Annotated in this window: 48 protein-coding genes and 1 pseudogene; 33 read left to right on the forward strand and 16 right to left on the reverse strand. The window is 56.9% G+C overall.

The annotated features are described in order from the left end of the window. Positions 1 to 488: 488 nt before the first annotated feature. Positions 489 to 2,210: a methyl-accepting chemotaxis protein gene (locus ACFFK0_RS04475; RefSeq protein WP_377468705.1), complete on the forward strand. Its 1,722-nt coding sequence runs from the start codon at positions 489 to 491 to the stop codon at positions 2,208 to 2,210. A 169-nt stretch (positions 2,211 to 2,379) separates the two neighbouring features. Here the strand turns inward: ACFFK0_RS04475 and ACFFK0_RS04480 are convergent, their stop codons facing one another. Then, a complete protein-coding gene (locus ACFFK0_RS04480) occupies positions 2,380 to 3,612 on the reverse strand; it encodes a helix-turn-helix transcriptional regulator (RefSeq protein WP_377468706.1) in 1,233 nt (410 codons plus the stop codon). Positions 3,613 to 3,743: 131 nt separating this feature from the next. Between ACFFK0_RS04480 and ACFFK0_RS04485 the strand changes: the two genes are divergently transcribed. The 8 genes and pseudogenes from ACFFK0_RS04485 to ACFFK0_RS04520 form a co-directional block, all read left to right on the forward strand. Further along, the gene (locus ACFFK0_RS04485) at positions 3,744 to 4,616 is read left to right on the forward strand and encodes an SDR family oxidoreductase (RefSeq protein ID WP_377468707.1); all 873 of its coding nucleotides are present in this window, start codon (positions 3,744 to 3,746) and stop codon (positions 4,614 to 4,616) included. A gap of 88 nt (positions 4,617 to 4,704) precedes the next feature. Then, positions 4,705 to 5,229: a DinB family protein gene (locus tag ACFFK0_RS04490; protein ID WP_377468708.1), complete on the forward strand. Its 525-nt coding sequence runs from the start codon at positions 4,705 to 4,707 to the stop codon at positions 5,227 to 5,229. A gap of 86 nt (positions 5,230 to 5,315) precedes the next feature. Further along, entirely contained in the window at positions 5,316 to 5,906 is a 591-nt protein-coding gene (locus ACFFK0_RS04495; protein WP_377468709.1) for a hypothetical protein, read from the forward strand. A gap of 146 nt (positions 5,907 to 6,052) precedes the next feature. After that, positions 6,053 to 6,697 (forward strand): hypothetical protein, encoded by a 645-nt coding sequence (locus ACFFK0_RS04500; protein ID WP_377468710.1) that lies wholly within the window; start codon positions 6,053 to 6,055, stop codon positions 6,695 to 6,697. 268 nt (positions 6,698 to 6,965) lie between these two features. Beyond that, on the forward strand, positions 6,966 to 7,925 hold the full coding sequence (hprK, locus tag ACFFK0_RS04505) for an HPr(Ser) kinase/phosphatase (protein ID WP_377468837.1): 960 nt from the start codon (positions 6,966 to 6,968) through the stop codon (positions 7,923 to 7,925). 88 nt (positions 7,926 to 8,013) lie between these two features. Next, the gene (locus tag ACFFK0_RS04510) at positions 8,014 to 8,175 is read left to right on the forward strand and encodes a helix-turn-helix transcriptional regulator (RefSeq protein WP_377468839.1); all 162 of its coding nucleotides are present in this window, start codon (positions 8,014 to 8,016) and stop codon (positions 8,173 to 8,175) included. Between the two features lie 33 nt (positions 8,176 to 8,208). Beyond that, complete coding sequence (locus tag ACFFK0_RS04515) at positions 8,209 to 8,607, forward strand: hypothetical protein (RefSeq protein ID WP_377468711.1); 399 nt, start codon at positions 8,209 to 8,211, stop codon at positions 8,605 to 8,607. 60 nt (positions 8,608 to 8,667) lie between these two features. Next, positions 8,668 to 8,847: pseudogene (locus ACFFK0_RS04520) on the forward strand (DUF4272 domain-containing protein); the annotation flags it as partial. A 33-nt stretch (positions 8,848 to 8,880) separates the two neighbouring features. Here the strand turns inward: ACFFK0_RS04520 and ACFFK0_RS04525 are convergent. Together ACFFK0_RS04525 and ACFFK0_RS04530 are read right to left on the reverse strand one after the other, a co-directional pair. Next, positions 8,881 to 10,407 (reverse strand): 2-isopropylmalate synthase, encoded by a 1,527-nt coding sequence (locus ACFFK0_RS04525; RefSeq protein WP_377468712.1) that lies wholly within the window; start codon positions 10,405 to 10,407, stop codon positions 8,881 to 8,883. 17 nt (positions 10,408 to 10,424) lie between these two features. Next, positions 10,425 to 11,636 (reverse strand): MFS transporter, encoded by a 1,212-nt coding sequence (locus tag ACFFK0_RS04530; protein WP_377468713.1) that lies wholly within the window; start codon positions 11,634 to 11,636, stop codon positions 10,425 to 10,427. A 123-nt stretch (positions 11,637 to 11,759) separates the two neighbouring features. Here ACFFK0_RS04530 and ACFFK0_RS04535 point away from each other — a divergent pair, with 123 nt between their 5' ends. Together ACFFK0_RS04535 and ACFFK0_RS04540 are read left to right on the forward strand one after the other, a co-directional pair. After that, complete coding sequence (locus ACFFK0_RS04535) at positions 11,760 to 12,563, forward strand: helix-turn-helix domain-containing protein (RefSeq protein ID WP_377468714.1); 804 nt, start codon at positions 11,760 to 11,762, stop codon at positions 12,561 to 12,563. A gap of 226 nt (positions 12,564 to 12,789) precedes the next feature. After that, positions 12,790 to 14,112 carry an ATP-binding protein gene (locus ACFFK0_RS04540; protein ID WP_377468715.1) on the forward strand — a complete coding sequence of 441 codons (1,323 nt, stop codon included), beginning with the start codon at positions 12,790 to 12,792 and terminating at the stop codon, positions 14,110 to 14,112. Here ACFFK0_RS04540 and ACFFK0_RS04545 read toward each other — a convergent pair. Further along, positions 14,109 to 14,993 (reverse strand): AraC family transcriptional regulator, encoded by an 885-nt coding sequence (locus ACFFK0_RS04545; RefSeq protein WP_377468716.1) that lies wholly within the window; start codon positions 14,991 to 14,993, stop codon positions 14,109 to 14,111. The genes ACFFK0_RS04540 and ACFFK0_RS04545 overlap by 4 nt on opposite strands. 314 nt (positions 14,994 to 15,307) lie before the next feature. Between ACFFK0_RS04545 and ACFFK0_RS04550 the strand changes: the two genes are divergently transcribed. From ACFFK0_RS04550 to ACFFK0_RS04575, 6 genes are all read left to right on the forward strand, one after another. Continuing rightward, positions 15,308 to 16,525, forward strand: coding sequence for an LLM class flavin-dependent oxidoreductase (locus ACFFK0_RS04550; RefSeq protein WP_377468840.1), 1,218 nt, complete (start codon positions 15,308 to 15,310; stop codon positions 16,523 to 16,525). Continuing rightward, on the forward strand, positions 16,522 to 17,838 hold the full coding sequence (locus ACFFK0_RS04555) for an ABC transporter substrate-binding protein (protein ID WP_377468717.1): 1,317 nt from the start codon (positions 16,522 to 16,524) through the stop codon (positions 17,836 to 17,838). Before ACFFK0_RS04550 ends, ACFFK0_RS04555 begins: the two co-directional genes overlap by 4 nt. A gap of 3 nt (positions 17,839 to 17,841) precedes the next feature. After that, on the forward strand, positions 17,842 to 18,714 hold the full coding sequence (locus ACFFK0_RS04560) for a carbohydrate ABC transporter permease (protein WP_377468718.1): 873 nt from the start codon (positions 17,842 to 17,844) through the stop codon (positions 18,712 to 18,714). A gap of 12 nt (positions 18,715 to 18,726) precedes the next feature. After that, positions 18,727 to 19,542, forward strand: a complete 816-nt coding sequence (locus ACFFK0_RS04565) for a carbohydrate ABC transporter permease (protein ID WP_377468719.1) — start codon at positions 18,727 to 18,729, stop codon at positions 19,540 to 19,542. 894 nt (positions 19,543 to 20,436) lie between these two features. Then, the gene (locus ACFFK0_RS04570; protein ID WP_377468720.1) at positions 20,437 to 21,162 is read left to right on the forward strand and encodes a pirin family protein; all 726 of its coding nucleotides are present in this window, start codon (positions 20,437 to 20,439) and stop codon (positions 21,160 to 21,162) included. Positions 21,163 to 21,177: 15 nt separating this feature from the next. Continuing rightward, complete coding sequence (locus ACFFK0_RS04575) at positions 21,178 to 21,513, forward strand: hypothetical protein (protein ID WP_377468721.1); 336 nt, start codon at positions 21,178 to 21,180, stop codon at positions 21,511 to 21,513. 224 nt (positions 21,514 to 21,737) lie between these two features. Here the strand turns inward: ACFFK0_RS04575 and ACFFK0_RS04580 are convergent, their stop codons facing one another. Beyond that, entirely contained in the window at positions 21,738 to 24,146 is a 2,409-nt protein-coding gene (locus ACFFK0_RS04580) for a putative bifunctional diguanylate cyclase/phosphodiesterase (protein ID WP_377468722.1), read from the reverse strand. Positions 24,147 to 24,529: 383 nt separating this feature from the next. Between ACFFK0_RS04580 and ACFFK0_RS04585 the strand changes: the two genes are divergently transcribed. The 3 genes from ACFFK0_RS04585 to ACFFK0_RS04595 all read left to right on the forward strand — a co-directional run bounded on the left by ACFFK0_RS04585 (position 24,530) and on the right by ACFFK0_RS04595 (position 26,606). After that, on the forward strand, positions 24,530 to 25,915 hold the full coding sequence (locus ACFFK0_RS04585) for a glycine--tRNA ligase (RefSeq protein WP_377468723.1): 1,386 nt from the start codon (positions 24,530 to 24,532) through the stop codon (positions 25,913 to 25,915). A 103-nt stretch (positions 25,916 to 26,018) separates the two neighbouring features. Further along, entirely contained in the window at positions 26,019 to 26,210 is a 192-nt protein-coding gene (locus ACFFK0_RS04590) for a hypothetical protein (protein ID WP_377468724.1), read from the forward strand. Between the two features lie 24 nt (positions 26,211 to 26,234). After that, positions 26,235 to 26,606 (forward strand): DUF4180 domain-containing protein, encoded by a 372-nt coding sequence (locus ACFFK0_RS04595; protein WP_377468725.1) that lies wholly within the window; start codon positions 26,235 to 26,237, stop codon positions 26,604 to 26,606. A 90-nt stretch (positions 26,607 to 26,696) separates the two neighbouring features. Here ACFFK0_RS04595 and ACFFK0_RS04600 read toward each other — a convergent pair whose 3' ends face one another. Continuing rightward, positions 26,697 to 27,038, reverse strand: coding sequence for a DUF1801 domain-containing protein (locus ACFFK0_RS04600; protein ID WP_377468727.1), 342 nt, complete (start codon positions 27,036 to 27,038; stop codon positions 26,697 to 26,699). A gap of 184 nt (positions 27,039 to 27,222) precedes the next feature. Next, on the reverse strand, positions 27,223 to 28,143 hold the full coding sequence (locus ACFFK0_RS04605; protein WP_377468729.1) for a helix-turn-helix transcriptional regulator: 921 nt from the start codon (positions 28,141 to 28,143) through the stop codon (positions 27,223 to 27,225). A 204-nt stretch (positions 28,144 to 28,347) separates the two neighbouring features. Between ACFFK0_RS04605 and ACFFK0_RS04610 the strand changes: the two genes are divergently transcribed. Together ACFFK0_RS04610 and ACFFK0_RS04615 are read left to right on the forward strand one after the other, a co-directional pair. Beyond that, the gene (locus tag ACFFK0_RS04610) at positions 28,348 to 29,889 is read left to right on the forward strand and encodes an MDR family MFS transporter (protein WP_377468731.1); all 1,542 of its coding nucleotides are present in this window, start codon (positions 28,348 to 28,350) and stop codon (positions 29,887 to 29,889) included. Positions 29,890 to 29,971: 82 nt separating this feature from the next. Further along, complete coding sequence (locus ACFFK0_RS04615) at positions 29,972 to 30,817, forward strand: DUF72 domain-containing protein (RefSeq protein ID WP_377468732.1); 846 nt, start codon at positions 29,972 to 29,974, stop codon at positions 30,815 to 30,817. A gap of 128 nt (positions 30,818 to 30,945) precedes the next feature. On the opposite strand, the gene ACFFK0_RS04620 is transcribed toward ACFFK0_RS04615, so the two are convergent. Continuing rightward, entirely contained in the window at positions 30,946 to 31,494 is a 549-nt protein-coding gene (locus tag ACFFK0_RS04620; RefSeq protein WP_377468733.1) for a hypothetical protein, read from the reverse strand. A gap of 135 nt (positions 31,495 to 31,629) precedes the next feature. Further along, positions 31,630 to 32,334 (reverse strand): hypothetical protein, encoded by a 705-nt coding sequence (locus ACFFK0_RS04625; RefSeq protein ID WP_377468734.1) that lies wholly within the window; start codon positions 32,332 to 32,334, stop codon positions 31,630 to 31,632. Positions 32,335 to 32,548: 214 nt separating this feature from the next. On the opposite strand from ACFFK0_RS04625, the gene ACFFK0_RS04630 reads away from it, so the two are divergent. From ACFFK0_RS04630 to ACFFK0_RS04650, 5 genes are all read left to right on the forward strand, one after another. Further along, on the forward strand, positions 32,549 to 38,275 hold the full coding sequence (locus tag ACFFK0_RS04630; RefSeq protein WP_377468735.1) for a right-handed parallel beta-helix repeat-containing protein: 5,727 nt from the start codon (positions 32,549 to 32,551) through the stop codon (positions 38,273 to 38,275). Positions 38,276 to 38,820: 545 nt separating this feature from the next. Next, entirely contained in the window at positions 38,821 to 39,078 is a 258-nt protein-coding gene (locus tag ACFFK0_RS04635; protein ID WP_377468736.1) for a hypothetical protein, read from the forward strand. 150 nt (positions 39,079 to 39,228) lie between these two features. Further along, a complete protein-coding gene (locus tag ACFFK0_RS04640; protein ID WP_377468737.1) occupies positions 39,229 to 40,071 on the forward strand; it encodes an aldo/keto reductase in 843 nt (280 codons plus the stop codon). Positions 40,072 to 40,653: 582 nt separating this feature from the next. Then, positions 40,654 to 40,965, forward strand: a complete 312-nt coding sequence (locus tag ACFFK0_RS04645; RefSeq protein WP_377468841.1) for a DUF2269 family protein — start codon at positions 40,654 to 40,656, stop codon at positions 40,963 to 40,965. Between the two features lie 17 nt (positions 40,966 to 40,982). Then, positions 40,983 to 41,417, forward strand: a complete 435-nt coding sequence (locus ACFFK0_RS04650; RefSeq protein WP_377468739.1) for a DoxX family protein — start codon at positions 40,983 to 40,985, stop codon at positions 41,415 to 41,417. A gap of 17 nt (positions 41,418 to 41,434) precedes the next feature. On the opposite strand, the gene ACFFK0_RS04655 is transcribed toward ACFFK0_RS04650, so the two are convergent. The 3 genes from ACFFK0_RS04655 to ACFFK0_RS04665 all read right to left on the reverse strand — a co-directional run bounded on the left by ACFFK0_RS04655 (position 41,435) and on the right by ACFFK0_RS04665 (position 44,221). Next, a complete protein-coding gene (locus tag ACFFK0_RS04655; RefSeq protein ID WP_377468740.1) occupies positions 41,435 to 42,739 on the reverse strand; it encodes a serpin family protein in 1,305 nt (434 codons plus the stop codon). A gap of 206 nt (positions 42,740 to 42,945) precedes the next feature. Beyond that, complete coding sequence (locus tag ACFFK0_RS04660) at positions 42,946 to 43,992, reverse strand: zinc-binding alcohol dehydrogenase family protein (protein WP_377468741.1); 1,047 nt, start codon at positions 43,990 to 43,992, stop codon at positions 42,946 to 42,948. 7 nt (positions 43,993 to 43,999) lie between these two features. Beyond that, on the reverse strand, positions 44,000 to 44,221 hold the full coding sequence (locus ACFFK0_RS04665; RefSeq protein WP_377468742.1) for a tautomerase family protein: 222 nt from the start codon (positions 44,219 to 44,221) through the stop codon (positions 44,000 to 44,002). Positions 44,222 to 44,383: 162 nt separating this feature from the next. Here ACFFK0_RS04665 and ACFFK0_RS04670 point away from each other — a divergent pair, with 162 nt between their 5' ends. Continuing rightward, complete coding sequence (locus tag ACFFK0_RS04670) at positions 44,384 to 44,716, forward strand: MerR family transcriptional regulator (protein ID WP_377468743.1); 333 nt, start codon at positions 44,384 to 44,386, stop codon at positions 44,714 to 44,716. 58 nt (positions 44,717 to 44,774) lie between these two features. On the opposite strand, the gene ACFFK0_RS04675 is transcribed toward ACFFK0_RS04670, so the two are convergent. From ACFFK0_RS04675 to mobB, 4 genes are all read right to left on the reverse strand, one after another. Next, positions 44,775 to 46,226 carry a SulP family inorganic anion transporter gene (locus tag ACFFK0_RS04675; RefSeq protein ID WP_377468744.1) on the reverse strand — a complete coding sequence of 484 codons (1,452 nt, stop codon included), beginning with the start codon at positions 46,224 to 46,226 and terminating at the stop codon, positions 44,775 to 44,777. Positions 46,227 to 46,549: 323 nt separating this feature from the next. Then, on the reverse strand, positions 46,550 to 47,449 hold the full coding sequence (locus ACFFK0_RS04680; RefSeq protein WP_377468745.1) for a manganese catalase family protein: 900 nt from the start codon (positions 47,447 to 47,449) through the stop codon (positions 46,550 to 46,552). 53 nt (positions 47,450 to 47,502) lie between these two features. Further along, a complete protein-coding gene (locus ACFFK0_RS04685) occupies positions 47,503 to 48,171 on the reverse strand; it encodes a molybdenum cofactor guanylyltransferase (RefSeq protein ID WP_377468746.1) in 669 nt (222 codons plus the stop codon). Continuing rightward, positions 48,168 to 48,656 (reverse strand): molybdopterin-guanine dinucleotide biosynthesis protein B, encoded by a 489-nt coding sequence (gene mobB, locus ACFFK0_RS04690; protein ID WP_377468747.1) that lies wholly within the window; start codon positions 48,654 to 48,656, stop codon positions 48,168 to 48,170. The genes ACFFK0_RS04685 and mobB overlap by 4 nt, the downstream gene beginning before the upstream one ends. A 417-nt stretch (positions 48,657 to 49,073) precedes the next feature. On the opposite strand from mobB, the gene ACFFK0_RS04695 reads away from it, so the two are divergent. From ACFFK0_RS04695 to ACFFK0_RS04715, 5 genes are all read left to right on the forward strand, one after another. Further along, a complete protein-coding gene (locus ACFFK0_RS04695; RefSeq protein ID WP_377468748.1) occupies positions 49,074 to 53,594 on the forward strand; it encodes a glycerophosphodiester phosphodiesterase family protein in 4,521 nt (1,506 codons plus the stop codon). Positions 53,595 to 53,802: 208 nt separating this feature from the next. After that, positions 53,803 to 54,306, forward strand: a complete 504-nt coding sequence (locus ACFFK0_RS04700) for a DinB family protein (RefSeq protein ID WP_377468749.1) — start codon at positions 53,803 to 53,805, stop codon at positions 54,304 to 54,306. A gap of 378 nt (positions 54,307 to 54,684) precedes the next feature. Continuing rightward, positions 54,685 to 55,227: a glycerol-3-phosphate responsive antiterminator gene (locus tag ACFFK0_RS04705; protein WP_377468750.1), complete on the forward strand. Its 543-nt coding sequence runs from the start codon at positions 54,685 to 54,687 to the stop codon at positions 55,225 to 55,227. 219 nt (positions 55,228 to 55,446) lie between these two features. Then, the gene (locus ACFFK0_RS04710) at positions 55,447 to 56,271 is read left to right on the forward strand and encodes an HAD-IIA family hydrolase (protein ID WP_377468751.1); all 825 of its coding nucleotides are present in this window, start codon (positions 55,447 to 55,449) and stop codon (positions 56,269 to 56,271) included. A 39-nt stretch (positions 56,272 to 56,310) separates the two neighbouring features. After that, positions 56,311 to 57,657, forward strand: coding sequence for an ABC transporter substrate-binding protein (locus ACFFK0_RS04715; RefSeq protein WP_377468752.1), 1,347 nt, complete (start codon positions 56,311 to 56,313; stop codon positions 57,655 to 57,657). The last annotated feature ends 14 nt before the right edge of the window (positions 57,658 to 57,671 follow it).

Consider the following 57,671-nt stretch of genomic DNA (forward strand, 5'->3'; position numbering starts at 1 on the left):
CCATACAGGTTTCTAAGAGAAAAACATCGTAACGCGTGTCTATTTTCTTGACGGAGGTCCATATTTTCCGGTAATCAAGGGAATCAGGCCCAATTTCATCAGTAGACATTGGATAGGGCCGCCAAAGTCCGCTATTTTGAATAAAAAGCGCACTAGCGGTAAAATAAGGCCCTCAAAATCCATTAACGTATTGCATCAGCGCCGGATTATATTCACCGGGAAACACGCGCGTTTGGAAGACGGCGAAAGCCGCTTCTTCTTTTGCTCATATGTATTTTTACAGAGGAATTTTGGTGAACTGTGTCGAATCTTTTTGCGCTCGCTGTACTTATGTTTACATTAACTAATTTTTATTCTTCTGAAAGGTGTGGGTCATGACCAACTCATAAAAGGGATGCCGGGTTCGAACGAAAGACCGCGCATTTCTTTGGCCGGTTTATTAATATGCATGACAGATTCCGCAAGGCACCGAGGTTACTAACCATACAATGGAGCTGATCACGTTGTTACTAAAAAATCTACGCGTTTCTTATAAGCTTGTAATTCTTGTAAGCGTATTATTAATCTTCATGGGGGGAATTAGCGCTTCCGCCTTGTATTCCTTTCAAGTAATGAACCGGTCCATCACGGACATGTACGAGAACCGTCTGCTTGCGATCAAATGGTTAAATGATATGCGCGTACAAAACCGGGGCATGGAATCGGACATGCTGTATATGGCGGGCAGCCAAAACAAAGAGATGATCTCCTTCTATCATGAGGATTTTCAGACACGCGAGAACAAGCTGGGGGAACTTATGGGGCAGTACATGGCAACTCCTCTTGATCCGGAGGAACAGGAGCTTCTCGTTAAGCACGACCGGCTCATTCCCCAATATAAGGAGATAAGGACTCAAATCGTCAATGACGCAGTGAACGGAAAGAAAGCTGAGGCAGTAGCTGCGCTAGCCGGCTCCCGCGAACTGTTAAAATCGATCAACGATATTTACACAAGTCTGGCGGATTATAACGCTGCAGCAGCCGATGAGGTCAAGAAGCAAGTGGACCGTCAGATTGCTCAGGCAAGGCAGCTCATTACCGTAAGCTTGATCGTTGCTCTGTTATTGGGCGGCGGCATGGCCTACTTCATCGTGCGCATGATAACGAAGCCGCTTCGCAGCATGCAGAGCCTCATGCTGGCTGCGGAGCAGGGCGATCTGACCGGGGAAGGAGCATACCGGTCCCGCGATGAAATCGGCATGCTAACGGAATCGTTCAACAACATGGTCGGCGGCTTGCGGTCCGTGATCCGGCAAGTCCAAGGAACTGCAGAGCTTGTCGCCGCTTCCTCCCAGCAGCTTACTGCCAGCGCCGAAGAGACAGGCCGTTCCAGCGAGCAGATTTCACAGACGATACAAGAGTTGGCTATAGGCACGGAGAAGCAGGTTTACGCCGTTCAACAAAGCTCAAGCGTTTCCCAAGACATATCCAGGCGAATTGAAGAGATCGGCGTCTCGTCGAAGCAAGCCGTTGCCTATTCGGAGCAGGCTGCCGAGCGTGCGGGGCGGGGAACCGGGAATGTCGCCAATGCCATTGATTCCATGCACGCCATTGACGAGAATGTGACCGATTTGAAGCTTGTCGTGAGCAGCCTTAGCGAGCGGTCCAAGCAGATCGGGGATATCGTTCAGCTCATTTCCGGGATTGCTTCCCAAACGAATCTGCTTGCGCTGAACGCAGCGATTGAAGCGGCAAGAGCCGGCGAAGAAGGAAGGGGCTTTGCCGTGGTTGCGTCGGAGGTACGCAAGCTGGCTGAACAAACATCGGTTGCCGCCCAGGAAATTACAAGCCTGATCCGCGCGGTTCAAACCGAAAGCGAGAATGCCGCAAGCTCCATGGAGACAACCTCCAAGAAGGTAACGGAAGGCTCCGCCATCATTCAGTCGTTAGGAGCTACGTTTGAGGGCATTAAGACGGTGATAGAAGAGTCGCTTGCCCATATTCAGACGGTGTCGTCTTCGATCGGTCTGGCGCAAGAGGGAACGGCCTCCGTTGTGACATCCATGCAAGCCGTGGCCGAGGTTGCCGAACAGTCCGCCGCCGGCAGCCAGAACGTAACGGCATCGACGGAGGAGCAATTGGCTGCGATGGAACAAGTAACCGCTTCTGCGAACAACTTGACGCATATGGCCCAGGAGCTGCAGACACTCGCGTCCCGATTCCGGGTATAGACGTCTTTGAAAGGAGCTTTGTCGCTGCCGGGCCAGCGGCAGGCTCCTTTGTCACGCCGGAGCCGGAAGCGGAGAGCTTTAACGCAATGGCCGAACGCGAAGACGGTCCGCTGTGCGTGGCAAATTTGCGAGACGGTGCGCAATCCGGGGAGGGTCGAATGGACTGCCCTTATGACGGCGAGTACATGGCGGCTATCGCGGCGGCCTGCTGCTGAAGCGCGGACCGCAGCTCGGCAGGCTCCAGGACGCGCAGCTTGGCGCCGAAGCCAAGCGCAATCTCGCAGGCGGATTCCAGCGTATGAAATTCAAGCTCGGCTTCGCGCCAGGGGCCGGCCTCCGGCGGTTCCCGCCAGCCAAGGACGCGGACGAAGCGGGTTTGCTCCAGCTTGCCGCAAGCGTCGGCATGCACCAGCACGCGCGCCGCATACCGCGGCAGCTCGCTGCGAAACCGGCTGACCGATCGTTGCCAGAAGGCTTCCAAGTCAAAGCCTTCCGGGCGTTCTGCCGGTTCGGCCGTCAGCTCCGCGAAGCGGATGCGCGAGACGCGGTAGGAGCGGGGCTCCTCGCCGTCGCGGGCGGCGATCAAGTACCACAGCGAGCCCTTCAGCACGAGGCCGAGCGGATTGAGCAGACGCAGCTCCTCTGTCGCCGGGGAAGCGGAGGGCCGGGAGGCCTGAGCTGGAGGCGCTTCGAACAGCGAGGCGGCGGGTGCCGGGGTCGGCCACGCTGCGGCTCCTGCCGGGTCTTCTGCTGCAGACCTTGCAGATGGCGAGGCGGCGACCTCAGCCGGTGCCTGGTCCGCCGTCGTTACGGATGGAGATGCTGCGGCTCCTCCCGAGTCTTCGGCTGCGGGCGCTCCGGTCGACGGTGAGACAGAGGCTGCGGTGGTCGCAGAAGACAGGGGGGCCGACGGGCTTTGCCTCGATACATAGCCAAGCTTCAGCTTGCGGCCTTCCCAGACCGCTTCCTGCACGACGGATAGCCACGGCACGTCCTCGCCGCTCGGATGCCAGCCTGCGGCATCTACGTACACTCGCTGACGCATATACTCCGCATCGCGCCGCTGCGTCGGCGAAACCGCGGCGAGCAGCTTCAGCACCGCCGCCTCATAGGCTTCCCCGAAGCCGAGATCGGTGAGATGACGCTGCGGCCGCGATGCGAGCAGCGACAGCAGCTCGTCCTTGCGCAGTCCCGCCCAATCGGCACGATAGCCCTCGGTCAGCCGCCATCCGCCCGCGGCGCCGCGATCGGCATAGACGGGCACCCCGGAGGCGCTTAGCGCTTCCATATCCCGATGGACGGTGCGCTCCGACACTTCCAGCCGCCCCGCCAGCTCCTTCGTCGTCATTCCGCCCCGCGTTTGCAGCAGCAGCATAATGTGCAGCAACCGATCCGCTCGCATGTTCAACGACCCCTCCTTATTGTCCGGTACATAACCATTGTAGCATGTATATATGACAGAGGGTGACATGATTGGGCGGTATGATGGGAATGTAAATCATTATTTTGCACATTGCAAAGGAGAGGGATTCGATGAATCAACCATTGAAGGGGCAAGTGGCGCTCGTCGCCGGGGCGACTCGCGGGGCGGGGCGGGCGATTGCGGTGGAGCTGGGCCGTGCCGGAGCGACGGTATATGCGACGGGCCGGACGACACGCGAGCGTCCGTCTCCGATGAACCGCCCGGAAACGATCGAGGAAACGGCGGAGCTCGTTACGGCTGCCGGCGGCCAAGGAATTGCGGTTCGCGTGGATCATACCGAGGAGTCCGAGGTCCGGTCGCTGATCGAACGGATTGGAACCGAGCAGGACGGACGGCTCGATATTCTTGTCAACGATGTGTGGGGCGGCGACCCGCTTGCCGAGTGGGGCAAAGGGTTCTGGGAGGTGCCGCTGGGGAACGGCCTGCTGATGCAGCGGCAAGCCGTACACACGCACATCACGACCGCGTACTACGCAGCGCCGCTCATGATCAAGCGGGGACGAGGGCTGATCGTGGAGATTACCGACGGGGTCGGTTACCATTACAGGGGTAACCTGTATTACAGTCTGGCTAAGGTCGGGGTGTCTCATTTGGCTCAAGCGATGGCGGCGGAGCTGAAGCCGCACGGCGTAACGGCGCTTGCGGTGACGCCGGGATTTTTGCGGTCGGAAGCGATGCTGGAGCATTTTGGCGTGAAAGAGGAGAACTGGCGGGATGCGGGGGAGAAGGAGATTCATTTTCTGCAGTCGGAGACGCCTTATTTCGTTGCCCGCGCTGTCGCTTCGCTGGCTGCCGACCCAAACGTCGCGGCCAAAACGGGTCAGCTGCTTAGCTCGTGGGGGTTGTCCGACGAATACGGCTTCATCGATATCGACGGGCGCAGTCCGCACTGGGGGCGTTATGCGGAGGCCAACGGCTTCTGACGGCCTTGCCGGAGGGGCTCCCGCTTTTATTCGCGGCGGAACATCTGGTACACTAAGAGCATCCTAGGAATAAGCGAGGTGCCGGGGAATGGCGGGAAAACCGAAGCAGGGCGATTATGCGCCGCATTTTGAAGCTTATATCGGGCTTGCTGCCGAAGGTGATCTGAAGGGACAGCTTCTTCAGCAGGAACGGGATACGATTGAGGTGTTTGCCAAGCTGAGCGATGAGCAGGGCGAGTTCCGGTATGCGGCGGACAAGTGGAGTCTCAAGGAAGTGCTTGGGCATATGACGGATACCGAACGGGTCATGACGTACCGTCTGCTCCGAATTGCCAGAGGCGATACGACGCCGCTTCCGGGCTTCGATGAGAATCTGTTCGTCGCCAACACCGATTTCGGCCGGCGGACGATCACGGAGCTGCTGGAAGAATTCCGCGCCGTGCGTGCGGCGACGCTGGCGCTGCTGGGCGGCGTGACGGCGGAGGAGCTGGAGCGGTCCGGGACGGTTAGCGGCAACCGGATTACGGCTCATGCACTGGCGTACGTTGCTGCCGGACATGCGCTGCACCATCTGAACATTGTAAGGGACCGGTATTTGCCGGGTCTGGCCTAGTCATCGGAAAATAACCGCGCGGCTTCGGAGGAAGCCTGCTGGCGGTTATTTTTCTTTGCGCCTGTCTAGGAGGGGAGAATCCGGTTATGGAAACGGTTCTGTATATACGTCAGCCAGAGGTACATGTGCGGGGAACGTGCTGCGTGCACCTGGATGAGGCGACGGTACTCACCGAGGATCGCGAGGCGGACGCCGACGTGTGGCTGGAGTCGTTCGTGCCGGAACGGACGCTGGCTGCGGCACGGCGGCTGCGGCGGCCGGTGCTGAACTCGCTCTGGCTCGAAGAACGGTATTGGCAGGCGTATGAAGCTGCGCTGGGGGAGGGGCTGTTTCGCTCAATCGTGCTTGTTCCTTATGAACCTGGTGCTGACCGGCAGGACTATGACCGCAATGTAGAGCGGCTGTTTGCTTATGCGGAAAGGTATGGTCTCGGACGGGAAGCGTGCATTGTGGACTTGGCCTTGCTGCCGCACCGGAAGCTTCCGGTGCTTGACGAATACAGGCGGCGGCTGGCGCGGCTGAGCGAGATGAACCTCCGGTCGGTGGCGGCGTTCGATAATTACATTCATGGGGCGGATGACAAACGTGACAAGCTTCGGCAGCTGAAGGATGCCTTGGGGGGCGGAGGGCTGAAGTATGCGCTGATCCGGGCGAAGTATGCCGGCGTCTTGGAGTGATTGCAGGGGATGGTTAAGCAAACGGAGCGAAGGATTGTGTCGAGTAACCTCTCTCTGCCTTATCTTGTTCCGAAGCAACCGCTCATGTTACGATCAACGTACAAGACATCGGGCGAGCACGAGGACAAGGGGGAAACGGACGGAACATGCGTACATGGACGGCGGTTGGACGTATGGGGGCTGCTGCTGCGGCCCTATTTGCGCTGAACGGACTGATCAATTACCGCTTGATGCTGCCGCGGGAAGGGGAGCCGGCGGCGGTGCGGGCGCTTCGGTTTCATGCGGACGAGGGAGTGTTTGGTCTTATATTCCTGCTGGCGGCGCTGCTGTTCGCGGGGATGTACCGGGTGCAGATGAAGGAGAAGGGCTATTTGTACCTGATCGGTTTTTGTTTGCTCTCGGCGGCGCAGCTGGCGGCCGAGTGGGATGAGAAGGAGCTGTTGTTCGGACCGTTTCCCTATTGGCCGTATTTTTCGCTGGTCGTCAAGAATGGAATCGTCCTGCTGGCCGTGCTGTTTTCGCAGCATCTGCTGCAGACGGGGCGGCGACCGGCGAATCGGCTGCTGACCATGCTGGGCGCTCTGCTGCTCCTCGTTACGACGGGCGCCGCCGTGGCCTCGGCGCCGGACGTGCTGCTTCTGTGGTGCAACCGGCTGTTCCTGCTCCTTGTTCTGGCCAGCATAGCCGTCAACCTGCCGCAATTCATGGCTCTCTTCCGGCAGGGGGGGCGCCGGGACGAGCTCCGCGGACGGCGTACTTGCTGGCAGCCGTTCCGCTGTATCCGCTGCTGAAGTTCGTGCTGGTCGGCTGCATCGCAGTTCCGCTATGCTTTGCCGGGGCTGCGTTGCTAAGGCTTCTTCCTCCGGTGCGCCGCTGGCTGTAAGGGGCTTCAGTTCGATGGGGAGGGGACTGCAGGCCTACGCCCGACGGTATCCGGCCGGTTCCCGCCCACTCTAAACGGCTTCGGCTTATATGCCGGATTGCAACCCTTTTCTTCTTGACCGCTCCGCCTCGGGTATGGTAGATTGCCTTCAGAGCAACGGGAGAGGGTGGATGTCAATGGGAGACGAAGCCGGAACTGCGAATCAGGGAGCGCCGAACGCGGGTGTGTCGAAGAGCGTATCGGTCCGCGAGCTGGTCAATCGATTGAAGCTGGAAGTCATCGTTGGAGAAGAGGCGCTGGACCGGCCGATCCGACGCTCGAAGGTGCATCGTCCGGGTCTGGAATTTGCCGGATATTACGACTTCTTTCCGATCGAGCACGTACAGGTGCTGGGCAAGAAGGAGATTACTTATCTGCATAAGCTGACGCATCAGGAACGGGATGAACGGATCGGCAACGTCGTCAAGTATCATCCGCCCTGCTTCGTCGTGACTTGGAATCAGGATGGTCTTGAATATTTGACGGCGCACTGCCGCAAGGAAGGCATTCCGCTGCTGCGCACGCCGCAGACGACGACGGAATTCATGATGCTCGCCGACGGGTACCTGATGAAGCAGCTTGCGCCGGAAATTCAAGTGCACGGCGTGTGCGTAACGGTGGCGGGAACGGGCATTTTGCTGCGGGGCCGCTCCGGGATCGGGAAGAGCGAGACGGCGCTGGCGCTCATCCGCCGCGGTCACCGGCTGGTGGCTGACGATGCGGTCGTCTTGAAGAAGGTGAATCCGCAGGTGCTGCTGGGCACCCATAACGGGACGACGAGGGAGTTCCTCGCGCTGCGCAGCGTAGGGCTGATGAACGTGGTGCGGGTGTACGGACGCGGCGCCTTCCAGGATGAGACGCGGATCGTGCTCGATATTGAGCTTGTGCCGTGGAAAGAGAACGAGCTGTACAACGACCTTCAGCTTGAGCCGCAGACGTCCGAATATATGGGCGTGCGCGTGCCCTGCATTCAAATTCCGCTTCAGCCGGGGCGGGACGTCGCCGCGCTGATCGAGGCGGCCGCGCATAACTGGTACTTGCAGACGCAAGGCTACAGCGCAGCGGACGAATTCATGCGCAGGCTGCAGCAGCAATAATCGGCGAAGCCCGGGGGAGCCTAAATGAGCCTCTCCGGGCTTTTTTGCGATGTGTGATGTCAAACATGTTTGACAAGAACACCGCAAGCTGCGGGGAATGTCCCAGGAGCAATTAGCGAAGGCATGCGGTGTGTCGAGGCAGACGATTAACGCAATTGAAAACAACAAGTACGATCCCAGCCTAAGTCTTGCCTTCCAGCTGGCCAAAGTGCTGCAGGTGACGGTCGACCGGCTGTTCGTGCACCCGTAGTGCAGAAACATGCAGAAGGGATGTCGATGGAGGATGAGGAACATAGCCGAGGTGAAAATCATCTCTCGAATCGTTACGGGCATCGCCGCCATAATCGTTATCGGCTATAATGCCTACAAAGTGCTGACCGGTCAGCCGCTGAGCCTGAGCGACCTGATTACGATGCCTGTTGTGCTGATCGGCTTCTTCAGCGCCATGACCTGGGGCTCGTTGGAGGAGGAGACGGACGAGCTGGGGCGGCATATTACGTATAGAAGCTCCCAAGCCGGTTATTTTGTTTTGACGGCGCTCATCTTGATTGTATTTGTTGCCGTTGAGTTTCCGGCAGCAGGCAGTCAGCCGATCCGGAATGTCCCGCTGTTCATCGTTTTTTGCGCTTCTATGGTCATATTGCCGGTGACGGAATTCATCGTTTCGAGAAAATACCGCTAGTCCTGCGCCCGCCGCTCATCGCGAATACCTTCACGGTATCTCCGAGGGCGGTTTTCATTTATTCTGGACGAGGCGGATAATATATACCGGCTGCACTGGGCCTGCGTGAGTGCGAGAATTCACGGGCAAATTCCGCCCGGCGGTATGGACGAGAGTATTGTAATGGAAAGGCGCCGGGCGTTATTTTGGCTGCTGGGGCTCGGGGAAGAGGGCTGGGATCACATTCGTATGGATACGTAGGCAATGGTGCCGGCCGACAGCCATTGCATGTTGTCAGGCCTTCTCGAGCATTACGGCATTAACCCCGTTCAGGAATGCCATTGCGCTGGCTCTGATAATATCCGTATCCATAGCGCGCGCGGTATAAAGCTTCCCTTGATGCTCGATATGGAGGTTGACTCTGCCGACCGCTTCTTTACCGCCGGAAATGCTGTTAATTTTATAATGCTTTACATTTACGTCCAGTCCGGTCAATGTTTTCATTACACTGTACAGCGCATCGATCGGGCCGTCTCCGTCGGCGCTTCCGGTCAACGCTTCGTCTCCCTTTCTCAACTCGACCGCAGCGGTTGCACGGGAGGTATGGCTTGTTACTTGGAACGATCCTAATTCGTATAAAGACGGCCCGAGCTTCGACATTTCCCGATGACTGTTCACCAGGTAGAAAATATCAGGCTCGTAGACTTCCTTCTTCAAGTCGGCAAGCGCGATAAATTTTTGAAAAAGCTCCTCCAATTCTTGTTCATCATCGGCGTCAAAGCCCATCTTTTCAACGGCGTGTTTAAAAGCATGACGTCCGGAACGCGCCGTCAATACTAATTCCATCTTCTCTGCGCCGACTTCCTCCGGGGATATGATTTCATAAACATTCTTGTCCTTGAGCAATCCGTCCTGATGAATTCCCGAGGAATGGGCAAATGCGTTATCCCCGGTAATGGCTTTATTCACCTGGACGTCCAATCCCGTTAGATAGGTAAGCAATCGTGAGGTTCTGGTCAATTCTTTCGCTTCAATATTGGTTGTGCAGCGGTAATGACCTTCCCGCACTCTGAGCGCCATCACGACTTCTTCCAGAGAGGCATTCCCCGCCCGTTCGCCCAATCCGTTGATCGTACATTCAATCTTGTCCGCCCCGTTTTTGATTGCACTGAGCGTATTGGCCGTGGCTAAGCCGAGATCGTTATGGCAATGTACGCTAAGAATGACGTTATCGTTGATATTCTTTAGACGTTCATTTATTCGGCAAATCAGATCCCCGAACTGCTCCGGCTCTGCGTACCCGACGGTATCGGGGACATTGATGATGGTGGCCCCGGCCTTGACGACGGATTCGATCGTTCGCCACAAGTATTCGAAGTCCGAACGCGATGCGTCTTCCGTGGAGTACTGTACCTGTGGCAGCAGAGACTTGGCATATTTGACGGCGTCGACGCCCATTTGCAGAACCGCATCCTTAGAGCGGTGAAATTTCCGTTCGACATGGATGTCCGATGTCCCCAGCACAATGTGAATGAAGGGATTTTGCGCCAATTTTACGCTTTCATAGACCGCGTCGATATCCCCCTTAACGGCTCGTGCCAAGGCCGTAACCGCTGCACGTTCTCCCGCGATTCGCGCGATCTCCTGTACGGCTTGAAAATCCCCCTTTGAGGACGCCGGGAAGCCCGCTTCGATGATATCCACACGGAGCCGCATTAATTGGCGGGCGAATTCTGCTTTTTGCTGCGCGTTCAATTTCGCTCCCGGTACTTGCTCCCCGTCGCGCAGTGTCGTATCAAGTACAATAATGTTACGATTCATTCGTGACCCTCCTCAAACTAACTTCTCATAAGTTTTGCGTCCTTTGGCAGAAAGAGCGCGAAGATGCCGAGCAGCGGCAGGTAAGAGCACAGGCGAATTGTGGATGCTACGCCGGTTTGATCCGACAGCCAGCCCAGGGCGACGGACCCGAGCCCCGCGATGCCAAAGGAAAGCCCGAAGAATAAGCCGGCAATCAGCCCGACCCGCCCCGGCAGCATTTCCTGCGCGTAAACGATAATGACCGAGAAGCCCGACATCAGGATAACGCCGATGGCCAGACACAGCAGAATGGCGCCTGCCGGCCCGGCATAAGGAAGCAGCAGGGAGAACGGTGCGGTTCCGAGAATGGAGAACCAAATCACTTGCTTCCGGCCGATGCGGTCCGCCAGAGGTCCGCCTAACAAGGTTCCCGCCATACCGGCAAACTGCAGAGCGAACAAGGCCGTTTGGGCCCGGTCCAAGGGGAGGCCGTATCGCTCCATAAAATAAAAAGCATAGTAGCCCGTCATTCCGGCCAGATAGACGAATTTGGAAAAGAGCAGGACCAGAAGCACGCTCACCACGAACCAAACAAATCCCCTCGATGGAGCCGGCCGGGCGCTTGAAGCGGGCTGCCGGCGTTCCGCCTCCTGCCCTGGAACCAGCCGTGCCTTATACCAGCGCGCGATGCAGGATTGAATGACGATCCCGGCCGCCGCGAGCAGCGTGAACCAAAGCAGCGCGAATTGACCGCGCGGTGTGACGACATAGGCGACCAGCAGGGGCGCCAGCGCCTGCCCGGCATTTCCGCCGACCTGAAAGACGGATTGCGCCAGACCCTTTCCCTTCCCTGCCGCCATATGGGCCACGCGTGAGGATTCCGGATGCAGGACGGAAGAGCCGACCCCGATGAATGCGGCAGAAAGAATGAGCCCGGCCAAATTCGGCGAAAGAGCCAGCCCCGCCATACCGAGCAGCGTGAAGATCATGCCGAGCGGAAGCATATAAGGGGTCGGCTTTCGATCCGTATAAGCTCCGATAAGAGGCTGGAGGACGGACGCCGTCAGATTGAGCGTAAACGCAATCCAGCCGATCTGCGTGAAGCTGAGCTTCATCGATTGCTGGAACATCGGAAACGCTGCCGGAACGGCATTCTGCATGAGATCATTCAGCAAGTGCGCGGCGCTGACGCCAAGAAGAGCGGTGCCGGCAGCCTGTTTGGCCGTAGTCGGTACAGAAAGCATTGACATGTCGATCACCTTTTCGTTTTCTCTCATACTATCGGACACCGCCCTTACGCTCATCCGAATAATTGCGGGATCGGTGACCCAAAGTGCGGAATATTCATGATACAATACAATCGGGTGAGTCAAATGATCGTACAAATCGCAACACCGATGCTGGAGTTATGGAGGATTGACGGCGAATTCTCGAATCATCCGCATGCACATGATGCCGAATACCAAATTACCGTTCCGGTAAGAGGCGACTGTCAATTTACGCTAGAGAACAAACAGTACCTTCTGCATGACGGAGCCGCCCTCGTACAGCATCCCGGGGAACGGCATTTCTTTGAGGCCCGCACGTTGTCCGGACTCATTATTTTCAAGATCCGCCGGGAAGGTATGGGCGGGTCGCATCCGGGCAGCGAGGCCGAATGGGCGGTAAAGCAGCAGTTCGACCCGATGCAGCTGATGCAGTATTTTCGCATATGGACGGACACGCTGATGAGAAGCGATCCCTACGATCGTTTGATTCAAGAGCAAACGGAATCGCAGGTGATCGAGTATGTGACGAGCGTCATGACGGGAACCGGCTCCCTGTCGCTGTCTCATCCCTCTTCCCTTGCCGCCGCTACTCACAAAGACGTCCATTTGCGTCAAGTGCTTGACTATATTCACAGCCATTACCGGGAAGAGCTCTCGGTGGATATGCTGGCCGGAATCGCCGCGCAAAGCCGGTACCATTTCATTCGTTACTTCAAATCCGCTACAGGTGAAACGCCTTATCAATATGTGTTGAAGCTTAGAATGAAAGAAGCGATGCATCGGCTGCGGACATCCCATGCAAGCGTGATTGACATTGCGCTAAGCCTGGGTTATTCCAGCGCCAGCCCATTCTACCGGGCGTTTGCCAAAACGTACGGCGTTCATCCGGAACAGTGCCGCGGCAAGTAATAAACGTTCCAGCGAACGCTTGTGACATTATGAGATTCGAAGCAGCGCCTATCGTCAGGCTCACAATCCCGCGCCGGATTCCGGTGCGGGATTGTTTTGCAACAGCCACTCTTTTAGAATATTTGGGCGATTTTTACTTTTAATTGACAAACTTCGAGCAAATCTTTGTTATAATTACATAAAAAGTGACCAGTGATATACGATTTTTCTTCACAGGAGGACTACCATGGAGGCCGAATGCCGTCAATTCAGTGTTGAACAGACTTTTGCCGAACCATCCTGCAGCAGCCCATCGTTCCTTTATGTATACGAGTCCGTCGAACGGTATGTCGAGCGGGCGGCCGCCTATGTGCGGCAAGGACTGTCAGAGGGCGAGCGGACGCTGTTCGTCGATTCGCAGGAACGATACCGCCGGCTGTGCAGACAGCTCTCGAAAGAGGAGCGGGCCGGGATCGATTTTGTCGAAAATGTCGGGTTACGCTGGAAGGGAGGAGGCTTTACCGTCAATTCGGCGTTGGTATGGCTGGCTTGCGTCATTCAGCCGTTCCTGGCGCAAGCGGCCAAACTCCGTTTCTGGGGGCATGTAGAGTGGACCGCGAAGGAGAAACTCCTGCGCAAGCGGGCGAAGGGCGCATTCGATTGCGGACTCAGCCTGGAGGCGATGGGCACTCCTACGGTATGGGCTTACGACGGCAGGACGCTCCCGGCGGCTCAGCTGCAGCTGATGCTGCGCCGGCATCCGTACTGGATGAACGACACGGAGCTATGGCAATCTCCGTTGTACTGCAATCCGAAGCAGGGGGCGGACCAAGCCTCCGAAATGTTTAAAGACAGCTTTGAAGGGGACGGCGAACTGAACCGGTATCGGCAGAAGCTGGATTTTGCCCATATTGTCATGCATGAAGTACGCAATCCGCTCACGGTCGTCAAGAGCTATGCCAGTCTGCTGGCGGAGAAGGAAGAAGACCCGGACAAGCGGCAGAAGCTCGACTTGATCGGCGATTATGCCGCTCTCATCGATAACGAGCTGAGCCACATGCTGGCGACGGAGCAGATGCTGTCTTCGCATTCGCTGTGGCATCATACCCGGATTCAGCCGCTGGCGGTGCTGGAAGAGGTTGTAGAGCTCATGAGGGTGAAGGCGCGTCTGCAGCAGCAGAATCTGAAGGTGAAGCTGGAGCTGCGCCGTGAAGACGTTATGCTGGGCAACGCGGCCGGGCTGCGTCTGATTATCAGCAACGTGCTTAGCAATGCGCTCAAATACAGCAATGAAGGCCAGACGGTAACCTTCGCGGCGAAAATCAGAGAAGGAAAGCTGAGGCTGAAGATTACGGACGAAGGGATCGGCATGAGCCGGGAGGAACTGGGTCGGCTATTCCGCAAATATGAGAAAATGCACCCCGGACGCGGCGGACAAGGGATCGGCCTGTTCATGGTGAAGAAGCTTGTCGACGATTTCGGCGGTGTCATTGAGGTGAAGAGCATGCCGGATGAGGGAACGAAAGTCCGCATTGAGCTGCCGCTGCGCAAGCTTGCCGGTAACGGTTAGTCCGCCGCAGACCCGCGCTTCCCACGTTCCGCCTCCCGATATGCCGCCGGTGAAAGGCCTACCCGTTTCTTGAACGCCTTGGAGAAGGAGAACAGGTCGGGATACCCGACGGAGCCGGCAATTTCGGCGACAGTATAGCCGGTTTGCCCGAGCAGCCGTTTAGCCTCGGTCATCTTCAATTGCTGCAAATACTGGACGGGGGCCATCCCATGCTTGAGCCGGAACCGCTTGGTGAAATGGCTCCGGTCGACGCCCACGTGTGCAGCTACGTGCTCTACCGTGATGCCTTCCCCGAAATGAATGTCCATATATTCCTTTCCGATTTGCAGCCAGGCAGCCGATTTGTGCCCGTTGTCCGCAGGGTGAGAGGACCATTCGGACAGCTTGTCGAATATGCCGTACATATGAGAAAGGCGCATCAGATCGGACATGTTCGGTGAAGCGGCGGCATCCAGAAACGTCCACATCTGCTGAACGACTTCGGGACGCAGCGCGCCGGCGGCATGGGGCTTGGAGGCGGTTAATCCGATTCGCTCCAGTAAGTGTGGCGCACCGCTGCCGTCAAAGGCGAAGAAAATTTTGCGCAGCGGCTCGTCCGGCTCGGTGATATACTCATGCGTTACATGAGGAAACAGGCCAAACATATCGCCGCTGCGCAGGGGATAGCCCGCGCCGCCCTGAACAAACCGGCCCGCCCCTTCGAGAACGAAGAGCAAATAGTAGAAAGGCGACGTGCGGGGGCCGATATGGTAGTTCGGCTTGGCCCGGTTGTGTCCGATACGGATGGGCCAGGCCGGGCCCGCCTTCTCGAAATCGGTCGGCGTGAAATGACGAATCTCCAAATACTCGTGATGGTCCTCGGTCATGGTTCTTGGCTGCATGCAGGTTCACCTCATTTTTCCAACGATATAGCTTGATTGTAGCTTGAAATACTTATATGGACAATCCAAGGTAATCGCTGCATACACGCAAAATGACAAATTGAAAAGCCCGCGAAATGACATTGCCGTATTTCCGGGCGCTTGGTATGATGCATATAGATTTCAATTCCTACTTGAATACTTGGTTATCGACCGGTCGAACTGGAGATACGACGATGGTGCTGACGAGGCTTAGAGTTTAGGTTCTAAGCGGGCCGGCGCTGCGTCGTATTTTTTTTCGCCAGCGAAAGGGGGAGCCCTGCGTGGGGACACAGATGGACATTCAATTCGGTTGGTTTCTGCCGACCGCAGGTGACGGGAAGTATGTGGGGATTGCTCCGGAGAGAGAGCCGACCTTGGATTATTTGATCCGGGTGGCGCAAACGGCCGAACGGTCCGGTTTCGAATTCGTGCTCATTCCGACAGGAGGCGCCTGTCTTGACGCATGGGTCGTCGGATCGGCGGTAATGAGCCACACGACGACGCTGCGGCCGCTGGTCGCGGTGCGTCCGGGACTGGTGGCGCCGGTATTGGCGGCCCGGATGGCGGCGGCGCTGGATGTGCTGTCCGGCGGAAGGGCGATGATCAATGTCGTCACCGGAAGCTCGGTGCAGGATTTGGAGGAGCTGGGAGACCCGCTGGCTCACGCGCATGACGAGCGGTATGAGCGGGCCCGCGAGTATCTCGAGGTGATGACGCAGTCATGGACGCAATCGGACGGTATGGCGCTGTCGGAGTTCTCGGAGCATAAGGGGGACGGGACAGCTTCCGATGCGCCGGTTCCCGGCAAGGAGCCGTTCAAGGGCAAGTATTACGAGTTTACGCGGGCCGTCAGTACGCCGAAGACGGTTCAGAAGCCGTATCCGCCGTTTTATCTGGGCGGCAGCTCGCCGATCGCGAAGCGCGTGGCGGTCGAGTATGCGGATTGTTACCTGATGTGGGGAGAGCCGCACGAATGGATTCGCGAGCAGATCGCAGAGATCGATGCCATTCGGGAGCAGCTTCGGCAGGAGACCGGACAGCAGCGGCCGATGCGCTACGGCATGCGGGCGCAGGTGCTGGTCCGGGAAACCGAAGAAGAAGCTTGGGCGGCGGCATGGGACATCATCAGCAAGGTGTCGCCTGAAGTCATACAGCAGGCGCAGGACTCGTTCGCCAGGACGGATGCTACGAACCAGCGCCGGCAGAACGAGCTGAGAGAGCTTTCCCGTAAAGACCAATTCGTCGTCGGTCCGAACCTGTGGACGGGGTTGTCTCTGGTCCGGTCCGGGGGTGCGATTCTCATCGTAGGAACGCCGGAGCAGGTGGCCGACAGGCTGGTCGAATATGCCGAGCTCGGCGTCTCGACCTTTATTTTATCGGGCTATCCGCATTTGGAGGAGGCTGACATATTCGGGTCCGCCGTACTGCCGGTTTTCCGCAAGAAGTGGGCCGAGAAATGCGGGAGCGGGGTTGAAACGAACACTGAATTGAGGGGGATATCGAAGCTATGAAAATCAAACCTTTACTGCATCTGATGACCGTATCGCTGGCAGCCGTAACTGTTCTTTCCGCCTGCGGCAGCAGCGGCGGCGGAAGCTCGTCGGCTCCGGCTGCATCCGGCAGCACCGGCGCGGGAACGACCCCGGCTCCTGCTCCTGCGGAGTCAGCTAAGCCGGTTACGATCTCGTTCATCCACTGGCGGGGCGAAGACGTGAAGTCGCTGACGTCCATTATTGAGAAATTCCAGACGGAACATCCGAACATTAAAGTCGATATGCAGACGATGCCTTCGGAGCAGTACCAAACCGGGGCGCAGGCGAAGCTGCAGGACGGCTCCGTCGGCGACGTATTCACGTCGTTCCCGGGCGCGCAGTTCGAGGCGCTGGCGAAGGCCGGGCTGTTCGCGGATTTGTCGGGCGCTCCATTCCTGAGCAGCTTCAACGATACCTTGATCGCCTCCGGCAAGAAGGACGGCAAGCAGCTTGCGGTTCCGTACCAGCTCGTCTACAACGATCCGATCTATAATGTGAAGCTGTTCGAGAAGCTGGGGCTTACGCCGCCGAAGGATTGGGCCGGGTTCCTCGAGCTGTGCGAGAAGCTGAAGAGCGCCGGCTTGATTCCGATTGCCTTCGCAGGCGCAGACATCGGCCCCGGCCAATTCATGAACACGATGGTGATGAACAACCAGCCTAGCGACGACATCTTTACGAAGGTCGAGGCCGGCCAAGCGAAGCTGACCGACGAGTTTTGGGTCAAGACGCTGACGCAGTTCAAAGAGCTGAACGATAAGGGCTACTTCCAGCCGAACGCGCTCGGAACGAAGGATGCTGCGGCCGGCGCGCTGTTCCAGCAGGAGAAGGCGGCCATTCTGGCCAGCGGCTCGTATCAGCTGGCGCAGAACAAGAAGGCGAATCCGAATCTGGAGCAGAAGCTGCTCGCGCCGATCACCGTACAAGCCGGCCAAGCGAAGTACGAGGGCGTTCACACGACGACGTTCATGCTCGCGGTGAACAGCAAATCGAAGCATCCGGAGGAAGCGAAGAAGTTCATCGAGTTCCTCAGCCGCAAGGACATCGCCGGCCAGTATGCGAACGAAACCGGGCAGAACGTGACGGTGAAGGATGTGCAGTATTCTTCGCCGGAGCTGCAGGTGGCGGCGGAATGGTCGGGGAAGAAGACGATCTTCCAGCCTCGGTTCAGCATAGCGAACGCCGAGAACCAGAAGGCGGTCACGAACTCCATTCAGGCGGTGCTGAGCGGCAAGTCGCCTGAGGACGCGGCGAAGGAAGCGCAAGCGATCGTGGACCAGCACATCAAGAAATAGCCGATGCCGAACCGTAAAATGCTGTGGCTATTCATACTGCCGGGCTTGCTGCTGTATGCCGTGTTGTTCGTCTATCCGACATTGTCGGGTCTGATGTACTCTTTCACCGATTGGGACGGCGTCTCGCCGTCCTTCCGCTATGTCGGCGCCGACAATTACCGCAAGACGCTGGAAAGCATCGTCTTCCGCAAGGCATTTGCGAACAACGTCAAGTTCATGCTGACCGTCGTAATCGCGCAGACGGCCGTTTCGCTGGGGCTGGCGCTGCTGCTCGTCAAGAATACGAAGGTGAATGTGGCGCTGCGGACGCTGTATTTTTTCCCGGCGATCCTGTCCTCGGTTGCGGTGGGGCTGATCTGGGCGTTCATCTATGACCCGACGATCGGCGCGCTGAACGGGGTGCTGCAGGGGGCCGGACTCGACAGCTTGGCGCGGAACTGGCTGGGCGACGCCGGGCTGGCGATTTATTCCATTGCCGCCGTACAGGTGTGGGCTCATGCCGGGCAGATGATGATCGTGTTCGTAGCCGGCCTGCATGCGATACCTGCGGAGCTCTACGAGGCCGCCCGGATCGACGGCGCCGGGCGCCTGCAGACCTTCCTGCGCGTAACATGGCCGCTGCTCGCGCCCTCGGCGACCATTGTCGTCGCATATACGACGATCCAGTCGTTCAAAGCGTTTGATTTGGTATTCGCGATGACCGACGGTGGGCCGAACTACGCTACGGAAATTTTGACGACGTATATTTACCATGTGGCGTTCGCCAATTATTCGTTCGGCATGGCGTCCGCGGGGTCGATGCTGTTCCTGCTGCTGGTCGGCGGCTTGACCTTCCTCCAGTTCAAGGCGCTGCGTGCGGAACGGGTGTCGTATTAAGGGGGGCCTCTCATGTTCGTGAAAATCATAGGGAAACTTACGCTGCTTCTCTATGCGCTGCTGATCGCCGGGCCGCTCTATGTGGTGGGGGTATCGATCTTCAAGCAGGGAAACGGGTTGTTTGCCGACCCGCTCGGGTGGCCGAAGCCCTGGACGTTGGAAAACGTAACGGCCATCTTCGGAGAGCAGCCGATGGGACGATACTTCCTCAACAGCGCAGGGGTTACGCTGGCAACTGTGGCGCTTGAGCTGCTGCTGAGCAGCTTGATCGCTTACGCGATCGTGCGGCTCGGCGGCAGGAGCGGACCGGCGCTGTTTGCCTTGTTCGCGGCCGGATTGATCGTGCCGTCGCAGGTGAGTATGCTGCCGATTTATGCACTGGCGCATAAGCTCGGGTTTTCCGATCAGCTGGGCGGGCTCGTTCTGGTGTCCGCAGCGATGCTGATGCCGGTGTCCGTGTTTATGCTGACCGGATTCATGCGATTGATTGGCAGAGACATTCTGGAGGCGGCTTCGACAGACGGAGCGGGGGAGTGGACGATGTATTGGCGCATGGCCGTGCCGCTCGCGGCGCCGTCTCTGGCGGCGACCGCAACGTTCCTGTTCGTGATTGTGTGGAACGATCTGTTGATGCCGATGCTGCTGATTAACGGCAAGTCGAAGCTGACGCTGCCGCTGGCCATCCTGCAGTTCCGCGGCGAGTACGTGACGAATTACCCGGTTCTGCTCACGGGCGTTGTGATGACGGCGCTGCCGATGACCTTGCTGTTCATGTTCTTGCAGCGATTTTTTGTAGCGGGGCTTGCGGCGGGGTCGGTGAAAGGTTAGGCGGCTTTTACGTGCGGAAACGGGGGTCTGGACTCCCGGCGTGCGGTGACGGTTACACGACGATGGTCAACCCCCGTGCGAACAGGGCCCGCAGCTCGCGATGCGCCGAAAGGTGCTCGCCAGTTGCGGGCTTTGTTTGCATTTAACGAGACTTTATGAAGCTGAGTTTCATAAGCTGCCGGCTTCTATCTGCCGTTGCCTCATTTCCTCAGGCTGGGTCGTATGCTGACGGTGGTTGGACACGTTAGGCCGATGATTGGGGAGGGAGTTATGCCAGGTTTTCATGGTAGTCCAGTCTTTCTTGGCAGGTTCATGCGAAATAGCGGATCGGCGGGGACTTATTTTATCGAATGGGTCGATCATCCCCGGAATAGCGGATCGGCAGACTCTTATTTACCTGCAAAACCGAGTAAACAGGGCATTGTGAGGCAACTCGGGAAAAATAAGACCTCACGGATCCGCTAATTGATGATTCCGGTTGAAAACAAGCAAAATAACGCCTTGCCAGTCCTTAATTTTAGGTGTGTTGGGCAGGTGCGTCCCGATCCTTCCATAATTTTGGAGTATCGGTCATTGCGATCAAGTCGTTTCGTGCGCTAGTCATCGTGCACTTTCCAGCGATGTGAATGTAGAGCGGGAAAATGATGCTCATATTTTCCAAAAACATGAGGAGAAAGGCACCACTTGGGCAAAATAAGTTACCGGCGTTCCACATGCCAGGCTAGAAAGGCTCAATCTGATCCGTTGCATATCTACCGCCTATTACCAGTACAGTTTGGCGTGCAGGGAGCTTGCCCGGCGAGCCGGCTGCCGCTTCTCAATAGAGCTATGCGAACATTTCATAAGTTACTTGTGATATAATAGTAGCAATATGTCCATAGGAGGCGATGACCGATGATTCAAGTGTATCCTGCCGCTTCGCGGCATTCGTTCGATCACGGCTGGTTAAGAGGCAGCCACAGCTTCTCGTTTGGAGAGTATTTTGACGAAAATAATACGGCGTTCGGACCGATGCGGGTATGCAACGACGATACGATCGCACCGGGCAAGGGATTTGGGGCGCATCCGCACAGCGATATGGAGATTTTGTCTATCGTCCTGGAGGGGCAGCTCCGGCATGAGGACAGCCTCGGCAACGTGATGGTAACGTCGTTCGGCGAAGTGCAGCGCATGTCGGCCGGCACCGGCGTCGTCCATACGGAGCATAACCCGTCGGAGACGGAGGAAGTGACGCTGCTGCAGCTATGGTTCGCTCCCGAGCGCCGCGGACTTGAGCCGTCTTATGAGGCTACGCGGTTCGATACGAATGGCTTGTACGGACAGCTGCTGCCGGTGGCATCGCAGGATGCGGTCCCGGGCAGCGTAGCGAAGCTCCATCAAGACATGACCGTATATTTGAGCAAATTGAAGGCCGGGGAGTCGATCACGTTCCAACAAGCTGCCGGAAGACGTGTGTTTGTGTTTGTCATCGACGGCGAGCTGGAGGTACATCGTGCAGCGGGAACAGCGGAGACACTGCAGACCAGGGATTCGGCGCGGATCGTAGATGAACCGGTGCTAAAGCTAAGTGCGGATGCAGGTGTCGATGAGACGTTCTTCATGCTCATCGATTTACCGTAAAGAGGAGGGAAGAGGATGCCAAGATTGCTGATCAAGCATGCCGTCGGCGGACGTACGTTTATCGATTCCGGCAAGCAGCCGGGGGTGGCGTATGTTCTTGAGCCGGCCGATGGCTCCAAATGGCTGATAGAGGTTCGTGTTGCGCCGGAATTGGAGGAACAGGTGGCGGAGCTGCTGCGCTGGAAGGATGAGCTGAACGTATTCATCTTTCATACGCTGCAAGACGGACGCCAAGAGAAGGTGTGGTACTACACCGGCAACGGCGGCATCAGCTATGATGAAGCCGACCGCTTGCTGCGGGTAATAAGTACGCGCGAGCTCCGGTACTTGCCCTCGGAGTATTGGGAGTAGCAATGGATTCAGGCAGCCTGCTCCACAGGAACGCCGTTACACGATGGCCCATAAGTTCGGACTGTATACGCAACCCGCCGGAAAGTCCGGGAAAGCAGCTCCAACTCCCCGCAGTCTTCGGCCGAGCCCAAGCCCCTGCAAGCCATAGCCTTCCGGAGACGAGACGGCACACCGTTTGATGTCGTCAGGTGCGGGCCCCCCGCACCTGATCTTCCAACCGTTCCTTATCCGGCAGCCGTACCGCTTCCCAGAACGAATCTTTCGAATTCCGCGACCGGCAGCGGACGGCTGACAAGGTAGCCCTGCACGACGCCGCAGCCGAGCGCTTGCAGCCGGTTCCATTGCTCCCGCGATTCGACGCCTTCACAGACGACGTCCATATGCAGGCCGCGGGCTAAGCCCAGCATCGCCTTAAGCACGGTTTCGCTCTGATCCTGCTGCCCGATCGAGCTGATGAACGAACGGTCCAGCTTCATCGTCGTGAACGGGAAGCGATGCAGGGCGCTGAGCGAGGAGTAGCCGGTGCCGAAATCGTCGATGGCCAGGTGGACGCCGAGCTCGCGCACGCCGCGGCACACCTCCAGCGCTAGGCCGTTATCATGAATGGCGATGCCTTCGGTGACCTCCAGGCACAGCTTGTCCGGAGGAAAGCCGGTTTCCGCCAGCACCTCCGCCAGCTTCTCCACGAACCCTCCGGCCAGCACTTGCTTTGGAGACAAATTCACCGACAGGACAAGATCCTGCATCCCGAGCGAACGCCATCGCTGCCAATGGCTAAGGGCGGTCCGGAGCACCCAATCGCCCATAGGTACGATCAATCCGGTTTCCTCCGAGAGGGGAATGAATTCCCCGGGGGCGACCATCCCGCGAACCGGGTGCATCCAACGGATGAGCGCTTCGGCCCCGACGATCACACCCGTGCTCATGTTAACCTGAGGCTGATAATACAGCAGGAATTCCCCGCGCTCCAAAGCATGCCGCAAACCGTTCACCACATTTAAACTGTGCTCGTTCGATTCATTCCATTCGGCCGAGAATCGCGAGTATGTATTGCGCCCGGCCTGCTTGGATACATACATGGCCGTATCCGCGTGGCGCAGCAGCTCCGCGGGAGTCCGGCCGTCGGCCGGGGCGATGCTGATGCCGATGCTTACGGTTATGTAATACTCTTTTCCCTCCAAAGGGATCGGTGCCTGGAGCGCCTCCATTAGCCGGCCGGCGGCTTGGAGCGCCGTTTCCTCTGTAGGAATGGCAGGAAGCAGAATGGCAAATTCGTCTCCGCCAAGCCGGGCAATTGTAGCCTGAACGTCGCAGCAGCTGCGCAGCTTCTCGGCGATCGCCATCAGCAGCGAATCCCCCGCCGCATGACCGAGGGTGTCGTTAATCAGCTTAAAGCGGTCCAAATCGAGCAGCAGTACGGCGGCCATCCGCTCTCCATCCTTCCGGTCCAGCTCGCGAATCGCCTGCTCCATCCGTTCATGGAACAAATGGCGGTTCGCCAGATCGGTCAGATCGTCGTGATAGGCCATGTGGCGCATGAGCAGCTCGCTGCGCTTGCGTTCCGTAATATTGCGCAGAATGACGTACTGCAGGATTTCATCGTTCAGTACAAGGTAGTCGCTCTCCGCTTCCGTAATCAGAGCCTGTCCGTCCGGGCCGAGGAAGGCGAGCTCCTCGCGGAGCGGCTCAAGCTCCCGGAAACGCTTGTAATACTTCTGCCGGAAAGGCTCCTGATCGGCCTCCATCAGGAATTGATCGATGAAGGCCCCCTCCAGGTGCTGATCCGATAAGGAAATCATGCGTTCAAAGGCCGGATTCGCTTCCACGACGCGGGCATGGCGGTCCAGCAGCACGATGCCGTGCTTGGAGAGCCGGAACAAAATTTGATACTTTCGCTCGGGCGAAGGGAGCAGGTTTAATTTGACAATGGCATAACGGATACAGAACGCCCAGACGAGGACGCCGTATTGCGGGATGAGCCGCGGCGGCACCTTGCCATGCCAATCGAATATGTACTCGGGAAGCGTAGAGTAGGCGACCAGCACGAGGAACGTTGCCAGCATTCCGACAAAAAGCGGCGTATATTTCCGGCGCTCGGCCTTAACCAGCTTGAAGTACTGCCCGAATCGCCGGCGTGCGAAAAACAGCAAGGCGGAGCAAAGCACGACCGCATAAAGGAGCGTCGCTTTCAGCAGGATGTCGAAGGCAGGGCTGAGCTCCTCATCCCGGTAACGGCCGTTATAATTATATTCAAGGATGAACACGTCGGGCAGAAGGGTTAACGCCGTATAAGCTGCGAGAGGGATGGCGGCAAGCACGAGCGTCCAGCCGTTATGAAACCGAAGCACGGACAGCCGAATAAAGAAGTAAATGCTTGACGATACGGCCAGGAAGGCGCCTCCGAATTTGACGAACAAGCTGATGGAGCTCATGTACTCGCCCGGAACCGTGGCGATCAACCATTCGCCCAAAAATATCGTGCTGCAGCAGATCAATTGAATGGCAGCGGTGCGATTCAGCAATTGCCTCGGGTTGCGGAAATACACTTCGGCGGCGACGTATAATACCATGAGGAAAGGAATCAAACAGAGCAGCAGCGGTATGACCAAGCTATTCCAAAGAACTGTATTCAAAAGGGACACTCTCCCGATGTGCAACATATGTAAGCGATGCCGATAGCATTCGACATATTGAAATCGGTTTCCTTCTTGAAAAGTTGCAATATGGCTAAAGTTTCTGTACACTGTTGGCAGTTGAATCTATTGCGGCAATGAAGGATGGAAGTACTTGGCGTGCCTGCGTGCAGCGAACCGGGGACAGTGGAAGCCCGGGACGACAGGGGCCAGGGAAGAGGCGGTCCGGAGCGGCACAATCGAACGAAAAGCGGGTGCGCCGGAAGCGGTGCATCAACTAGGGTGGAACCGCGGGTGCGCATATCGCTCTCGTCCCTAGACAGGACCTGTCCTGTCCGGGGCGGGGGCGTTTTTACTTTTGATATGAAGGAGAAGATGAGTAAATGAGCGTTACGATGGATCAGGTTGTGGCATTGGCCAAGCACAGGGGCTTTATTTTCCCGGGGTCGGAGATTTACGGCGGTCTGGCCAACACGTGGGACTACGGTCCGCTGGGCGTGGAGCTGAAGAACAACGTCAAGCGCGCTTGGTGGAAAAAGTTCATCCAGGAGTCGCCGTACAACGTCGGGTTGGACGCGGCGATTTTGATGAATCCGCAGGCGTGGGTCGCTTCGGGGCATGTGGGCAATTTTAACGATCCGATGGTGGACTGCAAGCAGTGTAAAGCACGCCACCGCGCCGACAAAATCATTGAGAACGCCCTCGACGCGAAAGGCATCGAGATGGTCGTGGATGGCCTGTCGTTCGAGCAGATGGGCGAGCTGATGAAGGAGCACCACATCGTATGTCCGGATTGCGGCGCATTCGATTGGACCGACATCCGCCAGTTCAACCTGATGTTCAAGACGTTCCAGGGCGTGACCGAGTCTTCGGCGAACACCGTGTATCTGCGTCCGGAGACGGCGCAGGGCATCTTTGTCAACTTCAAGAATGTGCAGCGCACGATGCGCAAGAAGCTGCCGTTCGGTATCGGTCAGATCGGCAAGAGCTTCCGCAACGAAATTACGCCGGGCAACTTCACGTTCCGCACGCGCGAGTTCGAGCAGATGGAGCTGGAATTCTTCTGCAAGCCGGGCGAGGATCTGCAATGGTTCGAGTACTGGCGCGGCGTGTGCCGCGACTGGCTGCTGTCGCTCGGCATCAAGGAAGCGTCGATTCGTCTGCGCGACCACTCCGACGACGAGCTGTCTCACTACTCCAACGCGACGACGGACATCGAGTACCGCTTCCCGTTCGGCTGGGGCGAGCTGTGGGGCATCGCGGACCGCACCGACTACGACCTGAAGCAGCATATGCAGCACTCGGGCGAAGACTTCAACTACGTCGATCAAGACAACGGTAATGAAAAATATATCCCTTACTGCATCGAGCCGTCGCTCGGAGCAGACCGCGTCACGCTGGCGTTCCTGATCGACGCCTACGAGGAGCAGCAGCTGGAGGGCGACGACAGCCGCACGGTGCTGCATTTCCACCCGGCGCTGGCGCCGGTGAAGGCGGCGGTGTTCCCGCTGTCGAAGAAGCTGGCCGAGGGCGCTCAGGCGATCTTTGCGGATTTGGCGAAGCACTTCGTCGTCGACTACGACGACGCGGGCTCGATCGGCAAGCGGTACCGCCGCCACGACGAGATCGGCACGCCGTTCTGCATCACGTACGACTTCGAGAGCGAGCAGGACGGCCAAGTAACCGTGCGCGACCGCGATACGATGGAGCAGACGCGCATGCCGATCGCTGAGCTGAAGGCGTTCATCGAGAGCAAGATTCAGTTTTAATAAGGTTTGGCGGGGCGGGGAGCGATCCCCGTCTTTTTTTTACTGAAGAGATGTCGGCGCGGGGTGCGGAGCGGCGGGCGATGCGGCATTTTACGAGCTTAAGGTGTGGATCAATCAAGCGGTGCGGGAGTACCGGTGGGCCGCATGTACGACGAGCGAGGATGGGCGGACGATGACGGAGGCGGCGAAACAGCTGCTGATGATCGGACAGGCGGATCGGGTCCAAACAGACTATAATCGGTATAATGGAAAATTCCGGAACGAGGGTGCGCGACCTATGGTACCATTAAAGTAAAAATGAGCGACTAGGAGGCTTCACATGCAAATATTTGTCGACCAGCAAGGCGATTCCAAAGTAGCGGTCATCGAAAGCTCCGATATTGTGATCGGCGATGTGCAAGACGCGCTGGATTTGATGGCGTCGGTCCGGTATACGTCCGGGTGCGACAAAATCCTGCTCGATAAATCGTGCGTGACGGAGCAGTTTTTCGATCTGAAGACGAAATTGGCGGGAGAAATACTCCAGAAATATACGAACTACCACGTGAAGCTCGCGATTGTCGGGGATTTCGATCAGTACGATAGCAAGAGCTTGAGAGATTTTATTTATGAATCGAACAAGGGGACGCAAGTGTTCTTCCTCAAGGATCGGCAGGCTGCGCTTGAAGCGCTTCATCGGGCGGGGGCGTAATCCCGCCTGCCGCATGAAAGCCGCCCAAGGCAAGAAGGCATCCAGCGCCGTATCAGGGCCGATGCCTTCTTGACGGTTATGCAGCTCAGTTTACAGTGCGCCGGAAGCTTGGCGAACCCACGACACCAGCTGCCCGGCATCGAAGGAATCTCCCTTGCGCAGCTTCAGCGTTTTGCGTTCCGGGGGACCGTCGAACATGCCCTCGGGGAGCTCCAATCCGGCCACCTGAAAGATCGTAAAGCTGACCGCATCCTTCGATGTGGAGATAACTGCGGCGTACTTGCCGTTCCTCAAAAAATGCGGCTTCTTATACTGCATACGTTCCTGTACATCCGAAACCGCTTGATGGACAACTTCGCGCAGGCCGGCGGACAGCTCTCTCTGCCACGATTCCTGCAATGATTCAATAAACTCGGTTACTTCCGCATTCATTCTGCATTCGCTCCTTTGAATAGGCTTAGTTGATGCTGCAAAACGTTTTTCATGGCCTGAAGGCTGGTCACGCAAGAGGCTCCTATGCAAGCCGGCGGACCTCGGTCTACGGTGAGCATAACTGAGCATGATTGGCCCGGATTCCACATCGCTGCAAAAGAAATTTTCGGCAGCGGCCCCAGCCTTATTTCTCCGTATAGAGTCTCAAGGTCGACTCCAGCATGCTCCTCACGACATCCCGCAGTTCTACAGGCTCAACCAGCTCCATCGAGTCGCCGAAGCTAAGCAGCACCGCCCAGAGCCACTGGGCCTCATGCGGACGGTCGACGGGCAGCTTCAGCGTCAGCGAGCCGTCCTTGTTGAAATGCTTTTCGGCCGAAGAGAATTGATCCATCGCCCGGGCGAGCGCGCTGCCCGCTACCTTCATGACGACCTCCACGGGCTCCGTATCGCCGGCATCGTCCCGGGCATACCCGCCGCCTTCTTCCACGACATGCCGCTGCGCAAACGTTTCGTCCGTTTCCTCTACATTCGCCATCCGCGACACCCGGAACTCCCGCACCTCCCGGCGCGAGCGGCACCACCCCGCAACATACCAATTCCCGTACTTATACATCAGCCTCGCCGGCTCCAGCAGTCTGGCCGACCGCTCATTCTTGGCGTTGATATAGTCATAGCGGATGACCCGGCTCCGCTTGATCGCTTGACGAAGGATGCGCAGCGTACCGGTGTCGATCCATCTCGACCCGATGTCCATCGACAGGCTCTGCGTCTGGCTGCCGGGTTCAATCGTCTGCAACCGCTCGATCGTTTCCAGCACCCGCTCATCCTCGAACACCGTGGACATGCTGTGCAGCACCGTAATCAGCGAGCTCACGTCATAGGAGCCGAGGAGGCTCCGGTCCATTTTGTACCCGTCCATAATGCCGTAGCCGCCCTTGGTGCCTTGATAGGAAACGACGGGGATACCCGCCGCGCAGATCACATCGATATCGCGATAAATCGTCCGCTGCGAGACGCCGTACTCCTCCGCTAGCGCGGAAGCCGACAGCACCTCATTGTTCAGCAGCTTGTAGATGATCGAAATCAACCGTTCCAGCTTCATGCCGCCACCCCATTCCTGCAAAAATCAATCCGGACCAGCAATCCTACCACATTATACCACGTGCCGCGTCCGAACCGAGCAATCGATAAGAAATGCCGCCGCGAAAGCTATGCTAACATGTTTCCGAAACACTGCCACACAGCTGTCAGACTTCGATAGGTACAATAGTTTCAGATCAACAAATCAATGAGAGGAAGATAGGCAATGAGTATGGGTACTACAAAATCAGGTTGGGTTGTGGCCGGACTGCTGCTGTCGATCCTGATGGCTTCGATGGACAATACGATTGTGGCGACGGCGATGGGAACGATCGTAGGGGAGCTCGGCGGGCTGGACAAATTCGTGTGGGTCACGTCGGCGTACATGGTGGCGGAGATGGCGGGGATGCCGATATTCGGCAAGCTGTCGGATATGTATGGGCGAAAGCGGTTCTTCATCTTCGGGATCATCGCGTTTATGCTCGGCTCGGTGCTGTGCGGGACCGCGGACTCCATCATGGAGCTAAGCTTGTACCGTGCTGTGCAAGGCATTGGCGCCGGGGCGCTCGTGCCGATCTCGTTCACGATTATGTTCGATGCGGTGCCTGCGGACAGCCGCGGCAAATTGATGGGCATGTTCGGGGCGGTGTTCGGGATGTCCTCGATTTTCGGACCGCTGCTCGGAGCCTACATTACCGACTATATGAGCTGGGAATGGGTGTTTTACATCAATCTGCCGATCGGGCTGGTTGCGCTGCTCTTCATCGCGAAGTTTTACCGGGAGTCGGCCGTGCATACGAAGCAGCGGATCGATTGGCTCGGTTCGGGAACGCTGGTCGGCGCGGTGGTGAGCCTGATGTTTGCACTGGAGCTCGGCGGCAAAATGTTCCCCTGGAGCTCGGCGCCTATCCTGGGCTTATTCGCGGGCTTCGCGATCTGCGCGGTGCTGTTCATATTCGCGGAACGCCGGGCGGAGGAGCCGATCATCTCGTTCGGGATGTTCAAGAACCGGCTGTTTGCTACGAGCAATGTCATCGGGTTCATGAGCGGCGGTGCGTACATCGTAGCTTCGGTGTACATTCCGATCTTCATTCAAGGCGTGTTAGGAGGCTCGGCGACGAGCTCGGGCTTCATGCTGCTTCCGATGATGCTGGGCACGGTCGTGACGGCGACGCTTGGCGGTATGGTGATGGGGCGGCTGTCGTACCGGACGATCCTGGCGTCTACCTTGGCGCTGCTTGCTGTCGGGCTTACGTTGCTGACGACGATCACAGCCGATACGCCGCGACTGGTGATCACGCTGTATATGATTCTCGTCGGGCTGGGGGTCGGCGCGTCGTTCTCCGTTCTTACCACCTCTGCCGTACATGCGATGCCGGGTAGTCAGCGGGGCTCGGCGATGGCTACGATTAATTTTCTGCGGTCGCTCGGCATGATGGTTGGGATTACGGTCTATGGTCTCCTGCAAAATCACGCTATGTCCCGCAAGCTGAGCGACATGTTCTCGGGCGGCGGACTGGGAGAGCTCCCGCAGGGGATCAAGCTGGAGGACCCGTATGTGCTGATGACGCCGGAGACCCGGGCGCTCATTCCGGAGGCTGCGCTGGATGCGCTGGGAGGGGGTCTGGCGGCATCGATAGCGAACGTGTTCGCGTGGGGGCTCCTCCCGGCCGTACTGGCCGTCGGTGCGGCTTGCGCCATGAGCGGGGCGAAGCACGATCCGAAGGCGGAGGAAGCGGATGGGTATGCGGCCGCGGCTGCGCATTAACCGATAACGGTATGATATAATGGAAGGTAATTATGGGCGGGAGGCTTCCCGCCTTTTTGCCTATGGATCGAGGTGAGTGCGGATGATTCGCGTCGGGGTAACCGGCTGGGCTGAGCATACGGCGCTGTATCATGGCGTGGCGGAGAAGGAGAAGCTGCGGGTGTATGGGCGGCATTTTCCGATTGTGGAGGTGGACAGCTCGTACTACGCGATCTTGAAGCCGGAGACGTACGCGCGCTGGGCGGAGGAGACGCCGGCCGAATTCGGCTTTATTGTGAAAGTGGTGTCGCTGCTGACCGGGCATGACCGTGAGGAGAAGTCGGCCGAGCAGCGGGCGGCGCTGTTCGCGGCGTTCCGCAAGTCAATCGAGCCGCTCCGGCAGGCGGGCAAGCTCACGGCGGTGCTGTTCCAGTATCCCCCTTGGTTCGATTGCACGAAGGCGCATGTGGACGAGCTGCGCAGCGTGCGGGAGCAGATGGAGGGCTACACGGTGGCGCTGGAGTTCCGCAACCGGTCGTGGTTTACGCCGCAGATGACGGACAAGACGCTGGCCTTTCTCGAGCGCGAAGGCTGGGTGCACAGCGTATGCGACGAGCCGCAGGCCGGCATCGGTTCGGTGCCGATCGTGCCGGTCGCAACCCATCCGGAGCTGACGATCGTGCGGTTTCACGGCCGCAATGTGGCCGGGTGGCTGGACCGCAGCCCGAAAAGCCGGGAGGTGCGCTGCTTGTACCGGTACTCGGAGCAGGAACTGCTGGAGTGGAAGGCGCGCGTGGACAAGCTGCTCGAGACGTCGAAGCAGGTGTGCCTCTTGTTCAACAACAACTCCGGCGGCGATGCGGTGCCGAACGCCAAGGAGATGATGGCATTGCTCGGGATTGAGTATGCGGGGGAAGCGCCGGGGCAGATCGATTTGTTTGAGCTGTGATGTGGGAGTGCTGTTGTCAGGGTTTCTGTAGCAGATCAGGTTAGAACCGAGCCTGGAAAATACGATGGCATTGGATCAGCTGGGTATAGGGAAACTAAACAATTAAACGGTAATTTAAAAAAGCCTATTTACTGGCTGTAGATTATTTCACCGCGTTTATTTAGCAATTCTACTTTTACAATTTCTGATTTGTTTCTGTCATTCTTTTCTAAAGGAATAATGTATCCGCTTCTCTTTCTTTCTTCCATTTGAAAAATACCGTTCGTTCCATTTGAAGATCTAATAATAATTGTTGAAGTATTACTTAACAAATCTTTGTCATTAAAGAGTATTACTGCGAATGGTTCGCTTGAACTTTGACCTGCTATGGAAATTTTTTCATTACTTTTATTGTCGCCCTTCAGACTAAAATATTCGTCAGATGTGAACTCACCTTTAGAATTAATGTAGAGAACATAGTATCCGAATTGTTTGTTGTTTTCATAGAGAATAACAGTGAATAAATTATTAATATCTTTCTCGTCAATAATCACTCGATTGTTTTGCATTTTAAATTGATGAATTTGTTCCTGCGTTGGTATATGTGTTTTTATACTTTGTTTATTGCACGAAGTACACAAAATTAAGCATGAGACGAATAATATTAACTTTACATATATATCCTTATTAATCTGCATTTTGAGCCTCCATGTATTTCATGACTTGAATAGCTAAAAGTAATGAATATGGATAAGTTTTTTACACCTTATCAATATCATTACTCCCGCCACAGACACACCAATATAGTTATTATTCAATCGAAAATAAAGATTTTACCAACTTAAAACAACCTGAGGTCGATAAATTTGGCTTCCAACATACACATCTGCCGAATCGGTGACCTTAGTCCCCGTCAACATTGCGAGTTGTGCTGAATTTGCAGTTGCCTCTACATAAGGTCTGTCAGCGGCAACATACAAAGTATTATTAACAGGTTGAGAGTCCCAAGTAAACGTATTGCCGTTCTTGTTATATGTCGGGGGCCAGGAGAAACCTAACAAGTAACCGGAAAATTTCGTCTTTTGATGCAATACAATTGAGTTAGCATTCGCTGGATCCGCAGCCATCCATGTTCCTGTCTGTCTGCCCTTTACAGAGCTTCCTGTTATGGAATATGCAAAATAATCGGTTAACCAAGAGTCACGTTCACCCCAAATGCGAGTTCGAGCATCCGAATTCGAGGATGACCGGCCTTCAGTATCGAAATTATACACAGTCCTGAAGTTCGCAGTAGAGGCTGTGTTATCTTGATTCTGATCTAGGAATTCAATTGCTTTTGCTTTATCAGTAACACTACCTTCGACACTAGTAATTTTGACACCATTGTCATCAAAAGTTTTAACTGTAACATTATCTTTGCCTAAAGCCACCTTCTCAGACTTAATCAGTTTGGGGCTTTTTACGGATGCAGCACTTACGCTAGTAAGTCCTGCAAGCAGCATAACGCAACTTACACCTAATACAAGTATTTTTTTCATTTTCTTCTCCTTTGTTTGTGTAATTTATAATAACTACTGTTAACCCATTCCCGCAACAACACAGACATCCGCATGGATAATTACGGAAACATGAGCTAGTGATTATTGACGTTACAAATGAAAGCGCTTATATTGAACCTTGCTTTGCCGCTGTCCGACTGCTTTACTGAGCTCTGTCTTACCAAAAATCTTGCACAAAAGGAGACCAGTTTGCATGAAAGAAATGAAACGTTCCTTAGGTTTGCTGCTGTCATTCATGCTCGTATTTTCATCGTTGGGCATAACGGCCGCGGCGGAGGAAGCGGATCCAACAGCAGGGATGATCAGCATTTCAAGCGATTGGCAGGGTAGTGTGTTTGGCGATGTAGGTGGGCAAGACAAGATCACGTCCACCAACTTTGCCATTACCGAAAATCCGGACAACACCGTTACCCTTCGAAGCTCCAATAACCGGGGCAAAGTGGTGACGAGCACCACGAGCTCCCCAACGGAAGGTATTGCTTACTACTATAAGCAAATACCGGACGATGCCAACTTCGAAATGACAGCGACGGCTTCGGTCAAATCCTATGCAGCGGACAATCAAGTATCATTCGGGATTATGGCCCGCAGCATGGTGTATACGAATGTATCCGGGGCGACGTATGCGAGTGGGGATTATGTAGCGGCAGGTGCGATTGATCAGAAAATGCAGTCGTTCCGCAAGCTGAATAATGCAGTAACGAAAGAGGAATTCACGGGCGTGGAAACGCCTGCGGCCGACAAGCAGTACCAGCTCAGCATCAAGAGAACCGGCAGCAACTTCGCCGTGAAGATCGGCGACGAGGTGAAGACGGTAGACACCGTCACCGGCATCACGTATGTGGGCTTGTACACGGCTCGGAATACGGAAGTGAAGTTCAGCAACGTCAATTTGACGATTGAACAGCCGATCAACCTCGGCGAATGGAAATTCGGCGCCTTCGGCAACAGTACAGATACCAGCACAGATCCAGCGAAAAATCCGAATCCCGTCATAGCTGCCGACGGCTCCGTCAGACTGACCGCGACCGGCGGCAAGATCGACTCCAGCGGGAAAATGGGTATTTCCTATTACTTTAAAGAACTTCCGGCCGGTACGAATTTCGAGATCAGCGCCAAGGCGAAGGTCAATAGCTTTAACTCGAATACCGGTATCAGTACGCCAGGGCAGAAGTCGTTCGGCCTGATGGTGATGGATGACGTCGGCCAGCATGGTTCTACGGACGGACACGTTACCAATTTTGTCGGCATCGGCGGCTTCGGCGGTACTCCCAATGTCATGAAGACGGCCATGAAAGCGGCGGGCGCCTACTCGACCAACGCGATTTCCGGCGTAAACGCCCCTGCGGCCAATGAGCAATACGATCTTCGAATCAGGAAAATCGGGCAGGTTTACCTGCTGACGGCAAACGGAGTCACGCAGAAGCTTGTGCCGGACCAGCTTGTATCGGACACCTTCTATGCAGGCTTGTATGCGGCGCGCGATGCGGATATTACGTTCAGTGACATCCGGATTACAGCGGATCCCCGCATGCCGGCTTCGTTGACGGCGGACACTTCTTTGATGAAAACCACGTATTTGATCGGCGAGGAGCTCGACTTGTCGGCGTTAAAATTAACGGCTGTGTATCCGAACGGCGCGCAGGAGACCATTTCGGCGGCAGACTATGCGGTCACCGGCTTTGACAGCGGCACGGAAGGCACGAAGACGGTTACGCTGCATTTCAATGGCGTCGTCGCGACGATTCAAGTGAATGTAATCGCTTTAACGGTGGTGAATCTCCAAACGAAATACTTGCCGGCCAAAACCGTCTACTATCCGGGCGATGCGCTCGATCTGCAAGGCTTAGTGCTGACGGCTGATTACAATAACCATACAACGGCTGAGCTTACGCCCGACAAGTACAGCTTGTCGGTAGAAGGCGCAGCATGGAACGGGACGTCCTACGTGCTCGACACACCGGGAACGAAGCGGGTAACCGTTACGTCCACGGAGACGCCTTCGAAGTCGGCTTCTTTCACCATTACCGTGAAGGACGCCTTGATTGAAGGGATTGAGGTTAGACAGCAGCCGAAGAAGACGCTCTACTTCCTGAACGAAGAGCTGAATCTGGAAGGTATGGTCGTCTACGCGAAGTACAGCGACCAAGGCGAAGTGCGGCTCATGAAGCAGGATTACACGGTATCCGCTCTCGACACGACGACGGCCGGCGCGAAGCAGGTCACGCTGGCGCATAAAGGAAAGACGGCGACGCTTGCGCTGACGGTGAAGGCGAAGGAAGCGACCGGCGTTCAAGTGACCAAGTATCCGATTACGACGTACACGGTTGGAAGCGATTTCGACCGCACGGGTCTTGAGGTATCCAAGGTATACGACAACGGCGACCGCGAGCCTCTGGACGAGACCCAATACACGCTGGATACGTCCGCCTATTCCGGCGCGCAGACGGGAACCTGCGACATCAGGATTATTCCTGCGGATTCGGCGCTTGCCCCAATCGTGCTGAAGGTGACGGTCCGGGAGGCGGATGCGCAGCCATGGAAAACGATTATTTTCGGGCAATCCACGTCTTCCTCCAAAAATAGCGTAACGGAAAGCGGCGACAAACAGAGCGTAAGGCTCGTAGCGCTTGAAGGCGCAGGCAAAGTAACCGGAGACCACGACGGCATTTCGTTCTACTACAAAGAGCTCGATGCGGCTCAAGACAACTTCGTGCTCTCCGCCGATATCCAGGTCGAGGCCTATGCGAAGGACCCGCATGACGGCCAGGAATCGTTCGGAATTATGGCGCGCGATGCGATCGGCACGAACGGCAACTCCGCCGTATTCGCATCGAACATTGCGGCGATCGGCGGGTTCAGCGGCGGCACCAAGGAGGCGAACGGCACGCAGCTATTCGTGCGCACGGGCGTGCAGTCCTCCGACGGAGCCGGCAGCAAGGGCGTGCAGAAGATCATGCTGGACAGCGAAAAGCCGGGCCCGAGCAACACGGCCCCGGTGAAAAACTACCGCCTTACACTGGCCAAGACGAACAGCGGATTTGTGGGCCAGCTGAACGATGGCGAGAAGCGGATGTTCTTTGAGCCGGATATTCTGAACGTTCAGGATTCGAAAATGTATGTAGGCTTCTATACGGCGCGCCTTGCCACGATTACCGTCAGCAATATCGATCTCCAAGTGACGGCTGCCGCAACGGATGCGCCGAAGGTGGAAGCGCCGAAGGTCGCGACGACGCCTGATTTCAGCGTGCTTTCGCTGGAACGGACATCGAATCCGGATTATCGGCTTCGTCTGAAAGCGAATGTGAGCGGAACGGCTACCGTGAAGCTGGGCGAGACGGTGCTTGCCCAAGACGCGCCTGTGCAGGCCGGTGTGGAATTGGCCGTACCGGCGGCGCTTGCGGCAAGCGGGGCGAACCATTTCAGCTTGGCCTTCCTGCCGAACGACGACCAGTTCCTGACCTCGTACGACAAGCTGGTCAAAAATTTCACGGTAACGACCAAATCTTACGTGCCGAACGGCAATATTTTCGTATCGCCGACCGGAACGAGCGCAGGTACCGGTACGGCGGAGCAGCCGCTGGACCTTGACACGGCGATCGATTATGTGAGAGCGGGACAGAAGATCATCCTGCTGGGCGGTACCTATGTGCGCAGCTCGATGGTAAACATCAAGAAGTACAACGACGGGACGGCAGCTGCGAAGAAAGTTCTCGAAGCGGCTCCGGGCACGCGGCCTGTCATCGATTTCGACAAGAAGTCCGAAGGCGTCGTGCTGAGCGGCAGCTACTGGCATGTGAAAGGGATTGACGTTACCCGTTCCGCCGGCAATACCAAAGGCTTCACGGTCGGCGGCAGCTACAATATCGTTGAGCTGGTCAATACATACGAGAACGGGGATACGGGTCTTCAAATCAGCCGAACCGACGATTCCGAAGACAAGACGCTTTGGCCGTCCTACAACCTGATTCTCAATTGTACGTCCTACGATAACCGCGACCCGTCCGACAACAACGCCGACGGCTTTGCCGCGAAGCTGACTGCGGGATATGGCAACATTTTCCGAGGCGCGATTTCGCATAACAACATCGACGACGGATGGGATTTGTATACGAAGTCCGGCAGCGGCGCCATCGGCCCTGTCCTGATTGAGAACAGCATTGCTTATAACAACGGCTTCCTGACGAACGGAACGGTGGGCAAGGGAGATAAGAACGGCTTCAAGCTGGGCGGCGAAGGCATTCATGTGCCGCATATCATCCGCGGCAGCATCGCCTTCGGCAACGGCGCCTACGGCTTTGCCAGCAACAGCAACCCGGGTGTTATTGCCGAGAACAACATCGCGTTCGACAATGCGCGCGGCAACATGAATTTTACGACGTATTCGCACATTACGCCTGATTTCCGGATCGACGGATTTATTTCTTACCAGAAGAGCTACACAGCCGAGGACAATTATCCGGCGGCCCTGGCTTCGAAGACGAACTTTATGTTTGACGGAACCCAATCGGCGAACGCGGCCGGCGAGGTGCTGACGGATGCCAACTTTGCCAGCCTGACGCCGGTGACCAGCTATGAGAGAGATGCGAACGGGGACATTATTCGGGGCGATTTCCTGAAGTATTTGCCATCGAGACCGGCTCCGTCGCCGGATTCGGATAGCGGTGACAGCACCGATACACCGGCGCCATCGACACCGGCACCGGCTAATTCGGGCGCGGCTCCGTCAGGGGCGAAACCGCACGCTGCGAACAACGACGGCAGTGTGACCCTGCAGCCGGCGACAACAACCGCTGCCGGAACGGTGAGGGCGGAAATTGACAAGTCTGCATTGGACAGCGCGATCGCCATGACGAAGGCCGGCGAAGACGGCAAGAGGACGGTTCGGATTGAAGTTCCGGGTGCCCAAACGGCGGCAGGCGGCTACGAGATTGTTCTGCCGGCTTCCGTCTACAAGGCAGGCTCCGCCGATCTGCAGCTCGAGCTGAAGACCGGCGCGGCGACAATCCGGATGCCCGGCCATATGTTTACGTCTTCCGAGCTTGTCGGCGCAGAGAGCGTGGCTCTTACCGTGAGGGAAGTGGAGCCGGCAGCGCCGTTCAAGGAGCGGCTCGGCAGCAGCCCGGTCTATGAATTCCATGTACGGGTCGACGGCGAACAGATCAATTGGAGCAATACCGACGCTCCCGTTCAGGTAGCGATTCCTTACACTCCGTCTGCTAACGAAACGAATCCGGAGTTCATTGTCGTATGGTTCCTCGCTCCGTCGGGCGAGATTGTACCGGTAACCAGCGGCAAGTACAGCAAGGAAGACGGCAAGGTGTACTTCACAACCGATCACTTCAGTCAATATGCCGTGACCTACCATCACAAGACGTTTGCGGACGCATCGTCGCACTGGGCGAAGGCGCAGATCGATGTGATGGCATCCAAGGGCATCATCCAGGGCGTTTCCGATACGGCGTTTATGCCCAGCGAGCACATTACGCGCGCAGACTTTACGCTGCTGCTCGTCCGGGCTTTGGGCTTGACGGCTCAAGCGGATCAAAGCTTCCCGGATGTGACTCCTGCGGATTATTTCTACAAGGAAGTCATCGTTGCGAAGAAGCTTGGGCTCGTAGACGGAATGGACAACGGCCGTTTCGATCCGAGGGAAAGCATCACTCGCCAGGATATGATGGTGATCGCGGCGAGAGCGCTTAGAGCCGCTCATTATGCCGGCCTGAAGGATGCTGCGGAGGGGACCGAGCTGGACGGCTTCACGGACAAGGCGGCTATCGCCGGCTATGCGAAGCAGGAGCTTGCAGCCATGGTGAAGGCCGGCTTGATCGAGGGAGACGCTCAGAACCGGGTGAACCCGACAGCCGCGACTACACGCGCAGAGGCGGCGGCCCTCATCTACAGATTGTATAACCGCTAAAAAAATCAAGGGGAGAGGCTTGAATGGGCAATTATGCAATTAGAGCTTCCTGTGGGTTAGTTGGGGCATCGTACATACTCACCCCTTTGAGTAAGGCCGATGCTGAACGGCAGCTTGATTTTCGCCTACGGTACCGTTCGACCACGTGTCATGATGCGTCCTCAACGCCACTCTTATCAGAGCCAGCTTATGTATAGTTGAGAGCTTTCGAACCAAAGTCGATGTAAATGTACAGGCATTTTTATCCTGATCGGGGCATAAAGAGCAAATGCCTGCGAACGTGCAGGAATCTGTGAGGTTTAAGACTTTGCCGGGCTGTTTTTACTAAAAAGACTGCATGATCGCATAAATCTAACGGTGGAGGACCAGACTGTCGCAGGTTTCTGCACTTATGCAGGCTTTCCTTCTACATATGGCTCATTGCTGCAAGCTGGATTGCATAGCCAACGGCATCATTGAGATTATCCGAAATTGCATAAAAGCGGCCCCGATTCCTCACAATGTAAACGTACTGCCAATCTCTACTAGTTCAGGAGGAACAGCCGATGACACAGCGTAACGATTCCAGCTTGCAATCGCAAAATCCCGTATCCCAAGCGCAGCAGTCCATATCGAAGCTGCACCATGCCGTGAATCAGGCTCAGTCGCATCCGACCGGGCAGATGATCGAGCAGGCGGAGAACGCGCTGGAGCGGGCGGAGCGGTCCGTCGCTCAGGCGGACGGGCATACGCACAATAACGGGCTGGAGCTGGCGCAGTCGATGCTCGAAGAAGAGCGCAGCGAGCTGGAAGGCCTGAAGTAGCGGGATGTGCCGTATACCGCTCCCGGCTGGTAGCCGGGGGCGGTATTTTGTGCCTGCACCAGAAAATATAAGACTTCGTTCGTTTGACTTGGAGAAAGCCGATTGTGATAAAATGTGGAAGGAACAAGCTTTGATCAGGAGGAATGCAAAATGGCAACGGAAGGTGCTGCTCGCGCGTTGACAGCAGGTCCGACCTTGAACAACGGCGTAGCAATGCCGTGGCTCGGACTCGGCGTATGGAAGACGAAGGAAGGCGACGAAGTCGTTCAAGCGGTGAAGGCGGCGATCGGTGCCGGCTACCGCAGTATTGATACCGCAGCGGTTTACGGCAATGAGCAGGGCGTCGGGCAAGGAATCCGGGAGAGCGGCGTGGCACGTGACGAGCTGTTCATTACGACGAAGGTGTGGAACGCCGATCAAGGCTACGATTCGACGCTGCGGGCTTTCGATGAGAGCTTGAAGAAGCTCGGTCTGGAAACGGTCGACTTGTATTTGATACATTGGCCGGTGAAAGGGAAGTACCGCGAGACATGGAAAGCGCTGGTGCATCTCTACAACGAGGGCCGTGTGCGGGCGATCGGGGTCAGCAATTTTCAGGTGCATCACCTGCAAGATATTATCGAGGACTCGGGCGTTGTACCGGCGGTCAATCAGGTGGAGTACCATCCGCTGCTGACACAACGAGAGCTGCTCGCTTTCTGCAAAGATAAGGGCATTCAGCTCGAGGCGTGGAGCCCGCTGATGCAGGGCAACCTCGATCAGCCGGTGCTGACGGAGCTTGCGGCGAAATACGGCAAGTCCGCGGCGCAAATCGTGCTGCGCTGGGACATCCAGCATGGCGTCGTGACGATTCCGAAGTCGGTGAAGGCCGAGCGCATTCAGGAAAATGCCAACGTGTTTGACTTCGAGCTCAGCGCCGAGGATATGGCCAAGATCGATGCTCTGAATCAAGGGAAGCGGTTCGGGCCGGATCCGGACAATTTTGATTTTTAATAGCGTTGGTGTAAAACCGGTGGGGCTGTCGGAAGGCGGCTTTGCCGGTTTTTTTGACCATATCGGCAAAGTATAAAATAGGCAATGCGAATGAGCTTTCTGATTGGCGATAAAAACTTCCGCTTAACGCGGTCGCTCATCTTCGAAAGAACTTCGATGCAAAAGTGCAGTCATTTTGATGATTAACCAGCTATAGGAGGAGAATGACTGCAATAATACAGGCATCTATGCTGCGCAGGGGCGGTTATGGACTTTCAGGCTCCAAATGGCTGCACATCCGCAGTAATCGAGCCTAGACACTTGTTTGTTCGAGAGATCCCTGCATTTACGCAGGCATTTTCGGTGAGAAGATGCTGGTCTCAATTTTGGACCCAACCTTATGGGTGAAACGGTTGTCCGGTATTCACCGGAAGGAAGTTGTTGACAGTTAGAATCGGTCTGTGGTATTTATTAATTAATAAATAAAATATGTGAGAGGCACTAGTGATGTTGAAGCGCCGTTTGAGCAACTGATGGTTTAAATGGGTATATGCCAGGGTGGTTACGTTACTGTAAGAAAACCTTCTCCTATTTTTGGGACCCGTGTTTACGATCCCGGGTCTTGTCCTCATCGTCGTCTCGGGCAGTATCATGGCTGCTCGTGCGGGAATGAGCATGTCGGGGTTAAACTGGCTGACGTTGTCGCTCATCGTATTTGCCATAACCGGAGTCATCTGGGGCGCTATTCTAATTCCGCTTCAGCAACGAATGATCCGGCACAGCAAGCAATGCCTCGAAAGCGGCACGATCTCCAAGGCATATCGGGATGCTTCCCGCTCGTGGGCCGTCTTCGGCATCGCCGCTACGCTGCTGCCGCTCGTCATTTTGTACCTGATGGTTACGAAAGGGTTCTAAAACTGGGAGGGTTCGAGATGGTACCGTTCTATGTGCTAGTCGTCGCTTTTCTGCTGTTCAAGGGAATCGGCTGGGTGGGTGTATCGTATTTCGAGGGATGGCATACATCGCTTCAAGGTGCGGTAGCCGTCATGCTGCTGCTTACCGCTTCCGCTCACTGGGGGAAGAGGCGGCCCGATCTCGTCCGCATGGTTCCTACGGCTTTTCCAAAACCGGATTGGATAGTGACGGCCACCGGCTGGCTGGAAATTGCAGGGGCCATTGGAATTGTGCTTCCCGCTGCCTCCAAAGCGGCTTCCATAGGTTTGGCGTTGATGCTTGTCGCCATGTTTCCGGCCAATGTACGAGCGGCAAAAGAACAACTGACCATCGGGGGGCGACCCGTTCCTAAACTGGGTCCCCGAATCGTGCTGCAAGTTGTCTTTCTAACGGCAGTACTATTGGCCGGATAACAAGGCGGCATCGCCTCCTAAGGCTGCTCAACCGCACCTACAAACAGCAGCAGCTTGCTTTGCTCATCAACGATCGCCAGCCAGAACGGTCGGTCGACCTTCATCTCGAACCGGCCGTTCGGCGGTGCCGACCCGGCCTTCATCCCGACAAGCGTTGCGGCGGCGGCTTCCGTACCTTTCTCATTCACGTCCAAATACGTCTTGTGCAGCACACGGCTAATAAACAGCGGCTCATGCGTCGCATCCGTGTTGGCCATCGCCCGAAAATCCGCCTTCAACGGATCAAAAGCATCGGCCATCCCCATCGGTGCAAGCAGCTCCTTGAGCTCCGCGGTCATCTCCACGCGGAACCGGGGCAGCGTCAGCTCGCCGGAGAAGCCCTCATACGATCGCATCCACCAAGCGGGATCGGCAAACAGCTTCGCCGCCAGAGCTTTGCGGTCGGCCCCGGGCCTCGGCAGCACGATGAGCATCGACAGCTGGCCATCGCCGTAGGGCAGCTTCACCGCTTGATGAGTGTCCTCCTCATCGTAAGCCATCCGCCCCGACCGCTTCATCATCGGCACTTGCTTCACGGTGCCGTCCGCCCGCGTAAATGGCCCGTCCTTCGTTTGGTTCTCCTGAAACGGATTCTCCCAGGCCGCATTCAAGTGCAGCGCGTTGATCAGCATTGCTTTCGTCAGCGGGTCGACCGGCTCATCGACGATTGAAGGGATGCGGCCGCGGGTCTGCTTCTTGACCCAGTCGTTGATCTCCTTGCGCACCTTCGGGTCCGTCAAATTCCGCTGCTCCAGCTTCGCTTTGTAGGACTCCCGCATTCCCTTCAGGAATTCGTTCTTGAACGGCCAGTCCTTCTGCAGCCATAGGGAGTTCGCTATCGCCGTGCGAACGCCCGGGCTCGACTTGCCCAGAAGGTCTGCGATGACAGCCGCCGACTGATTGACCTTCTCCAGCGGCACGCCGTCCAGGCGCAGCGCTTTCGCCACGCCCTCGCGGGTGCTCCCCGCCGCACCGTTCATCGTCATGGCCAGCGCCTGGGCTACGCTTACCGGGGATAGCACCATGTTCTCTCCGGGCTTCTTCTCCATCTGCCGGCGCGCCAGCTCCAGTCCGAATGCGTTGCTCGCCGCCGCTACGGCCGGATCGAGCTGCTGTGCCAGCGCCATCCGGTCGCGGGTTTCCAGCTCGGGCTTGGCCCCGTTCCTTGCCCCACCGCCGCCATCGCCGCATGCGCCAAGCAGTAGGGCCGCCCCGGCCGTTACCAATGCCGCGGCCGCGCCAAGCTGTATCCTCGATCCAATTCCCGACAACCCTTTTCTCATCCCGAACCCTCCAGCGTCAGCATCATTTTTCCCTTAGACGATACCTGCCGCGCATAAGTTGCTTCGCCCCCCATGTACGAAAAAAAGCCCTGCAACGCAATCGTCGCAAGACTTTTTCAGACCCATAGCCAGACAAGATCAGATCAGACCGGACCAGAACGGACTGGACCAAACCCGACCCGACCCGAAGGCCCGGCACCCGGCTGCTAAGATTGCGGATGGCCGGCATCCAGCGCGATTTTCCCGATCGTACGGCCGCTTTCGATGAGCGCATGCGCTTGCTTCAAGCTGGCTGCGTTCATCGGTCCGAGCCGCCGGGTCAAGGTCGTCCGCAAATGTCCCGCATCGATCCAATCGGCGAGACGGGCAAGCAGCTTGTGCTGTTCGGCCATGTCCGGGGTTTCGAAGGCCGGTCTCGTAAACATAAGCTCCCAGGCGAACGTTACGCTTTTGCGGTGCAGCAGAGCCAGGTTGACCGGCTGCACACTAGGGACAATGGCGCATATGCCGCCTTGGGGAGCGATGGCGCTCGCCATGTTCGCCCAATGCAGATCCGTATCGTTACAGCAAAGAATATAATCGACACTGGAGAAGCCCAGCGCCGCCAGCTGAGGGACGAACTCCTCGTAATGATTAATAACGTGCGCCGCGCCAAGCTCCGTCACCCAAGCAGACGATTCCGGCCGCGACGCCGTACCGATTACCGTGAAGCCCAAATACCGGGCGAGCTGCACGGCCATCGAGCCGACGCCGCCTGCCGCCCCGATGATCAGGATCGTTTTGTCCCGGTTGCCGCCGGGGAGAGGAGAGACGCGGAGTCTGTCGACGAGAGCTTCCCAAGCGGTGATCGAGGTTAACGGCAAAGCGGCCGCCTCTGCAAAATCAAGCGTAACCGGCTTCGGCCCCACAATCCGCTCATCCACCAAGTGAAACTCGCTGTTCGCGCCGGGCCGCGCGATGCTTCCCGCATAATACACCTCGTCGCCCGGCTTGAACAGCGTACATGCGGGCCCGGCCTCGGCAACAATGCCCGCCGCATCCCAGCCGAGAATGCGCGGCTCGGCTTCGACCGCGGCCTTCGGCTGCCGCACTTTGGCGTCGGCCGGGTTGACCGAAACGGCCTTCACTTCCACCAGCAAATCCCGGCCCGACGGGGACGGCTTGGGAACGACGACATCGACCAGGCTGTCCGCAGCTTCGATCGGCAAGTAACGATACAGGCCGACCGCTTTCATCGTAAGATTTTCACTCATGAGTCCTTCAGTTCAGTTCATCGGACCGGCTCTTCGCGAGGAAGTCGGGATCGGTTGCGACGACACCGGCTTGCCCCCAGTTGGCAACGGACGTTTCCCGCAGAATGACCAGCACCTTATCGGCCGGAATGTTAAAGAGATCGACGGTGGTGCGAGTCAGCTCCTTCACCCATACTTTCTTTTGCTCCTCGGAAAACCCTTCCCAGCAGTCAACGTTAATAATCGGCATATTTCCCAGCTCCTCGCTATATATTGGCTGAACCATCTGTAGATCAGCTACGTAAATTGTAACAAATCTACAATAATTGTCAATATGAATCCATTCGTTGTAAATCCACGCAATGTGTCGTACACTATTTGTATTCCATGCAAGCAAAGGTGAACCGTAACCATGAACGACAACAAACCTACGAACGATGCGTTATTGGATCTGGAGCTGCTGCGCAAGCTCGTGGTCGGAATCGGGGAAGTGTCGAGTATTACCGGAGTGCCGCAGCGGCAGATCCGGTATTGGGAGGAGAAGGGGATTATCCGCTCCCAATCGGAAGGCGAAGGTACGACCCGCAAGTACGATTACATGAACATTAAGAAAATTTTGCTGCTGAAGGAGCTTCTCGACGACGGCTACACGCTGGATGCCGCAGCGAAGAAGGTGGAGGGCCGCATCAACACGATTGACGAAGCGTTCAAGAAGCTGGCCGAATTGTCCGCTCCGGCCGAATGAATGCAGAAGGGGCTGTGCCCTGAGTAGAACCCCTACTTAGGCACAGCCCCTTGCTATATTAGTGCGGCGACGTCACGGCAAGACCGCACCGGTCCAGCAGCGACTGGCTCTCCGCATTCAGCCCGACAAGCGCAACCCGCTTGCCGAGCGCCTCGTACTTTTGCACCGTTTTGCCGATGGCGGTGACAGCTGACTGATCCCACACATGCGATCCGGACAGGTCGATCGTGACCCGTCCCGGGTCGGCTTGATAGTCAAATAGCTCCACGAAATGGCTCATCGTTCCGAAGAACAGCTGGCCCCCGACCTTGTACACTTTATGATCGTCCGAAGCATGCTGGGAAGAAACCCGCAAACGAGCCATTTTCCAGCCAAAATCAAGCGCACTGAGCACCACGCCGCATATAACGCCGATCGCCAGGTCCGAAGTCGCGACGACGACGACAACGGTCAGTACCATGACAATGGCATCGCTGCGCGGGATGCGGTGGAGCGTCCGCAGCGAGCTCCAATCGAACGTGCCGAACGACACCATGAACATGACGCCGACCAGTGCGGCCATTGGAATGATTTTGACAACGGGTGCCAATACGAGAATGAGCAGCATCAGGAAAACGCCGGCGACGAGCGTCGACAGCCGCGTGCGGCCGCCGGACTTGACGTTAATCACTGTCTGTCCGATCATCGCGCAGCCCGCCATGCCGCCGAATAATCCCGACACGATGTTGGCGATGCCTTGCCCGCGAACCTCCCGGTTCTTGTCGCTCTTCGTTTCCGTCATTTCATCGACAATCGTGGCGGTAAGCAGCGACTCGGTCATTCCGACGATCGCCAGCGCCAGCGAAATCGGCAAAATTGTCAGCAGCATATCGAGCGACAGCGGTACTTTAGGCAAATGGAACAGCGGCAGCGAAGATTGGATGGCCCCCATATCGCCTACGGTCCGCACGCCTGCGCCGGTCAGCACGCTGACTACGGTCATGACGATGATCGCTACAAGCGCCGACGGTACGGCTTTGGTCAAGCGAGGCAAGCCGTAGATGATGACCAGCGTTCCGGCGAGCAGTGCGTACATCGGCCACGATTCACCCTGGAAATTCGGCAGCTGCGCCATGAAAATAATGATGGCCAGCGCGTTAACGAATCCGACGATAACGGAATGCGGGACGAAGGTAATGAATCGGCCGAATTTGAGCACGCCCATCAAGAACTGCAATACGCCGGTTAGAATCGATGCGGCGAACAAGTACTCGATGCCGTGGCTTGCGACGAGCGGCCCCATCAGGGAGGCCATCGCGCCGGTTGCCGCGGAGATCATCCCCGGGCGGCCGCCGACAATCGAGATGACGAAGGCGATCAGGAACGAAGCGTACAAGCCGACCATCGGATCGACTCCGGCCATGATCGAGAAAGCGATCGCTTCCGGAATGAGGGCGAAAGCGACGGTCAGGCCTGACAGGACGTCACGGCGCACGTTGCCGGTGAAGCCGGTTAGCGTTTGTTTCCACATGAGAAGTTTTAGAACACTCCTTTGGCAGTTTGGTAGGTGGCGCACCACTCTCAGGTACGCCCTGTCCGATAATAGCCGTTACCATTATAGTGGAGAGTTCCGTATCAGGCAATATAGAAACAGGGCCGGCATCCGTAATCCGGATGCCGGCCTCAGGCAGGTGCCATTCAGCTTATGTATGTGCGCGGTGCGGCCGGAGGCGCGCAGCATGAGCGGCTCGGGCAGCAGGGGCGACATGTCAGTGTACGGCGGCACACTGCCAGACAGCAGAAAAACCGCACAGCCGCATAGCCCCTCCTTCACCGAACCTCCAAGGCTGCCCCCTATAAGCCCGCCGAGCGCTGCAGCCGCTTGGCGATCTCCATCAAGTCCTCGCGGGAGATGCCCGGGGCAAGCTCTTCCGGCAGCTCGTCGAGCTCCGGCACCGGCGCGCTGTAGCCCGGCACCCCGGCCAGCGCCTCCAGCTTGCCGCCGTCCGACGGGTGCGTACCTTTCCAGATCTTGGCGATGTCCTGGTAATCCGTGTCGCTGAACGTATACAGACGCCTGTGCTCGCCGGCGGCCTCCCACTTGCGCGTCGCGTCGAACACTTTGTTGTCGAGGCGGGGGACCGGGTACAGTTTGCTGACGTCGACGCCTGTCGCCACTTCCAGCGCCTTCATGTACGTCAGAGTATGCACGCCGCCGCGCACGAGCAAGTAGCCGATCAGCTCGCGGGCGGTCGGATTGCTCGTCATTTCGTAGACGCGCATCTTGTGCATGCGTGCGCCGCATTCCAGGAAGAAGTTGTGCAGCAGGTCAAAGATCAGATTGCCGCTGTTCACCACATAGGACCCGTTCCATGGTCGGCCCATGTGGTCGGCCGGCATCGCCGACTGCGCCGATTCGATGAAGAAATCGTGGTACCGCTTGTCGACGGCGTTGCGCATCGGGGCAACGTCCGGGTCGGCGGAGAACGTGGTGCCCTGCACCATCAGGTTGATCGTATTGGCGACCAGCTCGACGTGGCCGAATTCTTCGGCCGTAATGGAGGCCACCAGATCGTAGAACGGCTTCAGCTTGCGCTTGCCGCGGAAGTTGAACGATTGGAACATATAGTTATTGAGCGTCGACATTTCGCCGAAACGCCCGCCCATCAAATCCTGTACCGCCGACGCGGCGTTAGCGTCCGCATGACGCGGCTTCGGAAGATCGATCAACAGGCGATCCATACGTTTGAACACGGGCCATCCCCCCAGACATACTCACTGCCTCATCCATATGGGGGAATGCTTGGTTAATATGTGTGAAACTTCCGCAAGTACGCCTGCAGCTCCTCCGGTGTATTCAAGTTCAGGAAGAGCTCCGCCTCCGCCTCGGCCCCGCCGGGCGGCTCCACATACCGGGTGCGAAGCGCCTCGGCCAGTCCCGACAGACGCAGCCGGTCCGCCGCGAGCAGCCGCTCGGCGGCGCCGGCCGCACGGCGATGGTACAGCGCATGCATCGGCTGGCCCCGACACAGCACCGCTTCCGGCGGCGGGCTGTCCGCGAGAGCGGCGGTCATCCGGCGCAGCAGCGGCTCCGACAGCACCGGCATATCGCAGGCCATCACCAGCGCGTAGTCGCACTCGGCCGGCATGGCCAGCAGACCGGCGTGGATGCCGGCTAACGGCCCCTTGTCCGGATAACGGTCGGCCGCGAACGCAACTTCGGGACCGAGCGGCAGGGCTGCATAGCGATCAGGCTCCGAAGCAGGCACTATGACCGTTACACCCCGGCATAATAACGCCATCCCGCTGACCACCCGCTGCAGCAGCGGCACGCCGCCGATCGGAAGCAGCGCCTTGTCCGTACCCATCCGCGAGCTGCGGCCGCCGGCCAGCACGATGCCGTGAATCGGCGGCGGCGTTTGCTCCGGCAGAGACTGTACGCCGGCCGGGATGCTGTCTGGGGACGAAGCTGTCATGGCGCAGCACTCCTTCCGGACGGCGCGATACCGAGCTCGTCCGCTTTGGCGAGCAGCTCCAGGATCAGACGCTCCGTCTCGTGCATCGTTCCGGCGGCGAATACGCCGGTGAGCGTGCCGCACAGCTCGTCGCGGTCTGCGTCGTTGGTGTACAGTACGATTTTCGCATAGGGGGATGTCTTGAAGCCTTCCGCCAGCACCAGATCGACCTCCGGCATCGCCGAGGCCAGCTGCTCCAGCGTCGCAGGCGCGCGCCGGATTAACGCTGAACGCCCGGCCGACGTAATCGCCACCGCATCCGCCCCTGCCTCGTAATGCCGCCAGGTGTCGCGCCCTTCATGATCGATTTCGAAATCGTGCGCATCCCGCTTCGCCGTCCCAACCCGGTAGCCGCGGGCGCGAAGCTCGGCGATGAGGCGGAGGATGAGCGTTGTTTTGCCGGTGTTCTTGTAGCCTACGATTTGGATAATGGGAGGGTGGGTCACTGGAATGGTCTCCTTGGAATAGTGTCATGGAGCACAAAGACCGCCATGGCGGTCTTCTGTGCGTCATTGCGCCACAGTGGTATCCTCTGCAGGCTGAACTATTCGGCAATTTCAGCGATTCTCCTGCACAGCCGGTCAGGCAAAGCTGAATTTGGCTGGCAGCCTGGATGCAGCCTTCATAAAATCTTCATTTCGAGCTAATATAGCGTAAACATTCCGGAAATAAAGTTAAATCATATTGATCAAGGGTATGAGCCGAGGAGAAAGCCCTTAATCGACAAAGTGTGTCGTGCCGCATGCACGATTGTTCTTTGTTGGATTAAGGGCTTTTTTTGCATTGCCGAATTCGCGGCTGCTCCTCGTGCGCTGCCCGTGCTGGCCCGCAGTCGGATGTGACTACATTTTAGAAGGGACTGAATGTTTGTGAAATCGAAGTTTTCCAAGTTTGCCGGTTTGCTCGGTATCGCGTCGATGGCAGTCGGTTTGATTCCCCCCGGCGGAGCGCCATCGGCTCAAGCTGCCGCTGCACCTGCAGCTGACACGGCGAGGCCGGCCGCTTCGGCGGCAAAGACGCTAACCGCACCTATTATTAACGGAAGCCTGGAGGAGTCGTTCTGGAATACGAATGTGCCGATGCAGAAGCATATCGCTCCGGGCGATGCGTTCCCGTCGTCCTCGTTCGGGCTACTTTGGGACCAGCAGTACCTGTACATCGGAGTCAAGACGGAAGACGGCAATATGATTCATGACGGCTCGGGCGACTGGTTCGAGCAGGATTCCATCCATCTATTCTTCGATTCGAAGCTGCATCAGTCCGCGCCATTCCAAACCGACGATATGCAGATCGGTCTCGTGTACCAGCCGGGCTCTTCAACGCCGGAGTTTCACTTTGGAGCTGCCTTGAACGGTCATAGCGGCAAAGATGAGAAGAAAATTTTGCGGGCGATCGCCAAGACGGCTGAAGGATGGTCCGCTGAGGTTGCGGTACCGTGGGACATGCTCAACCTGAATCCGCTGCAGCAAAAGCAGTTCGGCCTCCAGGTTGCGGCGACGGACCGGTACGGTGCAGCCGCTGCCGAACAGCGCAGCAATTACTGGAGCGCCTTCAACTCCAGCTCCTTCTGGAACGATACGAGCGGCTACGGCGTCGTCACTCTGGACGATACGAATCCCGTTCAAGGGGAAGTGAGCCCGGTCCTGCTGCAGGACAATTTTGACGGCTATGCGGCCGGGACGATTCCTGCGGGATGGATTTCGGATGTGAACAGCGGCAGTCCGTCGTTCACGGTCGTTCAAGATACGTACGGCAACGGCTCGCTGATCTTCGATGGCAATGCTTCCGGCAAGCAAGCCCGCCTCACGGCGCCGGTTCAGTGGGACAACTACGCCATTCAGGCGGATGTCCGGTTCGACGCAGTGCTCAACTCGGCCAGATGGGCGGCGATTATGTTCCGCGGTGCGGCGAACGGGAAGCAGCCGTACGATCAGATGGCCATTCGCCAGAACGGGTCCTACGAGGTCGCTTACCGCAAGCCGGACAACAACTGGTACTCTCCGACTCCTGTAGTCGGCAATTGGAAGCCGCTCGCACTCAAGTCCGACTACACGATGAAGGTGAGAGTCGTCGGCAACAACGTGAAGGAATATTTGAAAGCGAAGAGCGATGCCGATTTTACGAAGGTGACAGACCAGACTCTAAGCCCCAGCGTGCTTCTGGAGAGAGGCAAAATCGGCTTCCAGGCCGATCAAAGCAAGGTCGCCTTCGATAACCTGATCGTTACCCGCATTACCGCCGACCGGCTCGACGTAACGCTGCCGAACGCGGTTGAGGCGTTGACGGGACCGGTAAGCGTGACCGCAAGCGTATATTTTTCGGACGGCATCACGGAACATGCGGCGGGCAGCCAGCTGAAGCTGTACTCGTCGGATGAAACGGTGCTGAAGGTGATTGACGGTCAGCTTTACCCGATCAAAGCAGGTACAGCTAAGGTCACCGCGGTATATTTGAATGCCGAACGCACGCAAGACATCACGGTAACGCCGTCGACGAAGCCGGCGGCGGTCAAGTCGCTGCGGCATGAGCCGGGCTACATCCTTGCGACAGCGGGACAGGCCCTAGCCCTTAACACCGTCGCTTTTCAAGCGGACATGAGCGATTTCTCGACCGCGACGATCACCGGGGAGAACCTGAGCTGGAAGGCTGCGGCCGGCACCACTGGGGTTCAATTCGCCGATGGCACGATGACGGCGGCGAGCGCCGGCGTCTACACGGTTACAGCGGAGAAGGACGGCGCCTCTGTCCAGCTTGCGGTTGTAGCGAAGGGAGCCGCCGATGCGGCCTATGTGCTGTACGAGAACAACTTCGACGCCGAAGCCAACGGCACACTGCCGCAAGGCTGGACGCGGAAAGAAGGGACGACGGCAAGCAAAGCGGTCGTTAAGAACGGCGCCTTCGAGCTGGACGCCCTGACGTCCCCGGACAATCCTTCCCGCGTGCTGCTGCCCGCTTTCTTGGGCAAGTTCGGCGACTACAAGATTGAAGCCGATGTCACCAATCTAGCCGCTAACGATGCGGCACGCTGGAATTCGATCATGTACCGGATTCAGAACGGCAACTTCCCGTATTACCAAATGGCGGTGCGCAAAGACGCAACAGCCGTGAACGGCGTTGAGTTCGCCGAGAGAACTCCCGATAATGCGTGGAACGTTATGGAGAAGGGGTCCTACACGGAAGCTATCGATCCCGGCAAAATGTACCGCTATACCATCATCGCACACGGCAACCGCGTGCGGGAGATGATCGACGGCAAAGTGATCGTCGATACGGATCTGGCCGGGGCTTACGCCACCGGCATGATCGGATTGCAAGCAAACGGCAGCAAGATGAAGCTGGATAATCTGCGCGTAACGCTGCAGCAGGAGGCGCTGCCGCCAATGCCGGGCGAGAGCTTCGTACAGGTGACGGAGCCGGATACGAAAATTGCGATGGCGGCTTCCGTCGTCACGGAAATCCGCGGCGCAGCCGATCTGGCCAAGCTGAGCGGGCCTGCTCTGCCGGCGACGGCGATCCTGCACATCAACTCAGAGCTGCAAGTGGTGAGCGCGGACGGCAGTCCATTCACTTCCGTTGCCGAGGCTATCGCTGCTCTCGGCGGCAAGACGATGCCGGCCTTCTACATCAAGGATGAGGAGACCGCCGATCGCTTGGCCGCTTACCTGGAAGAGCAAGCTCTCGAGGACGTCTTCGTCGTTTCGGCGGATGCGCCGCTCATCAACCGCATGAGCACATTGTTCCCGATGGCGCGGGGGATTGTCGATTACAGCGGGCGCCTGGACGGTTCGGCGACACCGGAGCAGCTGCTGGAGCTGCGCGGGACGGCGACCCGGAACAAGGCCCGGATCGCGATCATTCCGGCGAACGCTGCGACCTCCGCCAATGTTACGTACTTGCAGGAACGCATGATTACCGTGTGGGCGAAGGCGCCGGCGGAGCAGGGCGAAGGCGATACCGCACTTGCGCTTCACAAGCTGATCACGTCCGGAGTGAACGGTCTCGTTACGGATTCGCCGGCAGCGGCGTTCGACGCGCTTCATGTGTACAATAACGAGACTACATTAATCCGCAAGCCGTACATCATCGCTCACCGCGGCATTCCGTCCGAGGCACCGGAAAATACGCTCGAGAGCAACGCGCTGGGGCTGGATTACGGCGCCGATTATATCGAGAACGACATCATGCTGTCCAAGGACGGCCATATGGTCATCATGCACGACACGACGGTAGACCGTACGACGAACGGCACCGGCAAAGTGGAGGACAAGACGTTAGCGGAGCTCCGGCAGCTGAATGCGAACAAGCAGTACCCTGTACAGTATCCGTACGTCCAAATTCCGACGTTCGAAGAACAAATCGATCTGGCTATGCGCCGCGGCAAAATGATCATGGCGGAAATGAAATCGACGAATCCGGCTGCGGTTGAAGTAATGATCGATAAGATTCGAGAGCTAGGCGCGGCAGGTACGATCAATACGATGTCGTTCGACGGCGCCCAGCTCCGCCGCATTTCCGAGCTGATGCCGGAGATGCCGGTAGGGCTGCTGACCGGCGGGTACGCCAGCGAGACGAACGTCAGCCGTTCGCTCCGCAGCTCGCTCAAGGCGATTCAAGGCTTGAACGCCTCCTTGAACACGTCCTACACCGGGCTGGGGCCGAATTTCATGGAAGCTTCCAAGCACCGCGGCTTCATCATTTCACCGTGGACGCTGAACAACAAAGCTGATTTTACGAAAATATTCATGTTGGGCGCATGGGGCATTACGACGGATTATGCGAGCTACTCCAAGGATTGGACCGCTTCCGTGAAAGCGGAGCAGGACGAGTACACAGTGACGTTAGGCGGCTCCCGAACGCTTCCGGCGATCGTGGAGACGTACCGTGGCGATAAGAAGACCGTTGCCGCCGATATTGTGCTGCTGGACGGACACGATGTGGCGGACGTGGCGGACGGCCAAGTGATCGGGAAAAAACGCGGCATCGCCCATGCGCTGCTGCGGTATACGACGACCCTGGATGCGGCTAACCAATACGACATGTATTCGCAGCCGGTGACGCTGCGCGTGCTGAACGGCGATGCCAGTCTGTCGGGGCTGCAAGCTTTGCCGGGAAATCTGGCGCGCGACTTTGCATCGGGCAAGGCGGATTATGTGCTGAACATCGGGCGCGGCGTCCCTCAGCTGCGTGTTACCCCGCAGACGACGGACGCGAACGCTACAGTGAAGATTAACGGAGCCGTAGCGGCAAGCGGACAAGAGTTCGTGGTCAGACTGGCTTCCGGAGATTCGACGGTCACGGTGGAAGTGACGGCGGAAGACGGCATGACGAAACGCGAGTACACGATTGCCGTCAAGCGAATCGGCGATAATGGCAAGTCCAAGTAACGGAGTAACGTAACTATAATGGAAGCGGCAGTCCCGACGGTCAACTTCGCCGGGACTGCCGTTTTTACCGGTTTGGCTCTGTTAAAGATAGATGTTGATATTTGATACATGCCCGAATTGTTGATATAATTTAAATGGGAACTAACGTTCGTGAAATCTTCTTCTGAAATAATAAATCATTAAAACGCAGAAGATGGAGGTATTGAATATGTATGTAACAATTGCAGACTTTATTAGAGAATGGAATTGGGAGGCAACGCTAACTCAGAAGGTTTTGGAAGGTTTAACGGATGCATCATTGCAACAACAAGTCTACCCGGAAGGTCGTACTTTGGGGAGAATTGTCTGGCATTTTACTACAAATATTCCGGAATATTTAGCTCATTTCGGGTTGAAGGTAGATAAAGTAGAATATGCAGATCATGTCCCGACCTCAGCTGAAGAAATAGCTGAAACCTTTAAACATCTAAGTTCTTCTGCAATTAAAGTCATTGAAGAACAATGGACAGACGAATCTCTGAAGGAAGTGCAGCTTGCATTTGGCAGAGAAGAAACGAATGCTCAAATTTTAATGGGACTAATTAAGCACATTGTTCATCACCGTGGGCAAGTTACAATTCTTATGCGGCAAGCAGGAATAAAACCTTTTGGGGTTTACGGACCGCCAAAAGAAGATTGGATTCACTTAGGCGTAGAAAATCCGCCACTTTAATGGGGGACACCGATCCGCCAACGCTCCTCCAAGCAGATTCGAGACGATGCCGAATAACGAAGGTACAGTTATCAAAATGCATGCGATATCGTTGCCAAATGTCGAGCCGAAATATACAGTTATTGCTCAAATCGAACGTTTGTTCTAAAGCGAGAAAGGCGCTTCTTTTCGGAAGCGTCTCTTTTTGTTTGTACAGGTAGCGGATAGCGGGCATTCAGTGGGAAGCTGCAGCTCTGCGACAGCCCCGGCAGCATGATGTTTCAAGTCTTTGTTCGGCAATGGCCCCGCCTCTCCGGCCGCCCCTCCCGTTAACACCCGCATGACAATCGTCTGCTATAGTTGATCACAAACCTACAGCAAGTCTCAGGAGGATAAGGTATGGCAATGAGCAAATACCCAATCATCGCCTCGGTTACGAAGGAGGACCAGCTGGGCCAAGTACTGGTCAGCTCCGTGGAGAGAGTCAACTTAATGGCGGGTCATATCGGGAACCTGGAGTCGATCATCAAGCAAATTCACGAGGCCGGCAAGAAGGTGTATGTGCATATCGAGATGGTAAACGGTCTGGGCAAGGATGCGTATGCGATCGGCTATTTGGCGAATCATTTTCGGGCGGACGGGATCGTAACGACGAAATCGGCGGCGGTGACGGCGGCGAGGCAGGCGGGGATCAAGAGCATCCAGCGCATTTTCACGATCGATACCGCAGCTCTGCACACCGCCATCAAGATGATCAACAGCTCGCAGCCGGACGAGGTCGAGCTGATGCCGGGCCTCATGCCGCGCGTCATTCGGGAGCTGAAAAGCACGATCAAGCAGCCGCTCATCGTCGGAGGGCTCATTCGTTACGAGCAGGAAATCATCGATGCGTTGGAGAGCGGGGCGGATTACATATCCAGCGGCGACCCGTCGATGTGGTAGGATAAAGTTTACAACACGATAACATATCGATTATTCAGATTTAACATTCCATATGTATTCTTTGATTAGGTATCCAGCACATATGGCTAAACGGTGGGTTGAGACCAGGAGAAAACCCTTGTTCGCTACAGTGTGGAGACAAGCCGCAGCATCCTTATGGATGACGCTTGTTTCGCACGTTCGAACGAGGGTTATTTTTGTTGGAGAAGAGGTGGAGCTGTGTCGGAAGGGCTGACACGCGCCGAATGCACAATGGAGCCCATGAGAGCCTTGCACGCTTATGACGGGTATTTGTTCGATCTCGACGGAACGATCTACTCCGGAAATACGGTGCTGCCCGGTGCTCTCGCCACACTGAACCAATTGCGTGATCGAGGGAAAGCGGTGCTGTTCGTGACGAATACGACGGTACGGACCAAGGAACAGGTCCGCGAAAGACTGCAGTCGCTGGGAATCGCATGTGAAGATCATGAAGTGATGACGGCTTTGTGTGTGTCGGCGCAATATTTTCAGGAATTCGAGCCATCGGCGCAGGTGCTGATGATCGGCGAGGAGGCGATGCGGCTGGAGCTGGAGCGAAGCGGCGTAGCTACGACCGCGGATGCGCGCAGCGCTACGCACGTGCTGGTCGGCCTCGACCGGCAGCTGACGTATGACAAGCTGACGCTCGGCATGGCCGCGCTTCGGAGCGGGGCGAAGCTGATCGCTTCCAATCCGGATCCGTTCTGCCCGCTCGACGACGGGGCGATCCCCGATACATGGGCGATCGTGAAGGCGCTGGAGACGGCGAGCCTAAGTAAGACATGCCGGGTCGTCGGCAAGCCGTCGGCGTACTACGCGCAGAAGGCGCTGAACAAGCTGAAGCTGCCCCCGGCGCAGTGCTTGATGGTCGGAGACCGGGTCGAGACCGATATCCGGCTTGGGCTGACGAACGGCATGGCTACGGCGCTTGTGCTGACCGGGGCGGATACCGCACGAGATGCAGAGAGGGCAGGCCTGCAGCCGGACTATGTGCTTGAAACACTTGCGGAAATCATGCTGTAACCTATAAACCTTAACGACCATTAGGAGGATGAACGATTCATGAAACGCGCACTAATGACCTTATCGGCACTTGCTTTGCTCGGAACGGCGTGCGGCCAAACCGGCTCCGCCCCGCAATCCCCGGCTCAAGGCAGCTCCGCCGCAGCACCCGCTTCCGTCGAGCCGGCCAAGACATCGGACAAGCCGGTCGAGCTCCAGTTCATGTTCCCGGTCGCCGTCGGCGGACCGATCACGAAGCTGATTGACCAGCTGGCTGCAGACTTTACGAAGGAAAATCCGAACATTATCGTGAAGCCGGTCTATGGCGGCAGCTATCAAGATACGATGACGAAGGTGGCGACGGCCGTACAAGGCAACAACTCGCCGGATTTGGCCGTGCTGCTGTCGACCGATTTGTACAGCCTGCTCCAGATGAACGCCATTGAAGACTTGACGCCGCGCTTCTCGAAGGAATACTTCGGCGGCTTCTACGAAGCGTTCATGGGCAACACGAAGTCCGGCGACACCGTATGGAGCGTGCCGTTCCAGCGCAGCACGATCGTGATGTACTACAACAAGGACCTGTTCAAGAAGGCGGGACTCGATCCGGAGAAGCCGCCGAAGAACTGGACCGAGCTGAAGGAAGCGGCAAGCAAGCTGACCGTGAAGGACGGCTCCGGCAAAGTGACGCAGTGGGGCGTCGAAATTCCGAGCACCGGCTACCAATACTGGATGCTGCAGGCGCTCTCGCTGCAGACGGGTACGAACATCGTCTCGAACGACGGCAAGAACGTGTACTTCAACAAGCCTGAGGTGCTGGAGAGCCTGCAATTCTACGCCGACCTCGGCCGCAAGGATAAAGTGATGCCGGAAGGCACGCTGGAATGGGCGACGGTGCCGTCCGACTTCATCAGCGGCAAGACGGCGATGATGTACCACACGACGGGCAACCTGACGAAGGTGAAGACCGACGCCAAGTTCGATTTCGGCGTTGCGATGCTGCCGGCGAACAAGAAATTCGGATCCCCGACGGGCGGCGGCAATCTGTACGTCTTCAAGAACATTCCGGAAGAGCGCAAGAAAGCGGCGGTGAAGTTCATCGAGTTCCTGACGACGCCGGACCGCGTAGCCCAGTGGTCGATCGACACCGGCTACGTCGGCACGACGAAAGCCGCTTACGAGACGGACAAGCTGAAGAACTACATCAAGGACTTCCCGCAGGCTGCCGTTGCGCGCGACCAGCTGCAGTACGCCGATATCGAGCTGTCCACGTACCAGAACGGTCAAGTGACGAAGCTGTTTAACGACAACATTCAAGCCGTGCTGCTCGGCCAGATGTCCCCGAAGGACGCCCTGGACAAGTCCCAGCAGCAGGCGGACGACATTTTGAAAAATTTCCGTAAATAACCATACTAGATCCG

Source organism: Paenibacillus chartarius (assembly GCF_042432825.1).
GTDB classification, from domain to species: Bacteria; Bacillota; Bacilli; order Paenibacillales; family NBRC-103111; genus Gordoniibacillus; species Gordoniibacillus chartarius.

Excerpts from the sequence above, each read along its gene's own strand:
- ACFFK0_RS04495 (WP_377468709.1), top strand. The coding sequence starts at position 5,316 with ATGGAAACGGTTCTGTATATACGTCAGCCAGAGGTACATGTGCGGGGA.
- ACFFK0_RS04560 (WP_377468718.1), top strand. The coding sequence starts at position 17,842 with ATGCCGAACCGTAAAATGCTGTGGCTATTCATACTGCCGGGCTTGCTG.
- ACFFK0_RS04655 (WP_377468740.1), bottom strand. The coding sequence starts at position 42,739 with ATGAGAAAAGGGTTGTCGGGAATTGGATCGAGGATACAGCTTGGCGCG.
- ACFFK0_RS04475 (WP_377468705.1), top strand. The coding sequence starts at position 489 with ATGGAGCTGATCACGTTGTTACTAAAAAATCTACGCGTTTCTTATAAG.
- ACFFK0_RS04600 (WP_377468727.1), bottom strand. The coding sequence starts at position 27,038 with ATGAATGCGGAAGTAACCGAGTTTATTGAATCATTGCAGGAATCGTGG.
- ACFFK0_RS04525 (WP_377468712.1), bottom strand. The coding sequence starts at position 10,407 with ATGAATCGTAACATTATTGTACTTGATACGACACTGCGCGACGGGGAG.
- ACFFK0_RS04670 (WP_377468743.1), top strand. The coding sequence starts at position 44,384 with ATGAACGACAACAAACCTACGAACGATGCGTTATTGGATCTGGAGCTG.
- ACFFK0_RS04675 (WP_377468744.1), bottom strand. The coding sequence starts at position 46,226 with ATGTGGAAACAAACGCTAACCGGCTTCACCGGCAACGTGCGCCGTGAC.
- ACFFK0_RS04625 (WP_377468734.1), bottom strand. The coding sequence starts at position 32,334 with ATGAAAAAAATACTTGTATTAGGTGTAAGTTGCGTTATGCTGCTTGCA.
- ACFFK0_RS04650 (WP_377468739.1), top strand. The coding sequence starts at position 40,983 with ATGGTACCGTTCTATGTGCTAGTCGTCGCTTTTCTGCTGTTCAAGGGA.
- ACFFK0_RS04605 (WP_377468729.1), bottom strand. The coding sequence starts at position 28,143 with ATGAAGCTGGAACGGTTGATTTCGATCATCTACAAGCTGCTGAACAAT.
- ACFFK0_RS04535 (WP_377468714.1), top strand. The coding sequence starts at position 11,760 with ATGATCGTACAAATCGCAACACCGATGCTGGAGTTATGGAGGATTGAC.
- ACFFK0_RS04570 (WP_377468720.1), top strand. The coding sequence starts at position 20,437 with ATGATTCAAGTGTATCCTGCCGCTTCGCGGCATTCGTTCGATCACGGC.
- ACFFK0_RS04550 (WP_377468840.1), top strand. The coding sequence starts at position 15,308 with ATGGACATTCAATTCGGTTGGTTTCTGCCGACCGCAGGTGACGGGAAG.
- hprK (WP_377468837.1), top strand. The coding sequence starts at position 6,966 with ATGGGAGACGAAGCCGGAACTGCGAATCAGGGAGCGCCGAACGCGGGT.
- ACFFK0_RS04620 (WP_377468733.1), bottom strand. The coding sequence starts at position 31,494 with ATGCAGATTAATAAGGATATATATGTAAAGTTAATATTATTCGTCTCA.
- ACFFK0_RS04715 (WP_377468752.1), top strand. The coding sequence starts at position 56,311 with ATGAAACGCGCACTAATGACCTTATCGGCACTTGCTTTGCTCGGAACG.
- ACFFK0_RS04500 (WP_377468710.1), top strand. The coding sequence starts at position 6,053 with ATGCGTACATGGACGGCGGTTGGACGTATGGGGGCTGCTGCTGCGGCC.
- ACFFK0_RS04595 (WP_377468725.1), top strand. The coding sequence starts at position 26,235 with ATGCAAATATTTGTCGACCAGCAAGGCGATTCCAAAGTAGCGGTCATC.
- ACFFK0_RS04515 (WP_377468711.1), top strand. The coding sequence starts at position 8,209 with ATGAGGAACATAGCCGAGGTGAAAATCATCTCTCGAATCGTTACGGGC.
- ACFFK0_RS04635 (WP_377468736.1), top strand. The coding sequence starts at position 38,821 with ATGACACAGCGTAACGATTCCAGCTTGCAATCGCAAAATCCCGTATCC.
- ACFFK0_RS04700 (WP_377468749.1), top strand. The coding sequence starts at position 53,803 with ATGTATGTAACAATTGCAGACTTTATTAGAGAATGGAATTGGGAGGCA.
- ACFFK0_RS04615 (WP_377468732.1), top strand. The coding sequence starts at position 29,972 with ATGATTCGCGTCGGGGTAACCGGCTGGGCTGAGCATACGGCGCTGTAT.
- ACFFK0_RS04660 (WP_377468741.1), bottom strand. The coding sequence starts at position 43,992 with ATGAGTGAAAATCTTACGATGAAAGCGGTCGGCCTGTATCGTTACTTG.
- ACFFK0_RS04565 (WP_377468719.1), top strand. The coding sequence starts at position 18,727 with ATGTTCGTGAAAATCATAGGGAAACTTACGCTGCTTCTCTATGCGCTG.
- ACFFK0_RS04480 (WP_377468706.1), bottom strand. The coding sequence starts at position 3,612 with ATGCGAGCGGATCGGTTGCTGCACATTATGCTGCTGCTGCAAACGCGG.
- ACFFK0_RS04630 (WP_377468735.1), top strand. The coding sequence starts at position 32,549 with ATGAAAGAAATGAAACGTTCCTTAGGTTTGCTGCTGTCATTCATGCTC.
- ACFFK0_RS04530 (WP_377468713.1), bottom strand. The coding sequence starts at position 11,636 with ATGTCAATGCTTTCTGTACCGACTACGGCCAAACAGGCTGCCGGCACC.
- ACFFK0_RS04610 (WP_377468731.1), top strand. The coding sequence starts at position 28,348 with ATGAGTATGGGTACTACAAAATCAGGTTGGGTTGTGGCCGGACTGCTG.
- ACFFK0_RS04485 (WP_377468707.1), top strand. The coding sequence starts at position 3,744 with ATGAATCAACCATTGAAGGGGCAAGTGGCGCTCGTCGCCGGGGCGACT.
- ACFFK0_RS04540 (WP_377468715.1), top strand. The coding sequence starts at position 12,790 with ATGGAGGCCGAATGCCGTCAATTCAGTGTTGAACAGACTTTTGCCGAA.
- ACFFK0_RS04545 (WP_377468716.1), bottom strand. The coding sequence starts at position 14,993 with ATGCAGCCAAGAACCATGACCGAGGACCATCACGAGTATTTGGAGATT.
- ACFFK0_RS04705 (WP_377468750.1), top strand. The coding sequence starts at position 54,685 with ATGGCAATGAGCAAATACCCAATCATCGCCTCGGTTACGAAGGAGGAC.
- ACFFK0_RS04665 (WP_377468742.1), bottom strand. The coding sequence starts at position 44,221 with ATGCCGATTATTAACGTTGACTGCTGGGAAGGGTTTTCCGAGGAGCAA.
- ACFFK0_RS04585 (WP_377468723.1), top strand. The coding sequence starts at position 24,530 with ATGAGCGTTACGATGGATCAGGTTGTGGCATTGGCCAAGCACAGGGGC.
- ACFFK0_RS04685 (WP_377468746.1), bottom strand. The coding sequence starts at position 48,171 with ATGACAGCTTCGTCCCCAGACAGCATCCCGGCCGGCGTACAGTCTCTG.
- ACFFK0_RS04490 (WP_377468708.1), top strand. The coding sequence starts at position 4,705 with ATGGCGGGAAAACCGAAGCAGGGCGATTATGCGCCGCATTTTGAAGCT.
- ACFFK0_RS04640 (WP_377468737.1), top strand. The coding sequence starts at position 39,229 with ATGGCAACGGAAGGTGCTGCTCGCGCGTTGACAGCAGGTCCGACCTTG.
- ACFFK0_RS04575 (WP_377468721.1), top strand. The coding sequence starts at position 21,178 with ATGCCAAGATTGCTGATCAAGCATGCCGTCGGCGGACGTACGTTTATC.
- ACFFK0_RS04695 (WP_377468748.1), top strand. The coding sequence starts at position 49,074 with ATGTTTGTGAAATCGAAGTTTTCCAAGTTTGCCGGTTTGCTCGGTATC.
- ACFFK0_RS04555 (WP_377468717.1), top strand. The coding sequence starts at position 16,522 with ATGAAAATCAAACCTTTACTGCATCTGATGACCGTATCGCTGGCAGCC.